Source organism: Ruminococcus sp. RTP21484sp1_RTP21277st1_D2_RTP21277_210401, assembly GCF_040924225.1.
In the GTDB taxonomy this organism is placed as follows: Bacteria; Bacillota; Clostridia; order Lachnospirales; family Lachnospiraceae; genus Blautia_A; species Blautia_A faecis.
Map to the genome: position 1 here is coordinate 1 of NZ_JBCOMJ010000012.1, position 57,671 is coordinate 57,671.

Here is a 57,671-nt window from a genome sequence, read left to right on the forward strand (position 1 = left end):
CCGTATGATGGGAAACTATCACGTACGGTTCTTAGGGGAGGGAAGGACAGTAATGCTCTTCTCTTACCCGACTATGCTAGTGTGGAAATGCTTTATCATCCAGAATATGTTGGTAAGCCATTAGCTGTAGGAGGAGATTCTGAAGCGAGGCATGGAATTGTATTGACGGCGAATTATATTGCGAAGAGAAGCGGCGTTAAGACTGGCATGGCATTGTGGCAGGCAAAGCAGGTTTGCCCGGATTTGATATTTGTGCCTCCGAGGATGGATTTATATTTGAAATTTTCCTCAATGTTGCGAGAAATATATTCGGAATATACGAATCAAGTTGAACCGTATGGATGTGATGAAGCTTGGCTTGATGTAACTGATAGTTTTTCACTGAAAGGTGACGGAAGAAAAATTGCAGAAGAAATTAACAGAAGGGTAAAGAAAGAACTGGGTATTACGGTAAGCATTGGAATTTCCTGGAATAAAATTTTTGCAAAACTTGGAAGCGATTATAAAAAGCCTGATGGAATTACAGAATTTAATCGGACGAATTATCGTGAACTAATCTGGAAACTTCCGGTATCAGATCTTCTATATGTAGGAAGATCAACGAATAGAACTTTACAGAAATATGGTATTCGCACAATCGGAGAACTGGCAAGAACAGATCCAGATTTTCTGGAACTGCAGCTTGGGAAAATGGGACTTGTCATTTATTCATTTGCGAATGGCTGGGATGATTCGCCAGTTTCAGTAGAAGGATATCAGGCACCGCTAAAGTCTATTGGCAACAGTACAACGACACCCAGGGATCTGGAAAATGATCAGGATGTACAGATTATTCTGATGGCATTAGCAGAAAGTGTCGCAGCCAGACTACGGAAACATGGTTTTAAATGTAATGTAGTGTCAATTTCGATTCGTGATAATGGGTTATTTCATTTCACCAGGCAGAGAAAGTTGCAGGAGCCGACAGACATTACAGATGAGATAATGAGTGCAGCATACCGGCTTTTTAGAGAGAACTATCATTGGCCTCGTCCAATCAGAAGTCTTGGAATCCGTGCAGATGATCTGGTTATGGGGCAGGTTCCGGTGCAGTTAGATTTATTTATGAATGAGCAGCGCCGGGAAAAACAGGAGAAGTTAGACAGGGCAGTAGATGATATCAGGCGACGGTTTGGATATCACAGTGTCCAGAGAGCATTTATGTATCAGGATAAAATATTATCCAGCCTGGATGCACAGGGATCCCACACCGTTCATCCAGTTGGATATTTCAATGGGAGGTAAGTGCTTTGAATGATAACAAAGTTTATGTAGAAGTCATTGTAAAATTCAGCACAGAAGGCGCAATGATGCCAATAGAATTTATTTGGGAAGATGGAACTAAATATTTAATTGATAAAGTAAAATCGAAAGAACGTTGTGCCAGCCGGAAAGCGGGTGGTACAGGAATTATGTATACTGTAATGGTAGATGGTAAGGAATGCCATTTATATTATGAATTTGATAAGTGGTTTATGGAGCGCAAGAGTGCGTAAAGATTTAAGAAAGAAAATAGGATCTGCAAAAGAGCTGACCTTTCCCTTTTGCTCTTTTCAGATTGACATATAAGGGCATTACATCTATGTCCATGAAACAATATACCCACTATATTGTCCATGCAGATGTGGCTCTGCTCAAGAATAATTCTTATTGAGCTTCCGTCAAAATCACAGGGATGGGAGTGTAGAACGTCAGAGAAAGACGATTCAATACGAAAAAAGGAGATTTTGATAATGACAGAGAGAGATTATGCGATTAGATCGTTTAAGGAAATTACGCTAAATGCAGCACGACATACAGAAGAGAGAATGGATCTGTACTATGAAAAGATGAAAGCACTGATGAACAATTATCAGGATTTGATTTTGGAAAATCAGATGGTTCTGGATGAATTAGAGCAGGAGTGTCAGGAAAAGATCAATGAGAATATGGCCTATGCCCTTCAGTATATGGATGCCTATGATTACCGCATGAATTTAGGAAAACTGAAAAAAGAAGTAAACAATATCATTCTAATCTATGGACTTTGTGATATGGTCAACCGGGCAATGACACTGGTAAAATATTTTACACCGAATTTTGGAACAGAATATTATGATGTGCTTTATGGCTGCTTCTGCAGGCACAGAAAAATGACAGATATGGAAATTATGCTTGAACTGGGGATGAGCCGGGCAAGTTTTTATCGAAAGAAAAAAGCAGCTCTCCGGTATATGGGATATTATTTTTTTGAAATCGTAGTGCCACAGTCTGCAAACAAACGATATAAGCCATCTTTTCCAGAAACGGAAGAGTAGATTTGAAAGAGCCTGATGGAATCTCCCCTTTCCATCAGGCTTATATATAATGGAATACTCCCCTATTTCTCTTATTATTCCGCAGATTCTTCAGCTGCAGTTTCTTTCTTTTTTCTGGATTTGCCAGAAATCATTTTATGACCTGAGTAAATGGCCATAGCCATACAAATCAGTGAACTGAATGCAAAATATTTATGAGCTGATTTCATATCCTTGTAGCCGGTGTAGCAAGTTCCGATCATGGAAACCAGTGCACCGATAGACCAGTATTTATGTGATTTCATTTGAACCTCCTGAGCTTTTTTTATATCATACATCTTTTTTAGAAATATGCAAACTGGAAGTTATTAATCTTCTGAATCCAATCCAAGTTCTTTCAGCTCTTTTTCGTTTTGGATATCTTCAACAGTTTTCTTTCCAGTGATAGCACTGTAGGCTTCTTTGATGCCATTTTTCACTGCCCATTTGATAACGAAATACAGCGCAATCAAAATAACAATTGCGGTTCCTCCACTTATACCTAATTCATTCCACATAATTCAATCCTCCAAATTCCGATTGATCTTTGCCTTATGTTATCATAATTCGGTTTAAATTGCTATAAATAGCTTTATTCCAATAATAGAAAACCCCAGAAATAATTAAGATTCCGGGGCCTTATGTTTGAACATATTTACTTTTTAATTTATTTAACAAATAAAATTTTGATTAACCTTTGGTTAATATGAATCAATCATCTGCATTAGCTTCTTATAAAATTCATTTCTATCGTTGTAAATTTTTTCCAATTCTTTTTCTGTAAACAGTGCATAGGCGCTATCAGGAACAGCTGTTAATCCATCACAGGTAAATGGTATACGCCGCCCACCTCTGAAAATGGCTGCTTCCCAGTACTTTTTTCTAAAATATTTAATTATTCCCATGTAGTACCATCTCTTTCCCATATTTGTTATTGACGTTCTGGCAAATAAAATACTTCTGTTCTTACTATATTATCATCAAAATCTGTTTCTACATAATAATCTCGGATAAAATATGCTCTCCAGTAATCTTGTAGTGAGTAAATCTCCAATGTTTTGAAATCAACAATGCACAATGGAATGGCTTCTTTATTTTCTCCGTTTGCTTTTCTGTATTCTAACGAGGCAGCTACTTTATTTAGGCAGTTCTGACATAAATGCTTTTCCAGTGTGTTGGTATTAACTTTATAATTTTCAGGCAACGTCACATCTATGCTTGCCATGCCACGGCTTGGCGTTCCACCAGCAGAATAAGACACTGCACCAGTATTTCCAGAGAGGAATGAAGTTGAAGTAGCACTTTCTATCTCATTTCCATTTTCATCGTAATTTTTCAGTGGAAAATCAATCACATACCAGTCATTCAGCGAGATCAATCCAATAGAGTCAAAGTTTCTAAAGTAGCTCATCAGGCTTTCTTCCGTATTTCCGCATAGATAACATTCAGATGTGTTTTCCAGGGATGAGCGCAGAGCGTCAAAAGTTACATCAATGTCAGAATGGCGTTTAGCAGATACTGGTTGGGAAGATGCCTGCTCATGGGCAGATGCATAATATGCGATGATTATGGAGATAACAATTATGACTGCCAGTATGGAAAGCCAGAAATAATCTATAATTCTTTGATTGCAAGGTATTTTGTTGTATTGCGTGTCTTGGTCAGGTTCACCTCCTCTCTATTTCGTCGAGTTTTTTAAGAAATCAATCTCCATTTGTTGCTGCTGTGTTTGAGCTTTTAGTAGTCGGTTTTCAGCTTTCAACTTCTCAATATCTGATAATTGAGAAATCGCTTTGTTCTTACCTCGTCGATCATATAATCCTTCGATTCCTTTATCTTTGTATTTTCTAACCCATGCATATGTACAGATGGAAGATCCATAATTTTTTCCAGAAGAAGCAAAGCATCTTTTTCGGTACTGTCTCTGAGCGCTGCGATTACCGGAGCATATGTGCCATAGCTGTGACAGGCATCACAGATAAAGTGACTATTTTCACAGACCGCATTGGTTAATTGTTCTTTATGGCAGATACTACACGTCTGAATAGAGCTTTCAGCACGATACGTAATAGGAGCACCACAAATCAGACATCCGGAAAAATGTTCCGCTTCACCACAACAACAGGAATTATTCGTATGATCCATTTGATTCACCTCCGGAGAATTTATTTTAATAGTGTTAACGATGTAAAAAGTATAACATAAAATGAAAAAGTAATGATAAAGTATCTTGACAATCATGTTACTTTGGGTATATGATTTGATCCAATAAAGGGGAGTAACCTGCGTTTAACAAATTGCGTTTGTGATGTCGTCAGTACGGTGGAAGCATCCGGTATCATAAGGAAATGGTGAGACTTTTATTGCATTTTTTATTATGCAATGAAGGTCTTTTTTTATATTTTTTTCAAAGAGGTCTTTCATTGCATAAGAAATTCAGGTAGTAAATACTTAGAAACGAGGAGGCGGAAGTGATGAAGGAAATTTATCAGCAGACGGTAGAAGAGGTTCTTGAAAGGGTGAATGGCAAGAAATCTGGGCTTACGAGTGAACAGGTGAAAAGATCCAGAGAAAAGTGTGGGTGGAATGAACTTACAGAAGGAAAGAAGAAAGGTATCCTGCAGATTTTCTTTGAACAGTATAAGGATTTTCTTGTACTGATTCTAATTGCATCAGCAATCATATCTGGTATGCTTGGAGATGTGGAAAGTGCGGCAGTTATCGTGACGGTTATTACGATCAATGCAATCTTGGGAACAATACAGACGGTAAAAGCAGAACAATCTCTGCAGAGTTTAAAGAATCTTTCTGGCCCGGAGGCAAAAGTATTGCGTGATGGTACAGTCGTTCAAATTCCGGCAAGAGAACTGGTTGTTGGAGATGTGATACTGCTTGAAGCAGGAGATATGATTCCGGCTGATGGAAGACTGATTGAAAATGCAAGTCTTAAGATTGATGAGAGTGCTCTTACAGGAGAAAGTCTTGCAGTTGAGAAAAACATGGATACAATATTGACGGAAGCGCCACTTGGTGATCGGACAAATATGTTATTTTCCGGTAGTTTTGTAACGTATGGGCGTGGGAAAGCTGTTGTAACGGATATAGGAATGCAGACAGAAGTCGGAAAGATTGCAGGACTTTTGAAGTCAACTTCGGAAAAACAGACACCACTTCAGGTGAGTTTGGAAGTCTTTGGAAAGAAGCTTTCTATTATGATTCTGGTATTTTGCGGACTCTTATTTGCAATAAATGTGTTCCGCGGTGAAAAGATCAGCAGTGCATTTATGTTTGCAGTAGCACTTGCAGTAGCAGCAATTCCTGAAGCGCTAAGTTCTATCGTGACAATTGTACTTTCTTTCGGAACACAGAAGATGGCAAAAGAGCATGCAATCATTCGTAAACTACAGGCGGTAGAAGGACTTGGAAGTGTTTCTATTATTTGTTCGGATAAGACAGGAACGCTCACACAGAATAAAATGACGGTTGAAGATTATTATATAGATGGAAAAAGAATTTCAGCAGAGGCAATTGATATATCAGATCAGGCACAAAAATGTCTTTTAAATTACAGTATTTTATGTAATGATTCGACAAATGAAAATGGAGTAGAAATTGGAGATCCAACAGAAACAGCATTGATTAATCTTGGAAGTCGATATGGGATAGAGGCGGCAAGCGTAAGAAAGCTTTATCCAAGAAATGGAGAACTGCCATTTGACAGTGATCGAAAGATGATGTCAACACTTCACCTGATAAATGGTAAAAATCAAATGATTGTAAAAGGTGCAGTCGACAAGCTCCTGGAACGTACAGAGCAAATCTGGACGAAAGAGGGAATTCGAAAAATTACTGAGGAAGATAAAGAAAAAATACAACGTCAAAATCAGGAATTTTCGATGGAAGGTTTAAGAGTACTGGCTTTTACCTATCGTGAAATTCCTGAGAATCACACATTAACGACACAAGATGAGGATCACTTAGTATTTCTTGGCTTGATTGCGATGATGGATCCTCCGAGAGAAGAATCAAAAGCTGCGGTAGCGGAATGTATAAAAGCGGGAATTCGACCGGTTATGATCACCGGAGATCATAAAATTACAGCAGCAGCAATTGCAAAGAGAGTTGGAATATTACATGATTTATCGGAAGCCTGTGAAGGGGCAGATATAGAAAATATGAGTGACGAGGAACTCAAAGAATTTGTCCCAAATATTTCTGTGTATGCAAGAGTGTCACCGGAACATAAAATCCGCATTGTTCGGGCATGGCAGGAAAGAGGAATGATTGTGGCAATGACAGGAGACGGTGTCAATGATGCACCGGCATTAAAGCAGGCAGATATTGGTGTTGCAATGGGAATGACCGGAACGGAAGTTGCGAAAGATGCAGCAGCGATGGTACTTACAGATGATAACTTTGCAACAATCGTAAAAGCAGTGGAAAATGGACGAAACTTATATCAGAATATCAAGTATGCGATACAGTTTCTTTTGTCAGGAAATTTCGGAGCAATTTTAACCGTTCTTTGTTCATCGGTTGCAGGACTTCCGGTGCCATTTGCACCAGTACATTTACTCTTCATTAATCTTTTGACGGATAGTCTTCCGGCAATTGCGTTAGGCTTAGAGCCGGATAGAAGTGAAGTGATGAGTGAAAAACCGAGATTGGCAGATGAGTCGATATTGACAAAAGATTTTCTTAGCAAAATCGGTCTGGAAGGTTTGGTAATTGGAGCAATGACAATGATCAGTTTTTTGACAGGATACAACCAGAATGGTACATTGCTTGGAAGCACGTATGCTTTTGGAACTCTTTGTCTGGCACGTTTGTTTCATGGATATAATTGCAAATCAGATCATCCGGTCATTTTTACAAAAGGTCTCTTTCATAACAAGTGGCTTCAGGGAGCATTTGTGTTAGGTGCAGTACTCATTACAACAGTACTGACGGTTCCTGGTTTCCATAACTTATTCAAAGTGGAAACGTTGAATCTGATGCAGCTTGGATGTGTATATTTATATGCTTTTGCAAGCCTTCTGATTATTCAATTACTTAAGTGTATACGTATGAAACTAAGAAAAAGAGGGGAAAGATAGTGGATTTAAGTAGATGTTCTATGAAAAAAATTCGAGAACTGATTGTGTTTACGGCATTTCTTGTAGTTGCTTTGTGGAAATTCGATGTGGTGATTGAAGTGCTGAAGTCAATATGGAAAATTGTGTTTCCTTTTGCGCTTGGTGGTGCAATTGCCTTTGTGATTAATGTACCAATGAGTTTCCTAGAAAAGAAAATACTCGGAAAGATAAAAGAAAATAATAAAATAGGAAAAAAAGCTGCGAGACCGATAAGCCTGCTTCTTACAATTATATTGGTAGCAGGTGTCATTATATTGGTAATGTTTGGTGTGATTCCACAGCTTACACAGACCATGGGAAATCTGATGACGAGTATTTCAGATTTTATTCCACAGATGCAAAACTGGATTCGGGAATTTTCACATGATAATCAGGATATTATGAAATTGGTAGATCAGCTGCAGTTTCAGCCTGATCAGGCAATTAAATGGGGAATAAGTCTTCTTGGAAACGGAGCCGGAAATATGATGAATATGACGATGTCAGCAGTAGGTTCCATTGCCAGTGGATTAGCGACCTTTTTTATTTCGTTTTCCTTTGCATGCTATATTCTTTTTCAGAAGGAAAAATTACATTTACAGGTAAGAAAAGTGATGTTCGCTTTTATTCCAAAACAAAAAGCAGATGCAATTCTTAACATATGTTCGCTGACATATCGGACATTTGCAAATTTTCTTGCAGGGCAGTGTCTGGAAGCAGTAATTCTCGGAATGATGTTTGTTATCACGCTAAGTATTTTAAAAATGCCATATGCACTTTTAATTGGAATTTTGATCGCGTTTACCGCATTGGTTCCTATCTTTGGAGCCTTTATTGGCTGTGCCGTGGGAAGTTTTCTGATCTTTATGGTAAATCCAAAACAGGCAGTTTTATTTATTATAGTTTTTCTGCTTTTGCAGCAGATAGAAGGTAATCTGATCTATCCACATGTGGTTGGCGGATCAGTAGGACTTCCATCAATTTGGGTACTGGCGGCAGTTGCAATCGGCGGAAATCTTATGGGAATTATAGGTATGCTGATTTTCATTCCACTTGTATCGGTATTTTATACTATATTCCGGGAGTTCGTATATCTGCGCCTAAAAAAACAACATATAAAACGAGTAACGAGAACGGATGTGGAAGAGTATGCGGAGGAGGAAATTGCGTCATCCTTTATTGTGCCGAATGAAAAATAATTATATGATACAAATATAATAGAAATTTTACTTCTATTGCAGAGGTACTGGACAGTATTGCAGATGCGACAGCAGAGAAGTTGAATATCGAATTTCTGCCACTGCTTGATACGACAGATGAACGCAAACAGCGGGAATATCTGTTTAATTAATTTTATCAGATCTCTTTGAACTATAAAGAAATGTGGGCAATCCGAGGGCTCAATATGGATCTTTTCACGAAACGTCTCGGAGAAAAGATTCATGAAAGACGTAAAGCGGCAGAATCCACAGATTCAAATATGTCTGAGAAATATGGCTGGGTTGTAAAGCTTTGTGTATTGGAAGGAGTATCCAGACGCTGGATTATGGATGAAATGAAGGAAACACCAGAAGAGATGATCAACTATGTAATGCCGATTATTAAGACGTTATAAAAATAGATTACGAAGGAAGAAGATATTATGAAGAAAACAGGAATCATGACAGACAGCCACAGTGGAATTTTGAGTGAAGAAGCGCAGAGACTCGGAATTAAGGTACTACCGATGCCTTTTTATATCGGAGAGAAAGTGTATCGTGAAGGAGTAGATCTTTCCAGAGATGAATTTTATGATATGCTTCGAAAGGGCGTAGATGTATCTACATCTCAGCCGTCACCAATAGAAGTTATGGATATGTGGAAAGAGATGCTGAAAGAATATGAGGAGATTGTTTATATTCCTCTTAGCAGTGCTTTAAGCGGGTCCTGTATGACAGCAGAAGCCATGGCAAATGAAGATGAATTTGCCGGTAAGGTGTTTGTCGTAGATAACGGTCGTGTGGCAACCCCGATGCATCGTTCTGTTCTTGATGCAGTAGAAATGGCAGAAGAAGGATACAGTGTAGTCGAAATCAAGAAAATTCTTGAAGAAACCAGAGAAAAAATGACAATTTATATCGGGCTCAGCACACTGAAATATCTCAAAAAAGGAGGAAGAGTCAGCTCTGTGACAGCTTTGGCAGCAGATGTCCTGAATATCAAACCTGTTATGCATTTCAGCACAGGAAAGCTTGATATCTACCAGAAATGCCGTGGTATGAAGAAATCACGTAAAGTTATGATCGATGCAATGAAGCATGAGCTGGAAACGAATTTCCGAGAAGAATATGCTGCTGGTAAAGTGTACCTGATGGCGGCGTCCAGCAGTACCGATGAAGTGACAGAAGAATGGGTAAACCAGATTAAAGAAAGTTTCCCGGGAATGGAAGTCATGTGTGATAAACTTTCCTTCGGTTTGTCCTGTCATATCGGTCCGGATGGACTGGGAATCGGATGCACCTGTAAGCCAGTGTAAAAAACTGCTCCGGAGAAGATAAAATAAAAGATTAGGGTGTCAAAAGGTTTATAGCCTTTGATATAAATTTGTACCTTGAAAACTTAACACGATATGTAAAAACATTGGATTCTTTGGTAAAATGTAGGTAGCATTTTATGAGGTAATCTATATGTCTTTTGTTAAAAATGATAATCAACAGCTTACTGTTTTAGACAGTACTTTTAATCTTACAGAACGCGAAAAACGAATGTTAGAAAAATCATGGGCAAAAATTTTTGCAGACAAAGTTTTTCCTGCTATTGATGAAAATATTTTTTCTGTTCTTTACAGTAAAAAAGCATCCAGACCTAATACTCCGGTCAATGTGATTGTTGGGGCACTGATTCTTAAAGAAGCTCTTAATGTTACTGACGATGAGATCGTTGAAGCTATGGCATTTGATATCCGCTATCAGTATGCACTGCACACAACCAGTTTTGAAGAGCAGCCAATTAGTGACAGAACCCTCAGCAGGTTTAGAGCAAGAGTTCTTTCTTACGAAACAGAGCATGATGTTGATCTTATTCATGAATGTGTTGTAAAAATGGCAAAAGAAATATCTGATTTTATGGATATCACTCCGGATAAACAACGTATGGACAGTTTAATGGTTGCTGCAAATATCAGAAACCTCTCATTGCTTGAATTGTTTTATACTTGTGTTGCTAATCTTTGCAAAATAATGGATGAGCGTGGAACAAAAATTCCGGATGAACAATATCATTATATTAAAAAAGATGATTATAATAAATGCATTTATCACAAGCGGGATATGGATGCAACTGAGAGAAACGTTGTTGTGATGAAAGATGCAGATATCTTGATAAAGATTTGTGATTCAACCGGTGATTTTGATGATACAAGTGAGTATCAGCTTCTTATTCGCCTATTAAAGGAACGCACAATCATTGATGATGGTGGCTCAAGGCGGCTTCGACAAAAAAGAGGAAGTTGAAAATCCTTCAGAAGTATTGCTTAATCCTTCTGATCCAGAAGCCACTTTCCGCTATAAAGCAGGTGGCAGACATCTTGGATACGTTGGAAACGTAGTTGAAGCTGTCGGAGAAAAAAGCAGTCTGGTCATTGTCTACGATTACCAGCAAAATACCTACGCAGATAATCAGTTTATGAAAGATTATCTTAATGAGAAAAAAGATTTTTCTGATGGTTCTTTTATTGTTGCCGATGGGGCATACAGCGGAGAAGAGAACTCACGTTTAGCATCTGAACATAATCTAAAACTTGTTACAACCAATTTCACAGGACGCAAACCAGATGAAATATATGCTGATTTTGTTTTTACCGATGATGGAAAATATCTCATCAAATGTAAGAATAATCGTGTACCTGAAGACTGTATCTATGATCCGGGCAATGAGCGTTCCGTTGCGTATTTTCGGATAAGTGACTGCGAAGGATGTCCTTACAAAGAACGGTGTCAGTCGCGTTTTCTAAAAACACGAGTCCGAAAGGAAGTATCTTGGAAATCCGTTGGTCGTGCAAAACAATTACAGTACATGCAGACGGAAGAATTTTCTGAATATGCAAAATTTAGAAATGGAGTAGAAGCAATTCCCTCTCTTCTTCGTCGAAGATATCATGTGGACAAGATACCTGTGCATGGCAAAAAACGTACCCGGTTATTCTTCGGATTTAAAATAGCAGCATTAGATTTTCAAAAGCTATTAGATTATAAAAAAGCATTATATTTTCCAAAAAGCTGGTCGATAGAATCCAGGAGGCCTGCAAGATGGTAATTGATGCTTCCGCGCCATACAAAAGTATAACGGTTCGCATTTGCCTCTATCTTTGTACCGTCAATAAAAAGTTCTTTTAATGTGACCAGCCCTTCTTTCTGCAGCCGCCGCATAAACTGGTAATTCAGGTCATCCAGGACATCAGATGTCAACTTCCTGTTTTTAAAGTCATAAAAAGCATCACATTTCGTTTTTTTTCCGCGCGTCAGCCAGATAAAAGCAAGGTCTCTTTCACACAGATCAACAATACGGTCAACAGAACGTATTCCCCGCATATTTGCATAGGTAACTACAGCATACATCATGATTGGATTGTACCCGGTTCTTCCCTTATCTGAACAATTGGCTAACAAGCCAGAAAAATCTAATTCCTCCATCACTTTTTTCAGGGTATAGACTGGATCGTCGTCAGGTAAACTCAATTCGAAGAAACTAAAGTTAATTTTCTGTTGCCCTAATTCAAAAAAATCATTATAATAATTATTGGTTAGCATAGTTACATTATAACATGTAACGGAGAGAAAGATGGTTGTCATTAGCCATCTTTTTTTCTTTTTTCAGATAAATTTAGGGAGGGTATGACTCGTTGTAAGTCATACCCTCCCTGATTTGGAACTATCTATTTCCCGACAGATCCGGTTGTTTTAAGTGAACTTGCTGAAGGAAGAGCCAGAGATAAAATTCCAGAAATGCAGAAATCCCTACAAGGACGGATATCAGAACATCAGCAAAAAATGTTGAAACATCAACTTGGGCATATTGAAAGCCTGACCGCTTTAATTATGGATTTAGATGCAGATATTAAAAAAAACAGAATCCATAAATTGGGCAATCGAAGCTTTGGATGATATGCCTGGGATTGGAAGAAAAAGTGCAGAACGAATTTTAGCGGAAACTGGTGTGGAAATGGAGCACTTTCAAAATGAATCCCGTTTCAGCTCATGGGCGGGGCTTGTGCCTGAGTGTAAGGAAAGCGCCGGAAAAAAGATGAGTACACGAATACGGAAAGGAAATAAATATTTGAAAGCAACGCTGGTGGAATGTGCTCGTGCTGGAATACGAAACAAGCAAAGTTATCTCTACTCCCGTTATCAAAGAATTGCCGCGCGCAGAGGTGGGAAAAGGGCTTTAATTGCAGTAGCCCATACCATGTTAATCGCGATCTATCATATACTAAAAGAGAAAGTTCCTTATCATGACCTTGGAGCGGACTACTACTCCGTTATCAATCAAGAAAAGATAATCAATAGGAATATTCGTACATTAGAAAAGTTAGGGGTAAATGTAATGATTCAGCCGAAATGAATCTCTTTAACTGTATAATTAAGAGAAGGAAATAAGCCCGCCAAAAGGCGAGCTTATTTAGAATGCTTGTTTATAGGTTATCGCTGAACTACGTTTTCAGGACAGCTCCTTTTCTTGTATTCATTCGGCTGATACAAAGCGACAAAGCCGGCACAATATCATAAGTAATATATAAAACTCTGATGTACATGTGATTAAAAAGAATCAATCATATGCATTAGCCGCTCATGAAAAATATCTCTTTCTTCGTAAATTTTTTCCAATTCTTTTTCTGTAAACAGTGCATAGGCGCTATCAGGAACAGCTGTCAATCCATCACAAGTAAATGGTATACGCCGCCCACCTCTGAAAATGGCTGCTTCCCAGTATTTTTTTCTAAAATATTTAATTATTCCCATATAGTATCACCTCTTTCCCATATTTGTTATATACGTTCTGGCAAGTAAAATACTTCTGTTCTTACTATATTATCATCAAAATCCATTTCTACATAATAGTCTCGGACAAAATATGCTCTCCAGTAATCTTGTAGTGAGTAAATTTCCAATGTCTTGAAATCAACTATGCACAATGGAATAGCTTCTTTATTTTCTCCGTCCGTCTTTCTGTATTCTAATGAAGCTGCAACTTTACTTTGGCAATTCTGGCATAAATGGTTTTCTAGCATGTTAGTATCAATTTCATAATTTTCCGGCAACGTCACATCTATGCTTGCCATACCACGGCTTGGAGTTCCGTCTGAAGAATAAGATATTTCACCTGTATTCCCAGAGAGGAATGAAGTTGAAGTAGCACTTTCTACCTCATTTCCATTTTCATCGTAATTTTTCAGTGGAAAATCAATCACATACCAGTCATTCAGCGAGATCAATCCAATAGTGTCAAAGTTTCTAAAGTAGCTCATCAGGCTTTCTTCCGCATTTCCGCATAGATAACATTCTGATGTGTTTTCCAGGGATGAGCGCAGATCGTCAAAAGTTACATCAATGTCAGCACGGTGTTTAGTAGATACTGGTTGGGAAGATGTCTGCTCATGGGCAGAGGCATAATATGCGATGATTATGGAGATAACAATTATGACTGCCAGTATGGAAAGCCAGAAATAATCTATTCGGATTTGATAATATCGCTTTTCTTTCTTCATATTTTTGATGCTCTCCCCTAATAATAAAATATAGTGTACTTAAAACAAGTTCATTTAAACCATTTTACCATGTTTTGTACTTAAAATGTACTCGTATTATGAACTTATTTTGTACTTATCAAATGGAGAGGAAGCCATATGGAAAAAGATAAACATCTTGGTCTTCGGATTGATTCTGAGACGCACGGAAAACTGAAAAGTCTTGCTGAATTTGAGGGGCGTTCTATCAATGGAGAAGTGCTGTATCTGATTCGTCAGGCGATTGCTCAACATGAGAAAGATCATGGCACATTAAATAAATAGGAAGATCATACATCGGGCTGGTGAGTTCCGGTGTATTTTTATGTCAATTTAAAAAGTATCAAATGATGATACTTTTATAGGAATCAGTGATACTTTACGGCAGGTATTTGAGATACCCCTGATACTTTGAACTGTTATACTGATTATGCTGGAAATAAAAGAACAGCAGGAAAACTTCATATGATTATTAGAAAAGCTCTTTCGGGTTAGCACCCCGGAGGGGCTTTTTTTGTTGCCCTGAAATTTTGATTTCCGGCCAATAAGCCACAGGTCTGCCTGATCTGGTGGCCTGAAAGGAAATCAGTACGCATGATCAGAGGCATCAGAAGGAGCCGGTCCCCTCCGCTCTTGAATTTGGAACACGAAACAGATTTCAAATTCAGGAGGAACGGACGATGTATGTAGAGCATCCATATAAATTCAATGACAAATTTTATGCAAAAGTTGATGGGAAATTTTATGAAATAACCAGAGAGGTAGCCAAGGCAATGCTTTCCGCTTACCGTAATGAAGTTTACAGAAGTAAAAAGTGGCAGCCGGAAGACCCAGAAACCATGACAAGAAAAACAAAGTGGACAGAGCTTCTGGACTGTGTTTTCAGTGAGAATACAGATGGAATCGGAGTGCAGGATTTACCGGATGAGTGCCAGCGGAGCGTAGAAGATCTGGTAATTCTGCAGGCTGAATCTGCAGAATTGCATCAGAATATCGCAAAGCTGTCAGAACATGAACAGTTTATTATCAAGTCCATCTACTTTGATGGTATGAAGCAGGTAGAACTGGCGAAAAAACTGGGAATTTCAAAGGTTAGTATGTCTCAGAAGGTCAGTGCAATCTTAAAGAAAATGCGGAAAATGTATGAAATAGGTTAAAGAGTGAGAACGGCACTCTTAACTTTTTCATGATTTTTGTATTTAGAAATAAAATCAAAACAGATTGAAAGAGAGTGAAAATATGGCAGAAAAAAGATGTTATACGGTGAAGGATTTACAGGAAATGCTGGATGTCAGCAGATCAACGGTCTATAAGCTGTTGAGACAAAATGAGTTCCGCTGGATTCAGTTAGAAGGCGGTGGCTACCGCATTTCCAAGAAGAGTTTTGACGAGTGGTTGGATAAGGGAAATGCTTCTGTGACATCCTAAATTTTTTGCGAATTGTGAGATATGATTTAAGAAAAATAAATGGAAGGAGAGTGAAACAAGGCAGTGATACAAAGAGTTGGATCGTCGGCAAAACCCCGAAAGTGGATGAGTGTCCACGAGATGGGGGATATGCTGGGATTAAAGAAGACGGATCGTTACTGGCTGGTTCATAAAAACTATTTTCGGACAGAAACATTGCTTGGAAAGATGAGGGTTGAAATTGCCAGTTTTGAAAAGTGGTATGCCAATCAGGACTGGTATCATAAAGTCAATGGAGAAGCACCGGGAAAGGAGTTGAGGCTCAGATCTTATTCCCCAAAAGAAATACAGGAAATGCTGGGGACGGACAACGCAACGGTATATGAGATATTGAAGAAAAACAATATTGAGACAGTTACCGTGAATGAAAGAATGCGAGTGCCGACGGATGCCTTCTGGGACTGGTATTACAGCCAGTCCAGATACCGTACACAGGAAGATCGTAAGAAAGATGCAGCTGCAGAGGCAGCCAGTCTCAGTATGCCGGAAATGGCCCGGCTGCTTGACGTTCCAAGAAGTACCGTATATGGAATCCTGAGCAGTAAAAAATATGCCCCATTGCTGAACGTTATTGTAATTGCCGGACGGAGAAGGGTGACAAAGGAGAGCTTTGAGCGGTTCTTGCAGGCACAGGATACTTATGAGCTGTTTAATTTTGAATATGAAGAATTGGAGTTGGAAGAAAAACGGGAATATGAGAATTATAAGCGAAGATGCCTTGCAGAAGCAGATCACAGCCAGGAGAAAAAATGTCTGGAGTATCTGACAGTGCCGGAAGCGGCAGAACTGGCAGGAGTTGAGCCTGCAACCATAGCTTATTGGTACACCACAGGAAAAATCTCGGTCAGAAAAACAGGAAAGATTATTCGTATTCCAAGAGAAGCATTTGAACAGTGGTTATTGAAGCGGAAGGAAAAGGGGGTGGTATAGCATGGCTTCGATACAGAAGAAAAATAACAAATATTGTGTCGTATATTACTGTAAAGATACAGAGGGAAAACGGAAACAGAAATGGGAAACGTATGATACGAAGAACGAAGCTAAAATAAGAAAAGCAGAAATCGAACTGAAAGAGAAAAAAGGCGGTATCATCGTATCGAACTGTAAGACGTTGCAGGATCTGATAAATGAGTATGTAGAACTGTATGGAAAAGACAGGTGGGCATTGTCTACCTATGACGGGAATATGTCATTGCTGAAGAATTATATATTGCCTATCATTGGGAAAACTCCACTGACGGATATCAATACCAGATTTCTGGAGATTTACTATAAGACGCTGACAAAGACGCCATCCGTTCCAGACTTGAACGGAAATGTCAGAAGCGAGTTCGTATCTACCAGTGTAATCCGTGATGTACATAAGTTGCTGAAGAGTTGTTTTAATCAGGCTGTGAAGTGGGATATCATGGAGAAGAATCCAGCATTTAAAGCGACGGTACCAAAGCATAAATCAGAGAAACGGGTAATATGGGATGCAGAGACCTTTGCATATGCTCTGGATGTGTGTGAAAATGAGTGCCTGAAATTGTGTATGAACCTTGCCTTTGCAGGCTCTCTTCGAATAGGGGAACTGCTGGGGCTTACCTGGGATTGCGTGGATATATCGGAAGAAGCGATTAAAGAAAACAGGGCGTATCTTTATGTAAATAAGGAAGTACAGAGGGTCAGCAAAAAAGCGTTAGAGGAATTAGACCAGAAAGATGTGATCGTCATATTTCCAGAGGAGCGGAAAACGAATAAGACGGTACGCATTATGAAAACACCAAAAACAGAAAGCAGCGTGCGGAAAGTGTTTTTACCCAGGAGCGTAGCTGAAGAACTGATTGCATGGAAAGCACAGCAGGAGGAGATAAAGGATATTTTGCAGGATGAATACCAGGACTATGGCCTTATACTTGCTACTGAATATGGACTTCCCAGGGGAGGTGCGTATATTAGAGATTCCCTGAATAAGCTGATCAAACAACATGATTTACCACAGATTGTGTTTCACAGTTTCCGGCATATGAGTGTTACCTATAAGCTTAAGCTGAACGGAGGTGATATAAAGGCGGTACAGGGAGATTCTGGTCATGCACAGGCAGATATGGTTACAGAAGTATATTCGCATATCATAGATGAAGACAGACGGCGCAATGCGACACTGTTGGAAGATTCCTTTTATAACAGGAAGAATCTGAATCCGCAGATCCATGATACAGAAAAGAGGACGATGATGGAAGTTCCAGAAGGAGTGGACGCAGAGTTACTTGCAAAAGTTCTCAGCAATCCGGAAATGGCTGTGTTGCTGACATCATTAGCAAAATCAATGCAAGGGGAACATAATTAGGATAAAAGCAGACCGGTAGAGAGCAAAATCTCTGCCGGTTTTATTTATGAGATCAAATCAGAGCATGTGAGAAAAAAGAGGTAAAATAGTGGTCAAAGCATCTTGCGTAAATGGCGGTATCTGATGTATAATTTAGAAGAAATCTGACAAAGAAAATAGTGTATCACACATTTCATTTCCCGCTTTTAAATGGGCAGGATAGTTGGATTTTATGATTTGAAAAATTATAGATGGAGTTGGCGCTTTATATTAGAAGCGTACAATCATTTTCTCAGAAAATGTAAAAATCCGGAATAATTTTCAATGATCTTATATGAACAGAAATAGTCTGGGAAGGCGCTTTTTTACTGGACTTATAAATGAATAGGTTGTCTCTGTTGGACTAGTCTGAACCTGCATAAAAGTTGCTCCTAAGCGAGGGGTCGGAGGTTCAAATCCTCTTGGCGACGGGCTTCAAAGCGTTCGAAAATGTTAGCTGGATTAGCTGACAACGAACGCTTTTGTTATTTTCTAATCACGTTCGTGACACAAAATTCCATTCAAAATGATCAATTTCCAGCTAACGCAATCCGATTTTTGTTAGCTGACAGCTAATCAAAATCACTGGTTTGCAAACATGGGTTTTAGAAAGTCCAGCTAACATTTGGGTTCCGCTCTGTTGTCACCCCTTATTCGGGGATGTAAATCAGAGAAAAGGCGGGAAAAGAAACAATCTCTCCCAAACTTGCAAACATAAATTAGCTGAAACAGTATTCAATTCTATTAGCTACAGCTAATGGTCAAACAGCAATGAGAATTGATACTTCAAAAGATCCGTTGGATGAGTTAAAAGAGTTTGAAAATTGATATATATGTACAGAGTACTTTTAAAACTCAGTTTATAAATTTGGTTGCGAGATACAGAATATAACTACTTGATTTATTACTAAACTGAAAAGTGATAGGCGAAATGACACAGAGCTACAAAACAGCGGGTAAAATGCCCGCTGTTTTGTTATAAAGAAATAAATATAGTTGATAAATTTAGAATGTAATAAAACTAAAATAGATGATTTCGAATATGTAAGATTGCATTTAGCATACCTAATTCAACTTAATTCGTAAAAATGAATTAGAGGAAATATTTAACTCGACAAATGAGTTAAAACGAGTTACACTATATTTGAGTTAAATGATAGGAGGGATTGAGATGCGTACAATTCCTAAAGAGGAAAGTTTAGATATCGAGTTTAAGAGTGATTTAAAATGTTACCCGGATCACGATCTTATTGAAGAAATTGTTGGAATGACAAATACGGCCGGGGGATGTTTATTCCTTGGCGTTGAAGATGATGGAACAATTACCGGTGTTCATAAAAAACATAGAGACCCTATAGGAGTAACTGCGCTGATTGCCAATAGCACTGTTCCACCTATAGCTGTGAGGGCAGAGATAATTACTGAAGAAGATAAGGATGTTTTGAAAATTGAAGTGCCAAGAAGTCGAGGGGTTGTATCTACTGCATCAGGGAAAATATTGAGAAGGCGGAATAAGCTGGATGGAAGCCCGGAAGTAATACCAATGTATTCATATGAGATCCCATCTCGTCTTGCAGAGCTTGGGATGCTTGATTATTCCGCTCAGCCTTTAGCAGGAGCTACTTTAGATGATTTGGACCCAAATCAGAGAGTAAGACTTCGGCGAATCATCCAGAATAGATCTGGAGGCGAAAAAACTTTACTTTCTTTACCGGATGAGGAATTGGATATTGCATTGCGTCTTGTTACAAATGTTGCTGGTAACTATGTTCCAACAGTTACAGGTATGCTATTAATTGGTAAGGAGGAACGCATTGCGGAGTTGCTACCAACAGCGAAAGCTGCATTTCAGGTTTTAGAGGGAACAGCTGTCCGTGTAAATGAGGATAGTAATAAACCTCTTCTTGAATTGTTCGAGAGCTATGAGACATATGTCAAAGCATGGAATCCGGAAAGAGAGACCGAGTATGGCTTATTTAGAATTCCAATCCCGGAGTTTGACTGGGCTGCTTTTCGAGAAGGTTTGGTAAATGCATTTTGCCATAGGGATTATACTATGCTTGGCTCAGTAAGGGTTTTGATAGCTGATGAAGGAATGACTATTAGTAATCCTGGCGGATTTATAGATGGGGTTAATTTAAAAAATCTTCTTACAGTAGAACCACATGGACGTAATCCGGCACTTGCAGATGCAATGAAACGAATTGGCTTAGCTGAGAAAACGGGAAGAGGAATTGATAGAATTTATGAAGGATCTATCATTTTTGGAAGACCTTGGCCAGACTATTCTGAGTCCACCAGTAGATCTGTTAAATTATTTATTCAAAGAGCAAAAGCAGATTTACCGTTTGCAAAATTTGTTGCGGATGAGCAAAACAGACAGGGGAAACCGTTATCAATATATGTGTTAATGATTTTGTCGGTTCTTAATAATGAAAGAAGATGTACTGTTGAACGGATTGTTGAGTTGACAAATCTTGGAGAAAATAAGATCAGATCGGCAATTGAGTTTATGATTGAATCTGGATTGATTGAAGCATCTGGAAAAGGAAAAAATCGTACTTGCATTCTGGGAAAAAAGATTTATCGTGAGAATAAAAAAGCAATACAGTATGTTCGACAGACAGACATAGACAGTATTAGATATCCTGAATTAGTAATGAAGCTGGCAAATACTCAGAACGGAATTATCACAAAGCAAGATGTAATTGAATTGTTGAAAGTAACTCCTTCACAGGCATATACAGTTATAAAAAAACTTCAAGGAGAAGGTCGTTTGAAATTGTTATGTGGGGGAAAATATTCTAAGTACAAAGTGGTTAATTCTTAACGCAGTTCAACTCAAAAAGAAACGAGTTAAAAACGAGTTAGAATTGAATTAAAAGTAATGAAGGTACTGTAAACGTAAGAAAAAATACTTGCGGTCAATTTGTTATCGACAGTTGACCGCAAGCACGGTATAATAAATGTAGATCTAATAAGAAAACCAAATAATCATTACTGTAAAATGTCAGGTAATGGTAGTCATCATTTATAATTGGAAGGAACAGGTTGGCTTTACCCTAATGGTGGAAAATCCACCATTTTTTCACCCAAACTGTAATTCCTCAGATGAAAACAGGTTTTCTTATCTTTTCTAAAATTGACAGAAAAAGCAGTAAAATCAAGGTTTTGAATGACTTTGATTGACATAGAATGCAAGCTGTTTTCTGTACCAGGATGAACTCCTAAGCGAGGGGTCGGAGGTTCAAATCCTCTTGGCGACGGGCTTCAAAGCGTTCGAAAATGTTAGCTGGATTAGCTGACAGCGAACGCTTTTGTTATTTTCTAATCACGTTCGTGACATGATTTTCCATTCAAAATGATCAATTTCAAGCTAACGCAATCCGATTTTTGTTAGCTGACAGCTAATCAAAAATACCGGTTTGCAAACATGGGTTTTAAGAAGTCCAGCTAACATTTGGGTTCCGCTCCGTTGTCACCCCTTATTTGGGGATGTAAATCAGAAAAAAGGCGGGAAAAGAAACAATCTCTCCCAAACTTGCAAACATAAATTAGCTGAAACAGTATTCAATTCTATTAGCTACAGCTAATGGTCAAACAGCAATGTCTGTTTGGAACTTTACTATTTATAAAAGTTCCAGGTAGGCATTTTTTAGTTCCTGAATCCTGGAGGAAAGGAGTCAACAAGATGACTGAACTAAACAGACAATCAGGAGAAAACGAAGAAAGAATCATAGAAATTGAGATTGAGCGTCTTCGTCCATTCAAAGAGCATCCGTTTCAAGTGAAAGATGTGCTGTATCGGGTGACTCCGGTTTTTGAAGGCAGTAATCTCGTAGCATCCGGCGTACTAATGGAAGCGGAATCCGTAGAAGACAAAGGCGAAGGTATTTTGTGCTGCGTGTAACTAAAAATATATAAACATTATATTTTACATTAATAAATATAGAGTTTACAAGGAATAGAGAAATAAAGTTGATATAATATAAAATAAACGGTATAATATAGGTAGACGATAAATAAAGTTTATTTTTATGGAGATGGATATTTATGAACAACGTTATTCAATTCCCTAATAGTGATGTAAAAGAATATAGACAGAAGTGTTGTTTCATGAATAGAGCTGTACAGGTAGAAGGAGAAGATGGAGAACTTCAGAAATATCCTTGTATTGTGTTGTACGAAGAAGAAACAGATATCCCTATCCTATACACAGGGTTAGAACGATATCTTTGTCATCTAGTTAAGAGTGAGCTTCTAAATGGAAAGACATTATCAGCTAAGGCATATGCTATTTGCCACTTCCTAAATTACATACTTAAAGAGACAGATATCAATTCATTGCATGAATGTACTCTTGGAACAGTAAGAGGATTCCTTAAATCAATGAAGACAAAGGAAGATGGGACTGAATACAGCAAAAGCACATGGCTCCGTTACAGAGATTATGTTATGGATTTTTTGTTAATGTATTACACGTATAACAGAGATATACTTCCATTTCAGTACGTAGGAGAGGAATTAAAGTCACTTACCATTGTGAAAGATGAAAAGCATCATAAAAAGGCGACAATCGTACATAACGCATCGCTTCATATTTCAGCTCCAAAGACCACACATAAGAAGAATCGTATTCTTATAGATGGATATTTGGATTTACTGCTTTATGAAGCAAAGAAGTATGAACCAGATATAACACTTGGGATTGCTCTTGGTGCTTATGCAGGACTTCGTGAAGGAGAGGTAGTAAATGTTACTTGTGGTGGATTACAGACGCTCAGAAAAGGATTTGGAATGGTGTCTGGTATAGAAATAGATCTAACAGATAAAGCTCCTTATTTTAAGAATTGGAGTAAGAAAACAGATCCCGGCACGATTAAAAAGAATCGTATTCAAAAGGTTTACAACGATTTCATTTCAAATATCAGTGATTTATATGAATATCATATAGCATTGATGGAATCGAGAGGATTTGATACCAGCAAGGATGCACCGCTATTTGTAAACAGACAGGGAAAACCAATGACAGTGCAGACTTATTCGGACAGGGTAAAGAAATTGTTTTATGAAAGATTTCTCCCATCATTAAAGAGAACCTGTGAATTACAAGGAACATATGCAGACAATGCAGCATTTATTGAAGCTTACGAGATTGAATATCCGGGAGCTCATATGTTTAGGCACTGGTTTACGATGTATCTGCTTACAAAAGCAAGACTTACAAGCGGTGAGATTATGAAATGGCGTGGCGATTCTAGTCAGGAGTCTATGAACGATTATATTCACGAGAACGCAGATTTAATAGAGATTTTTAGAGAAAGTTCTTATACTTTCCAGTCACAGATTTTGGAGGATATATTATGAAATGTGAAGAATGCAGCTTTTGTAAATACGATAATTCAATTAAAGAATACGTTTGTTCAATAGAATCTGATCTGCCAGTAGTTTTTAAAGAGGTTGAAATTAATTGTGAAAAGGTAAATCCAATTATCAAAAACAAATCATAAAAGAATAGGAAGGTGCAATATGTCAGATACCAAAGAGAAAAAAGATAACTTAATAACGGTATATAAAGCTGCCCAGTCTCTTGGTATCAAGGCAGAGGTTTTACAGTACCAGATTGATGCAGGTAATATCGACTCCGTAGAAGGTATGGTATACGAATCCGTCTGTGATAAGATTTCGGAACAACAAGCTACATACATTGGTATAAAGGCTTTTTTACAAAATCATAATAGCGATAGGTTTGAGTCAAAATATGTTAAAAATCGAAATAAATACATAGATTTCCTTGAGGACAATGCATATTTCGGCATAGAAATCGTTGAACCAGATAATATATTGTTTGACCTTCCTGAACGAGAAGACTTTTATATTACAAGGGAAGATGCTCAGATGTTTGAATATAAAAGCGAGCAGTTTTTTGAAGAATTTGGTCTTACCGAAGAAGAAAAGGTTCGATGGATTATTAATCATTCTAAAGGTCATCCGTTGACCACGGAATATATTAAGAAATATCTGATCTACATTGAAGATGAAGATAATATTTATACTCCTTCACTTACAGCTTTTGTGAGAACTATATTTGATATGTCAGATATAAAGAAACTCACAGATGAAGATATTGTTTCTGCAATCGAAAATGCTGATGCAGTAAGAACTAAGAACCTGCTTACAGATTTCTTTAAGTATGTTGCCAAGTATGAAACTGTAAAATATCACAATGTAGAGCTAAAGAAAAAGGAAAGTGATTCGGAGCCAGCATATCCATATGAGGATTTTATAAGACTTGCAAAAATACTTTTTAATACTGATTACGATAAGGAACATAAGCTTACTCAAAAAGCTCTTGAAAATAGCAAATACATTGAAATGTGGATGTTTTTATCCTGCCATTATATCTGCGGTTGGCGTTCTTCTGATATCTGCGACAGATGGGTTTACCTAAATCTTAAGAGTAATGATAATCCATTCAAAATAAAAATAGATACCTTAAAAGAGGATATTCTAAATGGTAATGTTTCAGATGAAACTTATGATAAAGTCGCCCTTTATGCTATCAGAAGAATTGAAATGGCATATAACGTTCCTCAGAAGACTGGACTTGGAAAATTACGGGCAGCGATTGTCCCAGAACTTAGGACATTCTTTGGAAAATTGATTTTGATCTCTGAGTATCATCATATAACATCGGGTGAAGGGTATATGAATTCACACCGTGCAGCGATGTATCGCAGTTGGGTTATATGCAGAGATTTCTTTGGAGATGATATATTTGCCATTACTGGCAAACATTCATTCTCATCGCGAAGACTTAATAAATCTTATTTACAGGGATTAGAGCAGTCGGCAAGAGACAATGGAAATACGACTCTTGTAGCTCATGTGGTAGCATCATTTGCCCGTAATCATTCTAACGTTGATACAACAGCTATTTATCTTAAAGATCATGGACTTACAGGTGAGAGTGCAGAAATTGTTCTTTATATGATGATGCAAAGAGGTGTATTTAGTGTTTCACTTTACAACGCACTGATTGTAGCTTATCCAGATGCATTTGAAAAGTTGTCAGTCAAAGAGCAGACAGCAATTATGGAAAAGATACCATTGTCTGCATATGAACTGGAAACAGTGGGAACTGCACTTATAGCTTCAGATAGAATGACAGAAGTGTTTGCAGAAGGTAAAACAGAAGAACCAATTGAGATTCTTAAATCCATGTTTGCTATTGCTCAGGGAAGAGGTAAGGGAAAGGACGCAGGTATTTATTGTAAGAAAAAGGCTTTAGGTTATGCTTGTGAAAATCCAACATATGAATCATGTTTAGCAAACCTTTGTCCATATCATGTATTCACAAGCGATGGTGTACCTGCTCTTGTAAGGGTAATTAAAGAATATCAACTAAAGGAACTTACTACTGGTAATAAGAAATATGGAATAGCACTTAAAGCAAAGATAATTCCTGCGTTTCAGGACATTATAAATGCAATTATCAAAGAAATGTCCGAGGAAGATAAAGCAGGCACAAAGAAACTGATCGAGGAGGCTCTGAATGGATAATCTATTACGAAAAGTTGAATCCGATGAAGTGGTTGTCTATACAGACCAAGTTTACAGTATAGATGTCTTAAATAAATGTCGTGAAATACACCAAAAGCTTGTAGATGAAGGAAAAATCGAAAGCGATTTCGATTCTGACAAGTGGATGGGATATTCAGGAGTAAAGAAGTTCGGTATGGATTTCTCAATGGATATTATTCTTTACAGTAAGCATATCGGTAAAGAGTTCGGGATTACAGCCGACACAATGAAGAATATGCTCCGTTGCTATGCTATCTACTGTAACGGTGTTTATGTATATCAGACTATTGCGCGAGAAAAGATTGGTATTGTGAAAGATTTTCTTCTGAAATACAAGGATAAGGATTTCAAGCTAACAGCTACAGGTATTACTACTATTGAAGATTTTCTTGGCTTTATAGGTACTCCTGATAAACAGATTGAGCAGATTGTTTCAAATATCAGGCTCATTAAAATTAACGAAAAATCCCAGAGAGAGTTATCACCGATTGTCAATTATCTCGTTATTGAAAATGAAATAAACCATATTTATAGAGATAACTGCGATGATAAAACATTTAAAAAGTGGTTTCCGATTTATTTCTGGGTAAATATCACTTTTATACTACCCCTCAGAGCCACGGAGATGCTTCTTACACCCAAGAAATGTATTTACAGGGAGAATGATAAGACTTTCCTTAGAATACGACGTACAAGGCTTAAAAAGGGAACAAGGACCGTTTACTATGATGTAAATGAGGATTACAAGGAATTCACCTACGAGATCCCTGATACGGAAGTAATACGCAACATTGAAAAGTATATGGAGCTGACAGATTCGCAGGATAGGCGATTTCTTTTTGAATATAATGAGTTGATGGTTAATGACATGCTATCATTACAGGCATTTAACCATCTTGTTGCTACGTTTATTGAAGATAACATTATCGGTAACGCTAGATACGATTTTGCAAAATATGCTACTGGTATCAAGGAATTTGAACCAGTTACGGCGGGAGATAGTAGACCAATTGCTATGGCAAATATGTATTTTCAGAAGTCAGGCGAAGATATATGCCGTCAGCTTGCAGATCATATAAACATCAATACAAGTTCTGGTTACTACACAAATATATCTGAAACAATCTGGGCTTCATCAGTGGTCCAGCTGCAGAAGAAACTGGATTACGAATGGAGATATTCAAAAAAACAGTATGAGCAAAGTGGCTCTGTGGCAGTCGATACAGGAAAGTCTGTCTGCACATCTCATAAGAGAATGGTTGATGAAGAAAATCTTGATGATTGCATCGAACAGGGACATTTATTCGACTGCATGGGATGCAAATACTACAGACCTGCAAAAGCTGAGTTGGACACTTTTATGAGTACTCAACAGAAAAAAGCTGATGATAATGCCAAAAGAGTTATCGAATTTATGAATAACACAATGAACATCAAATATAAGGATTTAACTTTGGAAGAAGTGTTTTTATCAGTTCAGACGGATGCAACACGATATCGTATGGGTTGCGATATAAAAGCAGAGGAGAAATTAAAGGAATGGCAAAGACTCAAAAGTATTCAGAAGACCAATTGCTAGAAGCAGTTGTAAAGTTTTCTGAAATAGAAAAAAAGAAAATAAAGGCAACTGAACTTGCCAGATGGTGTAGAGATAATATAGAAGGACTGGAAGAAGTCAGGGATTATCACTTTACTCGCCCAATTAAAGAAAAGGATGAAAAGACGGGGAAAATGGTCGAAAGACCAAAACGTTGTACCTTAAAGATTGAGGAAATAAATAAGTCTCGAAGTTTGATCGTTAGTATCAATACAAATCTTCTTCTTCTTCGTGCATCTAATATTGATACATTTATGGAACAGCCAGATGCGGCAAAACGGAAAATGATTGTTGAAACAAGAGAAACAGTAGACAAGCTCCTTACTCACAATGGAAACATTACAAGAGAAAACGAGGCATTAAAAATCGAAAACAAATCTATGAAATCTGACATATTAATAATGTCAAATAAAATAGATACCTTACAAAAGGCACAGGATAAATTGATTAAGCAGGTGTCATATTTAATGAAAGCGACTGATGAAGCCACAAGAAAAGAAATGCTCGCTCAGATGGGAATTGAAGATGAATCAGTTGATTTGAATACATATATTAAAAGTCTGCGACAAGATTTGTCTGAAGTGATAAATATAGATAAAAATTTAAAGGCTTATTTAAAGAATAATACTACATTAAATATAGATAACAGTTTGTTAGATGCTGAAGAAATAATTAGAGGAATAAATTTTGAACAATAAGAAAGCAAGTATATTGATTACGCATCCTATCGCTGCAAAAATGTGGCATCCTACTAAAAACGCGGATTACGATATAGAAGATATAACATTTGGGTCTGAAAAAATGGTTTGGTGGTTTTATCCTTACGATGACCCAAAGACGGGAAAACACTTTGATTTTGAATGGAAACAACAAGTTTGTTCTCTTGTAAAAACTGAAATATGCCCTTTCTTGCAAAATAAAAGACTTTGGAAAGGCTACAATGATTTAGAGACTCTATATCCGAAAATTGCAGCTGAATGGCATCCTACTAAAAATGGGAAATTATTGCCGTCCGATGTGTTTGGTAAGGCTGGTAAAAAGGTATGGTGGTACTTGCCTTATGATGATCCGAAGACAGGAAAGCATTTTGATTTTGAGTGGCAGGCGTATATTATTAACAGAACTAAAAATAGTCAAGGTTGTCCATACTTGGCAAATTCTAACGGGAAAGTATGGATAGGATTTAATGACTTAGCAACAACTCATCCATACTTAGCAACTGAGTGGCATCCTACAAAGAATGGTAATCTTAAACCTACAGATGTGAGTGCGGGAAATGGTAAAAAAGTATGGTGGTATTTGCCTTATGATGATCCTAAAACTGGTAAGCATTTTGATTTTGAGTGGGAAGCATCAATTAGTTCAAGATCTAATAATAACAATGGTTGTCCATATTTATCTAATCAGAAAATATGGACAGGCTATAATGACTTAAAAACGATTAATCCCAAACTAGCATCCGAGTGGCATCCTACAAAGAATGGTAATCTAACACCCGAAGAAGTTGGGGTCGGATATAAGAAAAAAGTATGGTGGCAGCTACCTTATGATGATCCTAAAACTGATAAGCATTACGATTTTGAATGGAAAGTATCAGTTTATTCCAGACATTATTTTGGAACAGGCTGTCCATATTTGGATGGCAAACTCGTGAAAAAGGGCTTTAATGATTTGGAAAGTTTACAACCTGAGATTGCAAATGAATGGCATCCAACAAAAAATAGAAAACTAAAGCCAGATATGGTTCCTTTATGTTGTGCAAAGAAAGTATGGTGGTTGTGTGAGTTTGGGCATGAATGGCGAACAGAAGTATATAACAGGAGTCGAATTGGATTAGGCTGTCCGTATTGCAGTGGAAAAAGAAAAATAGAAAAATAATATATTATGATTTAAGCGTCAAAAGGGTAATTTAATAACCAAGGTTACTGTATTTGGTATATATACCTGATTGCAGTGGTGCATTAAACATAAGCGAGAAAAATATAGAATATATTTGCATATATATTATGGAACTTGAAAAAAAATTATAAAAAATGCAAACGATGTTTTGTAGAAAATGGAAATAAACGATATAACAAACGAAAAAAATTTTGGTTCCCAATGTTTACGTTTATAATGTTCAGCCGGGAATTAACATCAATTATGCAACGGGTGACAGCTCGGCTTCTGGAACAAACCAGACGGCAGTAACAGAGCAGGCCACACAGGCTGTTACGCAGGCAGCTTCTCAGCAGACCAGCACGGAATCCTATATCCTCAATACCAATACAAAGAAATTTCATCGGCCGTCCTGTTCATCGGTCAAACAGATGAAGGAGAGCAATAAAAAATCCTCATCAGAGAGTAGGGATGCGCTGATTGCTGCAGGTTATGATCCGTGTAAAAAATGCAATCCGTAAAAAAGTGTCAGATATTAAAAAAATATGGAAGAGGAAGGTTGTAGTTCTATATTGCAATACTTCTTCTTTGCGCATATTGGATATGCTGTTGAGGACGACTGTTGCACGCAGAAGATAAGTTGCGCCGGTCTGCGATAATGTGCTGTTTGTATAAGGAAAAGGACAAGGAGTTATGATGAATTTTAGTGGGATATTGATTGGTGTGCTTACCTTTTTTCTGATTGGATTGTTCCATCCTATTGTTATATATGCGGAGTATTACTTTGGAAGCCGCTGTTGGCCGGTATTTTTGCTGGTGGGCATTTTGTGTATGATTCTATCCGTAAGAATGCAGGAAATACTTTGGTCGGTTTCTCTGGGTGTTTTGTGCGTCAGTTGCTTTTGGAGCATTAAGGAATTGAAAGAACAGGAAAAAAGAGTGGCAAAAGGATGGTTCCCGAAGCGGAAGGTGGATAAGCACTAAAGAAGAAAGCGGGGAGATGAGAAGATGGCGGTATGGAGATTACAGGTGAATACTGGAGCAGCGAACGTTGCGGATTGCTTGCAAAACCATGTTGCAGCACTTTGGGCTGGCAAGGTACTTGCTTACTTAATGGGAAATTACTATGACTCGAAAGCCACCTACGAAAAACTCTTTGATTGGACCGATGAACACAAGTTTAAAACCGGCAAATACTCTTATAAAGAGGCTGTGATCGACGAATTGGCCACAGCCTCTCCCAGTGAATATCTGACGAAAATATCGATACAAGTGTTTTAACCCTGCCGCTTCATCGCGTTTCCTCCGCACTGCCTTTACTTTTCTCATAAGCAAATAGCGCCGCTCCCAGCGCACCGCAGAGCTGCGCCTCATCACAGATATAAAGTTTAGCACCAAGCTTCTCTTCCAATGCCTGGATGATACCCCGGTTCTTCGCCACACCGCCGGTCATCATATATTCGCCTGGATGATCCTTTCCAAGGCGGGCTGCCAACGCGCCGACTTTTGAGGCAACTGACACATTTAAACCGTGGATAATATCTGCCACATCCTTATTCTGTGCCACCAGCGACACGACCTCCGACTCTGCAAACACCGTACACATGCTGGAAATCACGATATTATGCTTCCATTCCAGCCCTTTCACACTCATTTCCTCCAGGGAAAGTCCCAGCGTTTTCGCCATCATTTCCAGAAAACGTCCCGTTCCGGCGGCACATTTGTCATTCATCAGGAAATTTTTCACGGCTCCCTGCCCATCGATGCTGATCGCCTTGATATCCTGCCCGCCAATGTCGATGATAGTGCGGACATTCGGATTCAGATAATTTGCGCCCTTGGCATGGCAGGTAATCTCCGTGATGCTGTCATCCCCGCTGTCAATGTAGGATCGTCCATATCCGGTCGTATCGATCCGCACAATCTCCTCTTTCTTAATTCCCGCTTTCTCAATCGCCAGATCCAGACTCTTCTCGGCGCTCATCATCGCACCGCCGCCGGTCGGAATAATCATCGTCGATTTAATTTTTCCATCCTGATCCAGTATGATCACATCAGTACTTGTCGAACCGCTGTCGATTCCCGCTACATAAAAAATGCCCGACTCCATCTTCTTTCTTGCCTCCTCACTGATACCTTTTCCCGGATCCATATCCTCTGATCCCTCGATCGTCTCCTCAAATGCCTGAATGCGCGTCAAAAGCTGCCCCGCGCTCTGGCTCGTAAAATCAGTCTCAATCTTAAGGAGCGGAACCTTGATATCCCGCTTGATACTCGCATACTCAAATCCATAATAATCACAGAACTTGATCGTGTGATAAATAATTCCCTTTAAATTCGGATCCAGATACAGACGGTTTCTGCGGATCGAACGGTTCATGCGGAAACACGGCATCTGTCCCAGCAGGACGTCCGCGTAAGAAAGAAACAGCTCCTCTTCCTTCATATTCCACATTTCATCCTGTACGACCGACAGTTTCCGACCACCCGTACAGGTCAGATTTTCCACATCCATCTGGATATTGTCCCGGATCATATCCTCCAGAATGCCGCTGACCCGCACGCCCAGCACACCAATGTACGGCTCCGTGTTCATTTCCGGCGTAATAAAGGACTTGATAAAAGCGCGTTTATCAAACACTTTCCCGGAATATGCCTCATATGCCTTTTTAAGCCTCCGGATCGTGCCCGCAAATTTCACTTTTTCACATTCATTATCATCATGCGGCAGATCCAGCATATATAAAAACTTACATTTTCCCGTGCTCTCCACGATATCGTAAACGCGCCGCATCGAATCGCAGCAGTTTACCAGCACCAGCTGTTCAACCTTTCCTTCCAGCACTGCCTGAATGACCGATTTTCCAAAGCCGCACAGATTTGCATGTGCAATTTGATCCGACTGTTCGAAATTTTCCGGCATTTCCTCCAAAACAGAACATTCTTCTCCAAACCCTCGGAACAGCTCGATCGGGGTGTACTTACAGACGTAATAAATCATGCGTGTTTCTCCTCCTTGCCCTTTTCCAGCATTTCCACAAACGCCTGAAGCCGCGTCGATACCTGACCGTCGCTGGTATTGGCGGGGTTGCAGCCGTCATCGTCGAGAATCATCGTCGGAAGTCCTGTCTTTTCTAAGGACTGCTTAATCAGGCTGGATGCACCGATCGTTCCCTTACAGCCCCAGTGGGCAAATAAAACAGCACCATCCGATTCCGTGATTCTGGCAAGCCGTTCCGCTTCCTCAATTCTCTGTTTCACACTGCCATTGTAAATGCAGTAGACCATTTTCTCTGCCATCGCCTCATACGGGTCTTCCGCATGCATCTCCTGAAAACCATCTGCGATGAAATCACAAGCGCGGATGTGCATTTTCTTACTATAATTAAAAATATCCTTAACCGGCTCCTGTAAAAATGGCATGGTGTGCATCCAGATTACCGAAAGACCATCTCCCCTCGGTGACATCCGCACATCGCGCAGAAGTTTTTCCGTATAGGTAACCGCCGTCTCTGAGCCAGCCATCAGATGGCACATAAAAAGCGCATACAATTCATTCGTCAGAGAGGTCACCGGGTCATGCGCACACCGCAGGGCAAGCTGTTTTTTATAATTCGCTGCCGCTTTCCGGCTGTTATCTACCGCACTCCGCACTGTTTCCTCCGAAATCCGTCTGTCCGTCGTCTCCTCCAGAAACCGTTTCAATTTCCGCAGCTGATCCGCCACATACAGAACCGATTCCCGGTTTTTCTCATACGGAACATCAATATAAAAGCCTGGACATTCAAATTTATCCTTTAAATACGGAAACGTCATCATATTTCCATCACACGCAAGGTTCGTATAAATCATGCAGTTCGGTTTTGGCAGAATCCCCGTCAGCGCCGCCCCCAGAAACACCCTGTGGTACGAACACATCGTCTCCGGAAATCCTTCTTCCTCCGTTTTCCGAAGAAACGTTTGCTCACACTTCGTTCCCGCCATAAAACAGGACATCGCCTCCACTGAGTACGGCGTCAGCCCTGCCGCCATCACCAGCTCTCCCGGCACAAATATGCTGACCATCGCCGCATTCTCCGGTTCTGACAGCGACTGAATGATATTTTTCATAACCACCCGCGCCACATACTGTCCCGACGACGGCAGCCCCCGATCCGGCAAAAACTGAAGCTTCTTTTCCTGCAGGCGGTATCCCGCAAGAAGCAGCCGACGCGCTTTTTCCGGATCCTTAAGCGCCTGGCTGCTCACCCTATTTCCAAATTTTTCAATTACATCCATTGTTCTTTCTTCCATTCTTTTAAGTTCATTTTTCTGTCATATCGCCCTGATGCAGATGGATATAGTTCCGCGCCTTTGCAGGCAAACGGACATTCTTTATTATAGTCAGTTGGATGGGAATTGTAAATGAAAAGTCTAATCCCCCAGCTATGCTGGGGAGAATGGAATAAGTGGAGACGGTGAGGACAACAAAATAAAGCCTCCTGTGATATGATGAGAATGGTGTCGCAAGCCAAACTCAAAATCAAAGGAGGCGGTCCAAATGGACAATAGAAGTTTATCACATACCCGATGGAAATGCCAGTATCACATAGTATTTATACCGAAATACAGAAAAAGAATTCTGTATGGAAGATTAAGAGAAGATGTGAAGGAAATCATAAGTACATTATGCAAGTACCGAAAAGTGGATATTATAGCGGGTGCAGTATGTAAGGATCATGTACATTTAAGCGTAGCAATTCCGCCGAAAGAAAGTATTTCAGATTTTATGGGATATTTAAAAGGGAAAAGCACGCTAATGATTTACGACAGACATCCAGAGTTGCAAAGCAAATGGGACAAAAGAGAAATGGAATATTAAAGTAGCTGTATTAATTCCATCAGTTTTATTTGGATTAGTACATATTATAGGAATGGATTTTTCCATTATAAGTAGCCTGTTGGTTCTTATTGCTGGAACAATGGTGGGAATAATGTTCTCAATGGTTGCTATTGAAAGTGGTTCTGTTTGGAACAGCGGAATTGTCCATTCACTTTGGAATATTTTAATTATTGGCGGCGGTTTATCAATAAGCGAAAAGGCAGATGAATATTCGGTTATGACATATGTACTTGATTTAAAAGACTTTGTTTTCACTGGTGGAGAATTTGGAATTGAATCATCAATTATTGCACTATTAGGTTATGTTATAGTTACTTTAGCAGCAATATGTATGATTAAGAAAAAAGCAAAAGTGTAATAAGTATCAAAAAACAAAATCCAGTTTGTTGAACTGAATCCGAAAAGCATTAGGGCGCAGAGGAGATAGAATCCTTTGCGTAAAAGACTAACGAACATATTTAATGAAACATCGGAACCATCTTCTTTTTGTTGTCTACCTATAATAACGATTGGAGTAATCGATTATAGACACTGCAATCAAAAAAATCTGAAAATATATTTATCAACATTACATAAAAGTGTGTAGATGCACATAAAATGGGAATACATATTGAAATTCAGGTCGTTCTGTGATAGAATCTCATTACTAAAAAGTGTGTAGATGCACGGAAATGGGGAGCGTAACGATGGAGATTAAAAGAGACGCTTACCTACAGCAGCTGATCGAGCGAAAAGATAATGGAATGATAAAGGTGATTACCGGCATTCGTAGATGTGGCAAATCCTTTTTGCTGTTTACCATCTTTAAGAGATACTTACTGAAGAACGGCGTTGATGTTGATCATATTATTGAAATTGCATTGGATGGTATTGAGAACGAGGAATTAAGAGATCCCAAGGTATGCTTCAAGTACATCAAGGATGCCATGAAAGACGACGGGAAGTATTATCTCCTTTTGGATGAAGTGCAGTTCATGCCACGATTTGAGGAAGTGCTGAACAGCCTGCTACGCATGAGCAATATTGATGTGTATGTCACCGGAAGTAATTCCAAGTTCCTGTCCAGCGACATTGTGACCGAATTCCGTGGCAGAGGTGATGAGATTAGAATCTACCCTCTCTCCTTTGCAGAGTTTTATTCTGTCTATGACGGCGATTATGATGATGCCTGGGATGACTACATGATCTACGGAGGATTGCCGCAGATCGTAAGTTTCCAGAGCGAACGACAGAAAGCGGACTATCTGAAGAACATCTTTGCAAATGTCTATCTGAAGGATGTTATTGAAAGAAATAAGATTCAGAACGTGGATGAGATTGGGATTCTGGTTGATGTGCTTGCATCTGCAATCGGCGTACCGACCAACCCTTCAAAGATTGCCAATACCTTTGCCAGTGAGCGCCAGATGACTTATGCTAATAAAACCATCTCCAAGCATATCGACCATTTGACAGATGCCTTTTTGATTTCCAAGGCAAGCCGATACGATATTAAGGGCAGAAAGTATATCGGTGCAAATCTGAAATACTACTTTACTGATCTGGGACTGAGAAATGCACGTCTGAATTTCAGACAGCAGGAGCCTACTCATATCATGGAGAACATTGTTTATAACGAGCTGCTGATCCGTGGCTACAATGTTGATGTGGGTGTCGTGGATATCTTCGATAAGGATAAAGAGGGCAAACGTGTTCGCAAGCAGTTGGAGGTTGACTTTGTGGTGAATCAAGGAAACCAGAGATACTATATCCAGGTTGCATATGACATGACTTCGGAAGAAAAACAGACGCAGGAGTTCAATTCTCTGCGTAATATCCCGGACTCTTTCAAGAAGATCGTCATTGTAAATGGCAGCAAAAAGCCTTGGAGAAATGATGAAGGTTTTGTCATCATGGGAATGAAGTATTTCTTGCTGAATGCGAATAGTCTGGAATTTTAAGTCGATTTGAGTTGTTGCTGTGGTGTTGTTCTATTTCAAAAAAGAGTGAAATGATACGAGACTGTTCCGCAGATTATGTAGAACAGACAGAGTACGATTCCGATAGTGAGAACATCAGATGCATAATTACCAGAACCACGAACAGGAATATCACCTGATTCCCGGAAGTCTTTCAGTCATTTTGTTAATGTGCTGTATCCGATGCCAAGATTTTCTGCACATCCACGTACTCCGAGATCTTTGTGATCCTGATAGTACTGGACTGCATCAAGTTTAAATTGTTTGTCATGTTGCTTTGCCATATGAGATCCTCCTTCAGCATGCCTCTATTGTATCATGCTTATGTGTATTTGGAATTTCTCATTTTGGCTTGTACTATTTATATTTTAGCACCATTGTGTTTCACAGTTTCCGACATATGGGTGTTACCTATAAGCTTAAGCTGAACGGCGGTGATATAAAGGCGGTACAGGGAGATTCCTTTTATAACAGGAAGAATCTGAATCCGCAGATCCATGATACAGAAAAGAGGACGATGATGGCAGGCTTATTTTTTGTTTGAGTGTTCAAACTTCTATGTGACAAACGTAACTGTCTGTGATATTATAAAAACGATATAAGCGAAAATGACTTTTGCGGAAACGAAAGTATCTTTATATTTTTTTATCCGTATACTTCCTATAATGAGAATGAATACTTGCAAAGTTGATTACTAATATTTTTTCGTTATTACAGGTACAATAAGAACATGTAATAGCGGAAATGAGGTATAGTTACTTGCAGATAGAGAAGTATATTGCGGATAAAATAACATCTTTGTGTGAAAAGTGTGATATCAGTAAATATAGATTATCGCAGCTGTCGGGAATTTCCCAGTCATCACTGGGAAGAATCATGGCGCAGGAAAACCTGCTGTCGCTGATCACACTTGAAAAAATATGTACAGCTTTGGGCGTGACATTATCACAGTTTTTTCAGGAAGGTAATTCAGAGAATCTGACAGAAAAATAGAAAGAAGTTTTAAGGATATGGAACAATCTGAGTACAAATGAGCAGGAAACAGTGATGTCAATGCTGCGTGGTCTTCGGAAGTAGAAGAACAGTTCGAGTATATGTATCGGCTGTTCTTTTTTTATTTTTTGTCGTTAAAACGGTAATGTTTTCTTGTGTATACTAGAGCATTAAAGTATAATGAAATCAGTTTTTTTGCATAAGTATTAAAGCTATAATAAGGAAATCGGCAAACCAGATGAAAGTCTGGGACGCAAAGCTACAGGGCCTGTAAAATGGCAGCCAGTTGCATGAAATGAGGTTGCACTGTCTGTTTGGCAGTGCTTTTTTATGGTAGAGCACTTGAATAAGTAATACAGAAGCTGTTTGGAAAAATAGCGGGGAGGTTATTGATAATTAATGAATGTAAAATTAAAATCTGGAAGCAAGCAAGCAACTGTAGCCTAGAGGAGGGGAGAAAGATGAAGAAGTGCAAATTAGTACAGAATATAATGAATTTCAAATTTTGTTACATTATATTTTGCACAATTATATGTTTTATTGTTTTATCCGTTCCTACATTTGCCAAAGAAAACTCTGACAATGTTATCCGGGTAGGATCTTTTGAAGAAACTTATAATACCGTCAATGAAAAGGGAGAAAGAAGCGGCTATGGTTATGAGTATCTTCAAGATATTGCAGGTTATGCAGGATGGACATATAAATACATAACAAGTGATTGGAAAAACTGCTTTACACAGTTGGAAAATGGAGAGATTGATATTCTTGGTGACATTTCCTATACAGACGAACGTGCTGAAAATATGCTTTTTTCCGATATGCCTATGGGGGAAGAGAAATATTATATCTATACGGATGCATCCAATATGGATCTTACAGCAGGAAATTTGGATTCTTTTGAGGGAAAAAATATTGGTGTATCTAAAGATAATATAGTGGAGGATGTGCTTAATGAATGGGAATCAAAATATGGTCTGCATACGAAGCATATCAATGTTTCTACAACCACAGAAATTATGGACAAACTGTCGAAACATGAAATTGACTGCTTCGTTTCGGTAGAAGAATCCCGTTGGGAAGAATTGGATATTTCACCGCTTACAAGTATTGGAGAGACAGAAATCTATTTCGCTATAAATCCAGAACGTCCGGATATCAAAGAAGCACTGGATAGTGCTATGCGCAGAATCAAGGATGACAACCCATTTTACACAGATGATCTCTACAGGCGTTATCTTTCTGCACAGAGCAGCTCGTTTCTTTCAAAAGAAGAAAGTGAGTGGATCGGGCTGCATGGTGCAATCCGGATAGGGTATCTGAATCAGGATGGAGGTATCAGCAGTGTAGATCCATCAACAGGTAAACTGACAGGTGTTATTACAGATTATGTGGATCTTGCAGAAAATTGTCTGCAAGGTCAGACTCTGGAATTTGAATTAAATGGATATGAGACAAGAAGTGAACTGCTTCAGGCATTGCTGGATGGAAAAATAGACCTGATTTTTCATGCAAACCAGAATCCATACTTTGCAGAAACAAATGGATTTGCTTTGTCGGATACGCTATTGACTCTCAATATGGCAGCAATTACGGCAAAGGATTCTTTTGATGAAAATAAAGAGAATATAGTTGCTGTTGAAAAAGATGATTTTGTATTGAAAGCATATCTTTCATACAATTATCCGCAATGGAAGGTTGTGGAATATGAAACATCAGATGCAGCAGTAAAAGCAATGCAGAAAGGGGAGACGGATTGTATTGTAAGCAATTCAGGTACTGTTTCAGACTATTTGAAAAATAATAAGCTTCATAGTGTTTTCCTGACAAAAGAAGCTGATGTTCCATTTGCTATTCTGCAGGGAGAACCGGTTCTTTTGTCCATTCTGAATAAAACACTGACATCTATGCCTACAACTCAATTTTCAGGTGCAGTAGTTTCGTATAATGCTTCCTTACGAAAAGTTACAGCGAAGGATTTTATTCAGGACAATTTACTGACAGTTTCACTTATCGCTGGAATTTCTTTTTTCGTTGTTCTGTGTATAATTCTTGATTCTTTGAAAAAATCAAAACGTGCGGAAGAAAAATCCAAGAAGTCTGCTGAGCAGGCATTGAAGCTGAATCAGGAGCTTGAAGAAAAACAGCAGGAATTACAAAATGCACTTGTAGAAGCACAGAGTGCCAATAAGGCTAAGACTTCCTTTTTAAATAACATGTCTCATGATATCAGAACACCGATCAATGGTATTATTGGCATGCTTACGATTCTTGAGAAAAGCGGAAATGATGCTGAGCGGGCAAAGGATTGCATGAATAAAATACATGAGTCATCGAAACTGCTACTATCATTGATAAATGATGTTTTAGATATGGCAAAGTTAGAATCAGATACAGTGGTTTTTGGTGATGAATCCATCAATCTGGATCAGGTATGTCAGGAAATCACGGAGTCACTATCTTTTCAGGCAGAAGAAAAAGGACTTCATGTTATAGGAGAACATGATGATTACAGTGGTATATATGTTTGGAGCAATGCAGTTCATCTGAAAAAAATATTGATGAATCTGTTTACAAACAGTATGAAGTACAATAAGGTGAATGGTTTTATTTTCATGAGTATGAGAACGATTGAAAGATCAGAAGATCACATGACATGTGAATTTAAAATAAAAGATAATGGAATTGGAATGTCAGAAGAATTTATAAAAAATGAATTGTTTACTCCATTTGTACAGGCAGATAATTCCCCACGTTCTGATTATAATGGGACAGGTCTGGGAATGCCTATTGTGAAACAACTTGTAGAAAAGATGGGCGGAACCATAACAGTTGAAAGCAAGCTTGGTGAAGGAAGCTGTTTTACTGTAATACTTCCATTTAAAATTGATACGAATGCACGGCCGGAAGAAAAAGAAGATTTCAATGCAGATATATCAGGTGTCCGGATATTATTGGTTGAAGATAATGAGCTGAATGCGGAAATAGCAGAATTTATGCTGACGGAAAATGGGGCTAAAGTAGAAACAGTGAAAAATGGGTTAGAAGCTGTTCAGCACTTTGAAGCCTGCGAATCAGGAACATACGATGTTATTTTAATGGATGTCATGATGCCGGTGATGGATGGGCTTACTGCCACAAAAACAATAAGATCCCTGGAACGGCAGGATGCAAAAACAATCCCTATCATTGCTATGACTGCAAATGCATTTAGGGAAGATGCAGAAAAGTGTATGGAAGCAGGAATGAACGCACATCTTGCAAAGCCGCTGGATGCGGAAAAAATTAAGCAGACCATAAGCGAAGAGTTGAGAAAGCAAAATGCCTGTCATAAATGATTATGAGGCAACCGCAGCAATCAGGAGCCTTCCAGATGCATGGGAAAAGCAGACAGGAAATATAGAGAGAGGATTTTGTTATGACAGAAATTAATTTATTTCCGAAGCAACCGCAGTCTGTGACTGTTTTGGTTTTTATAACTGTGCTGATCGTTCTGCTTCTTATATAAAGTTGTTATATGGTCTGTCTTTTTATTCCTTAGAAGAAGCAGGCTGTGAAAATTCATATGTCTTTTTGGGACTGAAATAATTACTTAAATGAAAAACTAATTTCCAGCTAACGCAATCCGATTTTTGTTAGCTGACAGCTAATCAAAATCACCGGTTTGCAAACATGGGTTTTAGGAAGTCCAGCTAACATTTGGGTTCCGCTTTGTTTACACCCCCTTATTTGGGGATGTAAATCAGAGAAAAGGCGGGAAAAGAAACAATCTCTCCCAAACCTGCAAACATAAATTAGCTGAAACAGTACTCAATTCTATTAGCTACAGCTAATGGTCAAACAGCAATGTCTGTTTGGAACTTTACTATCTATAAAAGTTCCAGGCAGGCATTTTTTAGTGTCCTGAATCCTGGAGAAAAGGAGTCAAGATGACTGAACTAAACAGACAATCAGAAGAAAACGAAGAAAGAATCATAGAAATTGAGATTGAGCGTCTTCGACCGTTCAAACAGCATCCGTTTCAGGTGAAAGATGATAAGGAAATGTTTCTTCTGCAGGAAAGCATTGAGAAGTATGGCATCTTAAATCCGCTGATCGTCAGACCAGTACCGGATGGCTACTATGAGATCATATCCGTCCACAGAAGAAAACATGCTGCGGAGAAACTAGGATACCGTAAAGTACCGGTAATTATCCGAGTATTGACTGAAGATGATTCCATTTTAAGTATGGTGGACTCGAATCTTCACAGAGAACGGATGGAGTAAGTCATCAGGCACCAACCCTGTATGATGTTGTCCCAAAAGAAGAAATTGCTGAATTTGAAGAGCTTATGCGCAAAACCATAGCTGACATTGTATCAGAAGCCAGTAGCGTTGCCTGTTGGGTGTATGTGCAGAAATATGTGAAACAGAAAACTCTTGATGAAATGCTGCAAGAATTGCCAGGAGCAGGCCAGTTTATCATTGTCATGGATACTTGATTCGAAAGACTGATGGCGGATCAATAGAAGTTGTGATAGAATGAAGAAAACGATTTGATGTGCAAATCGGAAGTTGGAGGATACACGCATGAAAATTGTAATCATTAATGGAAGTGCCAGAAAAGGAAATACGCTGGCAGCAATCAATGCATTTATAAAAGGAGCGTCAGAAAAGAATAAAATTGAAATCATTGAACCCGACAAACTCAACATTGCACCATGCAAGGGATGTGGTGTCTGTCAATGCTCTAAGGGATGCGTCGATAAGGATGATACAAATTCTACAATTGATAAAATTGCTGCTGCAGATATGATTCTTTTTGCTACACCAGTTTATTGGTGGGGAATGTCAGCACAATTGAAACTTATCATTGATAAGTGCTACTGCCGTGGATTGCAGTTAAAAAACAAAAAAGTTGGCACAATTGTTGTAGGGGGGTCTCCTGTAGGCAGTATCCAGTATGAGCTGATTGATAAGCAGTTTGACTGTATGGCAAAATATCTTTCATGGGATATGCTTTTTAAAAAATCATATTACGCAACAGCCAGAGATGAACTTGAAAAAAATAAGGATTCCATGAACGAACTTGAGTGGATCGGAAAAAATTTATAAAGCACACACCAAATTCCTGTTTTTAAAGCTGTACATGAAAATGTATGGCTTTATTTTATAAAAACACATTGACAATTATCTATGTATATGCTAATCTACACACATAGATAAATATCAATGCGAGGTAAATGAAATGGAACTAACAAATGTTGCATTAATCTGCAAGGCACTTGGAGATTCAAACAGATTAGAAATAGTGCAAATGTTGTCAGATGGCGAAAAATGTGGATGCAGGCTCTTGGAAAAATTTGAAATTACACAGCCAACCCTGTCTTATCATATGAAGATACTGGTGGAATGTGGATTGGTGAATGATCGCAAAGAAGGTAAATGGCATCATTACTCTTTGAATTGTGATACTTTATTAGAATTCAAGAATTTTATTGGCAGTTTGACATGTGAGTCATGCTGTGACAAAAAAGATAGCTGTTGTTAGAGGGGAAATGCTAAGATGAAGTTTTTTCAAAAGTATTTATCTGTGTGGGTCATTCTATGCATGATCATCGGTGTATCCATAGGACATTTTTTCCCGATGATACCCAATATATTAAATAAGTTTGAATATGCAGGGATATCTATTCCTATGGCTGTATTAATCTGGATTATGATTTATAATCCTATAAAATGTCTGTGATTCAGTTCTTTATCTTTGTTTTTTGTTATCATACTCCTCCTTCCGCTGAGACTATTCCTCCCGCCGGGAGTCCACGTATTTCAATATCGGCTGTCCCTTCCGATATTAGAAATAGTGCTGTGAACACCTTTAGGTGGAACCAACAGACAAGTGAAACGTCTGTTATTGAGAGGGTATGGGGAGATTCCCATCAAGATAAATCCCATAGGAGAACAGGATGCCAAACGGCAATACTGTTAAACATGGGTGGATTTTGCTCTTATTTGTATCCCTCTATATAACGAAACGCTCAGAGGCTGTTTTACAGTGGGGGAAAAGAAAAAATATCAAAAAAATGATGATTAATGGTGAGCTTGTGATAGAATAGATAAAAGAGAAAAGCATAAAGGACGTAGTTGTGGAGAATATTTGTTATGATTAGAAAGTTGCTGAACGAAGATATCGATAGAGTTGCTGACATATGGTTAAAGACAAATCTGAAAGCACATTATTTTATTTCCAATCAATACTGGAAAAGTAATTATGAATTAGTGAAAGAAATGCTGTCACAATCCGAAGTTTATGTGTTTGAAGCAGATAAAATGATACAAGGATTTGTAGGACTAAATGATGAATATATCGAAGGTATTTTTGTCTCTGATGAAATGCAGTCATGTGGCATAGGTAAGCTTTTATTGGATTATATTAAGGATAAAAAAGTCAGCTTACGATTAAATGTATATCAGAAGAATGCCAGAGCAATTTCTTTTTACCAAAGAGAAGGGTTCATTATTCAATGTGAAGGTTTGGATGAAGATACTGGTGAAAAAGAGTACACTATGCTATGGAAACAAAAATAGAAATCGGAAGTTGTGGGAATAAAAAATATGGAATTAAGACTATTGCGCTATTTTTTGACGGTGGCAAAAGAACAGAGCTTTACAAAAGCAGCAGAACAATTGCATATTACCCAGCCAACGCTATCCAGACAAATGGCGGCATTTGAAGAGGAGCTTGGAGTAACATTATTTATTCGAAGCGGGAAGAAAATTTCGCTTACTGAAGAGGGGATTTTATTAAAAAGGCGTGCCCTGGAGATCCTTAATCTTGAGGAAAAAACACTTGAGGAACTGAAAGGAAAAGAAGATGTTGTAGAGGGAAATATAACCATTGGATGCGGTGAATTTGCAGCGGTGGAGACATTGGCGGAGATATGTAAAACATATAAAGAAAAATACCCGCTGGTTCAGATTGTATTGCATACTGCAACAGCAGATGCAGTGTATGAGATGATGAACAAAGGACTTGTAGATATTGCATTATTCATGGAGCCGGTGGACACCGAAGGGCTGGATTATATCCGGATCACAGATTGCGATCACTGGTGTGTTGGAATGCGGCCGGATGATCCGCTGGCAGAAAAAGAGTTTATAAGAAAAGAAGATCTTATTGGAAAACCATTGATCCTGCCGGAAAGAGTAAATGTTCAAAGTGAACTTGCCAATTGGTTTGGAAAAGACTTTTCGAAACTGCAGATTGCTTTTACAAGTAATCTTGGAACGAATGCCGGAGTTATGGCAGCAAATGGACTGGGCTATCCGGTATCCATCGAAGGTGCTGCAAAGTATTGGCGGGAGGATATTCTTGTACAGCGAAGAATTTCTCCTGAAATCACAACAAGTACTGTGATTGCCTGGAGACGAAACATTCCATATTCTCTGGCGGTCAGTAAAATGATAGAAGAAATAAATGCTTTTCAGGCATAGAATGGAATTCAATATAAGCATTAGACATAATAAAAATATCAGGTATAAAATAGATGTATAAGAGAAATTCAAATCTTATACATCTATTTTTATACAAGAAATTTGCAAAGAAAGGGGCTTTTTATTATGAGTAAAAAATTAGTGGCATTTTTTAGTGCAAGCGGAACAACAAAAAAAGTAGCAGAGATGATTGCAGAGGAAGCAAAAGCTGATTTATTTGAGATTGAGCCAAAAGTTACATATACAAAGGCTGATCTTGACTGGATGAATAAAAAATCCCGGAGCAGTGTGGAAATGAGTGATAAGAAATACAGACCAGAGATCATGAAGAAAGAGATAGATATGAGTTCTTATGATGAAATCCTTCTGGGATTCCCAATCTGGTGGTATGTAGCTCCGACAATTGTCAATACATTTTTGGAAGCCTATGATTTCAGTGGCAAAAAGATTGTGCTCTTTGCAACATCCGGTGGAAGTGGATTCGGTAATACTGTAAAGGAATTACAGCCATCTGCACCGGATGCAGTTATCACAGAAGGCAGCCTGTTAAACCGTGGAACAAAAAAGGAAATCAGTGAGTGGGTAAAATCTTTATAAATAACAGTGCTATGGAGGTATACAGAAAATGGGAAAAATAATACAGACAGCAGGAAGAAATGCACTTGGTGAATTTGCACCGGAGTTTGCACATTTTAACGATGATGTCCTTTTCGGTGAAAACTGGAATAACCAGGATATTGACGTAAAAACAAGAAGTATCATCACAGTGGTTGCTCTGATGGCTTCCGGAATTACAGATTCTTCTTTAAAATATCATCTTCAAAATGCAAAAAATCATGGTGTAACACAAAAAGAGATCGCCGCAGTAATCACACATGTCGCATTCTATGCAGGATGGCCAAAAGCATGGGCTGTTTTCAATCTTGCAAAGGAAGTGTGGGAGACAGGCGAAGGAGATTTGCCATACGAAGAGGAAGCGATGCGGGCGCATGCAAAAGAGATGGTATTTCCAATTGGTGCACCAAATGATGGCTTTGCACAGTATTTTTCTGGCAGAAGTTTTCTTGCACCGATCTCCACTTCTCAGGTTGGCATTTTCAACGTGACATTTGAACCCGGATGCAGGAATAATTGGCATATTCATCATGCAAAAAGCGGTGGCGGGCAGATCTTAGTATGTGTAGCCGGCCGAGGGTTTTATCAAGAAGAAGGCAGGGATGCGGTAGAAATGAAACCGGGTGACTGTATTAACATTCCGGTAGATGTAAAGCACTGGCATGGGGCCGCTCCGGATGAATGGTTTTCCCATCTGGCAATTGAGGTGCCGGGAGTGGATTGTTCCAATGAGTGGTGTGAGGCGGTATCGGAGAAAGAGTACGCTGGATTAAGATAAGGAGAGCACTATGGAATACGGTAAACTCGGAAATACAGATATAGAAGTGTCAAAATTATGTGTGGGCTGCATGAGTTTTGGGAAAGCTGGAACCATGCATGACTGGACGTTGGATGAAGCTGAAAGTGAGAATGTTATCAAGCATGCACTTGATTTGGGATATAACTTTTTTGATACAGCAAATGGATATTCAGCAGGAACAAGTGAGGAATATTTAGGTAAAGCATTGAAGAAAAATGTAGCGAGAAATCAGGTTGTGATTGCATCCAAGGTATATTTTAATGAAGGTCGTTTATCAAAACAGGCAATCATGAGGGAAATAGATGGAACTCTATCACGTCTTGGAACCGACTATCTTGATTTATATATCATCCATAGATTTGACTATGATACACCAATTGAAGAAACTATGGAGGCACTGCACGATCTGGTAAAAGCAGGAAAGGTCAGGGCACTTGGTGCATCTGCCATGTATGGATATCAGTTTTATAATATGCAGTTAGCCGCAAGAGACAATGGATGGACACCATTTTCTGCGATGGAGAATCATTATAATTTGCTTTACAGAGAGGATGAGAGAGAATTGCTACCAATTTGTAAGCAAATGAAAGTTTCGTTAATGCCGTATAGCCCTCTTGCAGCCGGAGCATTTGACATTAAATTAACTGCCGAAGACCTTGCATATCTTGAAGAGCCATATGTTCCACATGAGATAGTTGGTGCAATTGATAAAAATCCGGCGCAAGGTGTTATTTTGCTTGATGAAAAGAAATAAAGTTTCAGTAATCATAGAGTGTATGGATTCAATTCCATATGCTCTTTTTCTTTTACTTAATTTCAAGAAAAATGCAGAAATCTAATGTTACGAGTTTCTTACGAGTGGTATTAAAAAAAACTCGCAAGAAAACTCGTAAGAAAAAAAGTAAAAAAATTGCTTTTGACCACTGTAAAACAGGCTCTGAGCGTTTCGTTATATGAAGGGATAATTTTTCTTTCATAATTCAAAGAAAAGAGGACAAAGAAATGTCAGAGAACAGAAACTTCTTGATGTGGAGAAGGGAAATTATCAGGACACAGAATTTATGAGCGAGATTGAAGAGCTGATCACGGATCTGGTAAAGACCTATAAGGTAATCAGGGAAGTCAGAGCCGGGAAGCTCCGGTACAAAATGTAAGCTGGAATCGGGGCACACAGGAGATGCCCTGGGATGAAAGGGAGAAGAACAGAGGGACGCAGTGGAGGGGAAATGTAAATAGCAGAAGCAGGAATGAAGGGATACAAGAGCAACAAATATCATATCCCGTTGCAAAAACTGCCAATCACAGTTGGAAAAATGGCAGGAGCAGTGGATCTTGTGTTAAATGATCAGAGTGTAAGCCGCCTTCATGCAAGAATATCAAGGAATGGAAACCGGTTCTTTATTACGGATCTCAACTCGACGAACGGAACCTTCCGGAACGGGATGCGGTTAGAACCAAACGCTTAAGGAAATGCTGAATAAAGCAGCTACCGAAACACTATTTCCGGATATTTCGATTAATCTTCTCAAACTCCCTTCCTCCCAGGGTATTGTGGGTGAGAAGTCTTTTGTTGCTTCCCGCTAATGCATTTTTCCGGTATTGTCCAGGGGTACAGCCGTTATGCTGACGGAACTGTCTGCAGAAATGCTCTACATTATTATAACCACATTGCTCGGAAATGTCGCGGATGGAGTATTCGCTGTACTCTAATAAATCCTGTGCACGGCGCAGACGTCCTTCGATGACATTGTCCATGCAGGAGGAGCCAAATTGGCGGTGATAGAGAGTCTGAAGATGACTGGGACTTAAGTGAAGCTTCGCAGCCATCATGTTTATATTCCATGGAAGCTGAGGATTATTGTAGATCATCTTATGCAATGCAGCCAGCTCATGATCGTGAATACCCGGGGACTCATTCTGGGTTCCTTCTCTTAATTTGGAGAACAGAACCCGCAGCAGGTGAGTAATGTTTGCTTCGCTTTCAGAGGAGAAAAAGGCAGACTCCCAGGTTAGTAATTTAAAAAGCTGATGACAGTATTCCGGATCTGTTACGGGAAATGGGGTGTTTGTTAACGGAAACAGCTTCACGAAGGAGTGATCGGAACGAAAACGAATCCAGTCATTCCGGTATTCTTCACCGGCAGCACGGTAATAAATCCTGCTTCCTGGTGTATACAGAATAGCAGAATTGGCGGCTGTCCGCATTAGTCTTCCGTCTATGAGCAGCTCCGAGGGAGAGTCGAAAAGAAGCAGAAGATAGCCTGTAAAGCCATTTGGAACATCATATATAAAATCTGAGGGGTGAACGGCACTGTAGCCGACAAATTCAATTTCAGTCATCTGGAATCTCCGTTCTGATACATCAGAGGATATATCAATTTTCTTATAGTATAAATCATTGGAAACTTTAAATCAATGCGATAGTATCAGATTAATATGGCAATCGTCATCAGAGAGCTGCGGATCGTGCAGCGGTCAGACATCTGATGCGTGACTGCATAGGAACATGATTTAGAAGAAGGAGATACATGCATGGCAAATTTGGGTGGAGCAACAGAGAATGACAGAAAAAAGATCGTGATTACAAAGGATTCAAAGGCCTTTTTTCATAATAATGCAGATTATTGTGTGGGAACCGGAAGAATGGGGCTTGCATTGACAGAAGAATATCAGGAGGAGCTGCGCTTGGTTCAAAAGGAAATCGGATTTAAGCATATCCGGGGACATGGATTATTCTGTGATGATATGGCGATCTTTCAGACCTATGAGGAGGATGGTAAGGTAAGGGTCGAGTACAACTATACTTATCTGGATAGAGTAATGGATGCCTATAAGAAGGTGGGGCTGAGACCTTTTCTTGAACTGGGTTTTATGCCTAAAAAGTTGGCAAGTGGAAGCCAGACTATCTTTTACTGGCAGGGAAATACCACTTCTCCAAAAGATTATGATATGTGGTGTAATATGGTGCATTCATTGCTGCGGCATCTGATGGGACGCTATGGAGAAGAGGAAGTTATTCAATGGCCCATTGAAGTATGGAACGAGCCCAATCTTTGCGGCTTCTGGGAAAATGCGGATATGCAGGAATATTTTAAGCTGTTCCATAGAACCTTTGATGCCATAAAGGAAGTGAATCCGGGATTCCGTGTAGGAGGCCCTGCTGTTTGTGGAGGAACGGATGAGAAATGGATTCAGGCATTTATGGAATATTGCCATGAGAATCACATACCTGTGGATTTCGTAACCAGACATCATTACACCATTGATCCGCCGGAATGTATTGGACATTATGCATATTCTGAACTGATGAAGGCAGAGGACGGCTTTGCCAATTTAAAAACAACCAGAGATATTATTGATAGTTTCCCGGAATATAAGGGTCTGCAGATTCATATCACGGAGTTCAACAGCTCCTATACTCCTCAGGGCGTCATTCATGATACAAACCTGAATGCGGCCTTTATAGCACAGCAGCTTTCCAGATTGGGAGATGTGAATGAATCCTATTCCTACTGGACATTTGGTGATGTGTTTGAAGAGCTGGGAGTTCCTTTTACACCATTCCACGGCGGCTTTGGACTGGTTGCCAATGGCTGTATTACCAAGCCGACCTTCTGGACATTTGCTTTTTACAAAAAGCTTGAGGAAAGTGAAGCCAATTGTGTATATAAGGATGACAATATTGTCGTTTTGAAACGTGCAAACGGTGATTATCTAGGTGTAGCCTGGAATATTGCCCGTAAAAGTACAGAACAGGGTAAAGAAAAAATGCTGTTGGAGTTTACATTTCCGGCTGAACAGGAGGAGTACTGCTTCCTGACTAAGACGGTAGATGAGGAAACATGTAATCCCTTGAAGGTATGGCATGATATGGGAGAACCTGCCAATCTGAGTGAGGAACAGACGAAGCTGATTCGGGAATCATCCAGACCTTTTGTAAAAACAGAGCGTAAAAAGCAGGAGGACGGAAATATCTGCGTAGAGCTTCCTGTAAACGAAAACGGTGTGGTTTATTTCGAACTGAATGCCGGAAAGGTGAATCCGGATCGAGGATATGACTATGATCGTGTGGTCAGTTTGAAGGCTTAAACTAGCACCCAGTAATTTCAAAATTGGTTCTAAATAGTTACCAATTCTGGTACGATTGATTTTTGAGGCGCCTCTTACCGGAAGACGCACCTTGTTTTTAGTAGAAAGGCAGGAACAATATGGATCATTCAGCAATTTTACCAAACGGAAAATCCTTTGAATTTTGGGAGGTGCCGGTAACTTATAAAAAAGAAATTCATGTTAATCAGAATCACCCTATGGCAGATGATGCAAATGAGGGTACTTTGGAGAAACCGCTGAAAACAATTAATGCTGCGGCAAAGCTGGCAACAGCAGGCAGCCGTGTTTTGATTCATGGTGGGGAATATCGGGAGTGTGTGCACCCAACAGCCGGAGGATCATCTCCGGAGAATATGGTAAGTTTTGAAGCTTATGGAGACGATGAGGTTGTTATTAAGGCCTCTGAATTAGTTACAGATTTTAACCCCAGCACCGGTTGGCGTGTTCAGGGGAATTTTAAAGATGAAATAGACAGGGAAAAAATCCGTATATGGGAATATCGCCTGAATCCAGAACTTTTCAAAGGATATAACCCGTTTTGTGCGGTTAATATATTACACGACAGGTTATTTATTGAATATGAAAAAACAGATATGACTACTTATCTGAACCGAAGAGGAATGATTTTCTGTGATGGAAAACCTCTGCAGCAGGTGGCTTTATATAATCAGATGTCCAAATGTCAGGGAAGCTACTGGGTAGAAGCCAATGGACAGACGGTTCATTTCCGTCTGCCGGGAGATGCAGATCCTTCAGACCATAAGATTGAGATTACATGCAGAGAGCAGTGCTTCGCACCGGAGTTCCCCTTCCTTTCTTATATTAAAGTAAAGGGAATTATCTGTGCCCATGCGGCTACAGGAGCACCGGTTCCTCAGCGGGGAGCTCTTTCCTGTTACAGAGGCCACCACTGGATCATCGAGGACTGCACCATTGACTGGTCCAATGCGGTAGGCATCGATGTAGGAAATGAATGCTGGCATCACGAACTGATTCCGGGACAGGTGATCGGTCACAGCGTAGTGAGAAGATGCACAATCAAAGATGCGGGAGTATGCGGCATCGCCGGACTTTTTGCTGCTCATATGCTGATCGAGGACAACCTGATCGAGGGAACGGGCTGGCAGAAAATGGAGCTTTCCTGGGAAGCAGGAGCTATCAAGCTTCATAACAGTGTAGATGGCCTGATCCGTCACAATGTGTTTCGGAATACATTCCGGGCGGATCATATTTGGCTTGATTGTGGAAACGAAAATAACCGAATTACAGGAAATCTGTTCCTGGATGGCAAGGAGCAGAGAGAAGCTATCTTTATTGAGTGTACAAGAGATGGAGTCAACCTGATCGATAACAACATAATCTGGAATGTAGAGGGACGTTTTGATCCGAAGAAAATTCCGGTTGAGCCTGGATCAACCGGCTGGTACAAGATGGAAGAATATGATGTCGTGAACGGTTACGGTATTTATGGCGAAGGCACGGATCACCTAAGAATTGTGAATAATCTCATAGGAAACTGCCGCAGTGCAGGATATTTCGCAAAGCCTGTTTCATTTCGGGCGGAAGGAATGAACAGAGGCGGAACTTCTGTGGATGCAAAGCTTATCAATAATATTTTCTATCATTGCGAGGAGGCGGCTATAAAGATGCCCACCAAGGCCAACGAGGCAGAGGGTAATTGCTACGTAAAGGAAGAGGGCGGTTACCTGAGAATCCTTTATCCACAGCCTCCGGTATGCCTGCATCTTCCTGCTTGGCAGGAATTTTACGGCTTTGACCTGCATGGACAGGAGGCCTGGTTTGACGTTGATGTTGATACAGAAAAGCTGACTTTTACCTGCAAAAAGGCGGCAAAGAAACCCTTTGCGTTCCCAGGTGAACTGGAGAAAAGAAATTTTGTATTTGAACCGGAAAAGACGCGATCAGTAGATGCAAGTGCATTGATACAGGCAGATTTTTATGGAATAGAAATTGAGAACGGAAGATGCCTGCCGGGACCTTTTGCAGAGCTTGATCCTAACCGGATTTATGACATTGATCCCAGAAAGAAATAGTAAAATTAACGGAGGTAGGAATTATGCTAAGAACAGTACGGACAGAAAATGGATGGGTGAAAGGTATTGAAGCCGCAGACCCTAGGATAACTGCATTTAAGGGAATCCCTTTTGCGGCTCCTCCGGTAGGAGAGAACAGATGGAGAGCACCCCAGCCCTGTGAAGACTGGGATGGAGTTCGTGAATGCTATCGCTTTGCTCCGATTTCCATGCAGAGCGTCCCGGGAATCGGTGATAACGTGTATATCCGTGAGTGGCATGTGGATCCGGAAATTGCCATGGATGAGGACTGTCTGTATCTGAACGTATGGACAGGTGCTAAAGAAGTAACAGAAAAACAGCCGGTTTTGGTATGGTTTTTCGGAGGAGGACTCCAGTGTGGATATCCTGCCGAAATGGAATTTGACGGAGAGAGAATTGCACGTCGCGGTGTGGTTGGTGTAACGGTAAACTACCGGGTTAATGTTTTTGGATTTTTGGCACATCCTCAGCTGACAGAGGAGCAGCCTGACGCACCGACTAATTTTGGAAGTCTGGATCAGCAGGCAGCACTTCGATGGGTACAGAGAAATATTGCTTTCTTTGGTGGAGATCCGGGTAATGTGACCATTGCAGGACAGTCAGCCGGAGGTGGAAGTGTTATGAGCCAGATGGCATGTATGGATAATGAAGGCTTATTTCATCGTGCAGTAGTGATGAGTGCAATGATTCGCTCTCCTTATCAGGTTGGAGGAATCGGAGTGCCGGAGGAATTGTGGCATGCTGAGGAAAATGGACAGCATTTTCTTTCTTTCCTGGGTTGCTCAACTATTGAGCAGGCTCGTAAGCTGGATGCGGCTACGATTCGTGACAAGTATGAGGAATATACCAAAATATTTCCGGCTATGTTTACCGTATTGGATCACAAGTTCTGTGTAGGTGACCCAATGGTTCTTTTCATGGAAGGCAAGCATGTAAATGTTCCCGTTATGTCTGGAAATACTTCAGATGAATTTCCCAGTTATATAGAAGCTTCCTCAAAAGAAGATTTGAAAAAGAAAGCAGAAGAGATTTTCGGAAAGAATGCTGAGACCTTTTTGCGCTTTCCCGAGGCAATGCGGGAGGATTCTGATGGAAAGTATGCGAAGGTAAACGGAATTGAATGTACGATCAAGTGTCTTTTTTCAGATAAAAAAAGTGCAGGTGAAAAAAAGCCCTACTATTATTACAGGTTTGATGCAGATATTCCAGGATGGGATAATGCCGGAACCTTCCATTCTGTAGATTTATGGTTTTTCTTTGAAACACTGGCGAAATGTTGGAGACCCTTTGTGGGGCAGCATTACGATCTTTCCAGAATGATGTGCAATTACTGGGTGAATTTCATAAAAACAGGTGATCCAAACGGCAATGATGCGGACGGAAAGCCAATGCCCTACTGGTATCCATATGAAAAAGAAAAGCCCTGTGAGATGATCTTCATGTCAGATAGACCGGTAGTGAACTGCGGATGGGTGACACCCTTTAAGGAATTTTTACAAGAACAGATCAAGAAAACCCTTTCGATAGGAAAGATTTTCCATAAAGAATGGCTGGAGCCGATATGGGAAGGTGGGTATTGCTTCCGGGAAACCTTTGCAGCAGTTGCTGATGAGAATGGATGCAGGGCTTCTTTCTTGTGGACTCCAAAAGAAGTTTTGTCCGTAGAAAGCTATGACGGGGAAACAGTATATGAAGAGGGGATCGATTACCTTGTAGAGGGAGATGAGCTGGTAATTCCTGAAGGGAGTCACATACCGGTAACCGGATGGGATACCTTCCTCTATCCGGACTTTGATACGGCAAAGAAGGCAGGAGAAGCAAGCGAATTTGCAAAAGATTTCGGTCCGCTAGTGACTACCAACGGAAAATTCTTAAACCTATGTGCCGTAGGCAATCCGAAGCTTGTTACAGAGAAACAGATCGCAGTTACCTATAAGGCAACGAAGAAGGAGTTACTTTCCGCTCCGGAAAGTCAACTGGACAAACTGCCGAAGCTCTCTGCAAAGCTGGAAGTAGGAGAACCCGTTAAGATCGTTTTGTATGGGGACAGCGTGTGCTGTGGCTGTGACTGCAGCGGTATGTATGGACAGAAGCCGGGACAGCCTACCTGGGCAGAGCTGCTGTTCCATCAGATGGAGGAAAAATGGCAGAGTCCGGTATGCTTCCACAACACATCGGTAGGAGGAGTGGATTCCGAATGGGCAATCGAAAATTCATCACAGCGTGCAGCCAACTTCCATCCGGATCTGGTTATTCTTGGTTTTGGAATGAATGACCGTTGCGGTATGGAAGAATACAGAAATAAAACAGGCAGACTTATAGAGGCAATCCGGAAGGTTAGTCCGAAAACGGAATTTTTATTGATTGCGTCTACGCTTCCCAATGAACTGGCTGCTACGGAGCCACATCATTTCTGGGCACATCAGGATGAATACAGTGAAAGTCTGAAGGGCTTAGAAGGTATGGGAGTTGCTATAGCAGATATACAGGCAGTTCAAAAAGAAATCGGAAAGAGAAAACGATACATTGATATAACCGGAAACTGGTTAAATCACCCCAATGATTATCTTGCCAGAATTCTGGCACAGGTAGTGATCAAAACTCTTGGAATGTAAAAAAGGAGCCTACAATGAGCAAGTTAAAGATTAAAACAAAGGAAAGACGATTTGAGACAGCCAGGGATTTATACGGAATCTTTTTTGAAGACATTAACCGTGCCGGAGACGGAGGACTTTATCCGGAAATGCTTCGAAACAGAAGCTTCGAAGATTCCGTTTTACCGGAGGGTTATATACAGCAGGAGGATGGCATCTATGTAAAAACCGTATCCGGATGGCTGGATGAGTTTTGCAACGGAGAAGGCTTATGCCGCTGGGTAAAGGGCAACAATATTCCGGAGACAGAAATACCGGCATGGTATACACACAATGCAAAGATGGAACTGGAACTGACGGATACCCTGAATGAACATCGGGACGCAGCTCTGCGTATGCAGTTTGAAAAGGACGGATCTCTGACTAATACCGGTTACTGCGGTATATCCGTAAAGGCTGGAGAAAGTTACTCTTTGTATTTATTTGCAAAAGCAAAGGAAGAAATAGGACTGGACGTAGCGATCGAATACCAGGGAAAAGTACTGACTGGAAACAGTCTGGTGGTTTCCGGTCAGGAGTATACAAGATATGACATGAAGCTGACAGCAGCTGAGGATTGTCACGAGGCACAGCTTACTATTTCCTGCAAAGAAGGCGGAGAGGTTCTGCTGGGATTTATTTCACTAATGCCTGACAATACCTACATGGGGCATGGACTCAGAACAGATCTTGTAGAAAAGCTTAAGGGAATGAGTCCAAAGTTTATGCGTTTTCCCGGAGGCTGTATTGTGGAAGGAACGACACCGTCCACAGCGATGAGATTTCGGGATACGGTAGGTCCGGCATGGGAAAGACCCAGTAAGCTGTTTGTATGGCATTACAGAAGTACATTAGGACTTGGCTTTCATGAATATCTGCAGCTTTGCGAGGATCTGGGGATGGAGCCCCTGTATGTATGTAACTGCGGAATGACCTGTCAGGGAAGAAAGAGTGTCCTTCTGGAAGGAGAGGCTCTTGATGAAATGGTACAGGATACACTGGATGCCATTGAATATGCTATCGGCTCTAAGGAAAGCAAATGGGGAAGGCTTCGTGCTTCTATGGGGCATCCGGAACCCTTTAAAATGACCTATCTGGAAATTGGTAATGAAAACTGGGGGCCGGATTATGAAAAGCGATACAACATGATTTATAAGAAGGTAAAGGAACTGTATCCCCAGATTAAAACCATAGCCAATGAGCATGTAGAGAAAAATGGTTGTCCTGCCGAGTGCGTGGATGAACATTTTTACAATACAACAGAGTTCTTTGCAGAACGTGTAAATTATTATGATGACTACGATCGTAAGGGACCAAAAATCTTTGTAGGAGAGGTGGCTGTAAACGAAGGCAACTATATGGGACAGTTGTATGCGGCTTTGGGAGAAGCGGCTTTCCTTATGGGTATTGAGAAAAATCAGGATATCGTAACATTGGCCTCTTATGCTCCATTATTTGAAAATGTAAATTACAGAGCGTGGTATCCTAATCTGATTCGTTTCAATAATCATCAGAGCCTTGGAATTCCTACTTATTATGTCTGGAAAATGTTCGGTCAAAATCGCGGAGAATATGTGGTGCGATCCGAAGATGAGGGAGGACGTGTTTATCGTCCGAGAACCGGAATGGCATCTTTAAAATCCAATAAGGAACTTCGCTTCAGAAATCCCATTTGGAATGGAGAAGAAGCAAAGATTACTCATGAATTAATGGGACATGTGCAGGATACAGAGGATGGCCGCCTGCTTCAGCTTCCGGATGAGGAGCAGAAAAAGGAATTTCACAGTATTCTGGAATGGGCTGATGAGACCAAGAGCTTTGTGGTATTTGGAGAAGAAGACCAGACTTATGGAAGATTTGAGACCGATATTTTTGTTGAGGAAAATGCTTACTTCGAGTTGGGTATATTCAGTGCCAGGGTGGTTCGTTCCTATTATGAGGAGCAGCTCGTGATTACGGCCGGAGTGGAAAAAGAATGGGATGCAGCTCTGGTGCGTCCGTTCCTTTGGAAGGTTAATGGAGGACAATGTTCACTGGAAGAGTTTGGCTATATGCATGACAACAAGCTGACTGAGGACTTTGCTATTTCAGTAAAACCGGGAGAATATCACCGCTTTGGATATGAAACGGACGGAAAACAGATTCGCCTGTATGTTGATGGTGAGCTTCAGAAGGAAATTTCGATTCCCTACGGACCTGCTTTTGTTTCGGTAGTAACTGACACCAAGGACGAAATCATTATTAAGGCGGTTAATTTTGCAGGAGATGTGGATCCGGTTTCCATTACACTGGACTGTCAGGTACAGGGCGACTATACCGTAACACTTCTTAGCGGTGAAAAGGGGGATGAAAACAGCTTTGAAGAGCCGGAGAAGGTGAAGAATATTACCGTGAATATGCATGGCGCTTCCTCAGAGTTCGTATACGAGGCACCGCCATATTCTGTCAGTGCTTTGCGATTGAAGAAGTGCGAAGCGTTTTAGAGGTTGACGCTGAATAGAAGATAAGAGAATAGAAAGACAAATTTTATGAATTTACTGGTAAAAGACAAATGTTTTTATGAAAAAATGGCAGTTATCGCCATTCCGATTTCCTTGCAGAGCATGATCACCATCGGTGTCAATATGACCGATACCGTCATGGTGGGAATGCTTGGGGAAACCTCGCTTTCTGCTACGGCTCTGGCTAATCAGTTTGTGAATATATACCAGATCTGCTGTATGGGAATCGCCATGGGAGCCAGCGTGCTGACCTCAAGATTCTGGGGAATGCAGGATATTACTTCTCTGAAAAAGACCATAACCCTGATGCTGCGGCTTTGCATCGTACTTGCGGTTCTGTTTATGCTGCCAACCATATTGATCCCTCAGCTGCTTATGAGGATGTATACTAATGATAGTGTGGTAATTGCGCAAGGAGTTCAATATTTTAAGTGGATGGTATACTGCTATTTTCTGCAAGGAATGACCATGACCTGTACGATTGTGCTTCGAAGCGTCGGACAGGTGAATTTTCCACTCTTTACATCCA

The 57,671-nt window shown here is 39.7% G+C and carries 58 protein-coding genes, 1 pseudogene and 1 riboswitch (1 of these 60 running past the window's edge); of the genes and pseudogenes, 47 read left to right on the forward strand and 12 right to left on the reverse strand.

All coding sequences use genetic code 11. The annotated features are described in order from the left end of the window. The first annotated feature begins 81 nt into the window (after positions 1-81). The 3 genes from AB5706_RS09575 to AB5706_RS09585 all read left to right on the forward strand — a co-directional run bounded on the left by AB5706_RS09575 (position 82) and on the right by AB5706_RS09585 (position 2,336). Positions 82-1,284 (forward strand): Y-family DNA polymerase, encoded by a 1,203-nt coding sequence (locus AB5706_RS09575; RefSeq protein WP_368366051.1) that lies wholly within the window; start codon positions 82-84, stop codon positions 1,282-1,284. Between the two features lie 5 nt (positions 1,285-1,289). Then, positions 1,290-1,535 (forward strand): hypothetical protein, encoded by a 246-nt coding sequence (locus AB5706_RS09580; protein ID WP_330386437.1) that lies wholly within the window; start codon positions 1,290-1,292, stop codon positions 1,533-1,535. 237 nt (positions 1,536-1,772) lie between these two features. Continuing rightward, positions 1,773-2,336, forward strand: a complete 564-nt coding sequence (locus tag AB5706_RS09585; protein ID WP_195566433.1) for an ArpU family phage packaging/lysis transcriptional regulator — start codon at positions 1,773-1,775, stop codon at positions 2,334-2,336. A 74-nt stretch (positions 2,337-2,410) separates the two neighbouring features. Here the strand turns inward: AB5706_RS09585 and AB5706_RS09590 are convergent, their stop codons facing one another. From AB5706_RS09590 to AB5706_RS09610, 5 genes are all read right to left on the reverse strand, one after another. Further along, complete coding sequence (locus tag AB5706_RS09590) at positions 2,411-2,620, reverse strand: DUF6219 family protein (protein WP_118511955.1); 210 nt, start codon at positions 2,618-2,620, stop codon at positions 2,411-2,413. Between the two features lie 63 nt (positions 2,621-2,683). Beyond that, on the reverse strand, positions 2,684-2,872 hold the full coding sequence (locus tag AB5706_RS09595) for a DUF6019 family protein (protein WP_368366029.1): 189 nt from the start codon (positions 2,870-2,872) through the stop codon (positions 2,684-2,686). A gap of 183 nt (positions 2,873-3,055) precedes the next feature. Continuing rightward, positions 3,056-3,259 (reverse strand): hypothetical protein, encoded by a 204-nt coding sequence (locus AB5706_RS09600; protein ID WP_195566443.1) that lies wholly within the window; start codon positions 3,257-3,259, stop codon positions 3,056-3,058. A 26-nt stretch (positions 3,260-3,285) separates the two neighbouring features. Then, a complete protein-coding gene (locus tag AB5706_RS09605; RefSeq protein WP_368366030.1) occupies positions 3,286-3,765 on the reverse strand; it encodes a hypothetical protein in 480 nt (159 codons plus the stop codon). 347 nt (positions 3,766-4,112) lie between these two features. Further along, a complete protein-coding gene (locus AB5706_RS09610; protein ID WP_368366031.1) occupies positions 4,113-4,499 on the reverse strand; it encodes a hypothetical protein in 387 nt (128 codons plus the stop codon). A 329-nt stretch (positions 4,500-4,828) separates the two neighbouring features. Here AB5706_RS09610 and AB5706_RS09615 point away from each other — a divergent pair, with 329 nt between their 5' ends. The 6 genes from AB5706_RS09615 (at position 4,829) to AB5706_RS09640 (ending at position 11,761) form a co-directional block, all read left to right on the forward strand. After that, positions 4,829-7,450, forward strand: coding sequence for a cation-translocating P-type ATPase (locus tag AB5706_RS09615; RefSeq protein WP_368366032.1), 2,622 nt, complete (start codon positions 4,829-4,831; stop codon positions 7,448-7,450). 20 nt (positions 7,451-7,470) lie between these two features. Continuing rightward, entirely contained in the window at positions 7,471-8,667 is a 1,197-nt protein-coding gene (locus AB5706_RS09620) for an AI-2E family transporter (protein WP_368366033.1), read from the forward strand. A gap of 167 nt (positions 8,668-8,834) precedes the next feature. After that, entirely contained in the window at positions 8,835-9,083 is a 249-nt protein-coding gene (locus tag AB5706_RS09625) for a hypothetical protein (protein ID WP_368366034.1), read from the forward strand. Between the two features lie 27 nt (positions 9,084-9,110). Next, positions 9,111-9,983 carry a DegV family protein gene (locus AB5706_RS09630; protein ID WP_368366035.1) on the forward strand — a complete coding sequence of 291 codons (873 nt, stop codon included), beginning with the start codon at positions 9,111-9,113 and terminating at the stop codon, positions 9,981-9,983. A 151-nt stretch (positions 9,984-10,134) separates the two neighbouring features. Further along, positions 10,135-10,959 (forward strand): transposase, encoded by an 825-nt coding sequence (locus AB5706_RS09635; protein ID WP_243872355.1) that lies wholly within the window; start codon positions 10,135-10,137, stop codon positions 10,957-10,959. Beyond that, complete coding sequence (locus AB5706_RS09640) at positions 10,916-11,761, forward strand: transposase (RefSeq protein ID WP_118584005.1); 846 nt, start codon at positions 10,916-10,918, stop codon at positions 11,759-11,761. Before AB5706_RS09635 ends, AB5706_RS09640 begins: the two co-directional genes overlap by 44 nt. Here the strand turns inward: AB5706_RS09640 and AB5706_RS09645 are convergent. Further along, a complete protein-coding gene (locus tag AB5706_RS09645) occupies positions 11,695-12,297 on the reverse strand; it encodes a transposase (RefSeq protein WP_472515480.1) in 603 nt (200 codons plus the stop codon). The genes AB5706_RS09640 and AB5706_RS09645 overlap by 67 nt on opposite strands. A 256-nt stretch (positions 12,298-12,553) precedes the next feature. Between AB5706_RS09645 and AB5706_RS09650 the strand changes: the two genes are divergently transcribed. Further along, positions 12,554-13,066, forward strand: coding sequence for a transposase (locus AB5706_RS09650; protein ID WP_237925599.1), 513 nt, complete (start codon positions 12,554-12,556; stop codon positions 13,064-13,066). A 194-nt stretch (positions 13,067-13,260) separates the two neighbouring features. Here AB5706_RS09650 and AB5706_RS09655 read toward each other — a convergent pair whose 3' ends face one another. Both AB5706_RS09655 and AB5706_RS09660 read right to left on the reverse strand, forming a co-directional pair. Next, positions 13,261-13,464, reverse strand: a complete 204-nt coding sequence (locus AB5706_RS09655; RefSeq protein WP_044960377.1) for a hypothetical protein — start codon at positions 13,462-13,464, stop codon at positions 13,261-13,263. 26 nt (positions 13,465-13,490) lie between these two features. Then, entirely contained in the window at positions 13,491-14,210 is a 720-nt protein-coding gene (locus AB5706_RS09660; RefSeq protein WP_368366037.1) for a hypothetical protein, read from the reverse strand. Positions 14,211-14,348: 138 nt separating this feature from the next. Here AB5706_RS09660 and AB5706_RS09665 point away from each other — a divergent pair, with 138 nt between their 5' ends. From AB5706_RS09665 to AB5706_RS09740, 16 genes and pseudogenes are all read left to right on the forward strand, one after another. Next, complete coding sequence (locus tag AB5706_RS09665) at positions 14,349-14,513, forward strand: type II toxin-antitoxin system antitoxin (RefSeq protein ID WP_118062271.1); 165 nt, start codon at positions 14,349-14,351, stop codon at positions 14,511-14,513. A gap of 395 nt (positions 14,514-14,908) precedes the next feature. Continuing rightward, positions 14,909-15,385, forward strand: a complete 477-nt coding sequence (locus AB5706_RS09670) for a sigma-70 family RNA polymerase sigma factor (protein WP_148463131.1) — start codon at positions 14,909-14,911, stop codon at positions 15,383-15,385. 82 nt (positions 15,386-15,467) lie between these two features. Further along, positions 15,468-15,656 carry a helix-turn-helix domain-containing protein gene (locus tag AB5706_RS09675; RefSeq protein ID WP_055057014.1) on the forward strand — a complete coding sequence of 63 codons (189 nt, stop codon included), beginning with the start codon at positions 15,468-15,470 and terminating at the stop codon, positions 15,654-15,656. A 129-nt stretch (positions 15,657-15,785) separates the two neighbouring features. Beyond that, positions 15,786-16,625, forward strand: coding sequence for a helix-turn-helix domain-containing protein (locus AB5706_RS09680; RefSeq protein ID WP_368366038.1), 840 nt, complete (start codon positions 15,786-15,788; stop codon positions 16,623-16,625). A 1-nt stretch (position 16,626) separates the two neighbouring features. Then, positions 16,627-18,027, forward strand: a complete 1,401-nt coding sequence (locus AB5706_RS09685) for a site-specific integrase (protein WP_173770538.1) — start codon at positions 16,627-16,629, stop codon at positions 18,025-18,027. A 1,189-nt stretch (positions 18,028-19,216) separates the two neighbouring features. Beyond that, positions 19,217-20,875, forward strand: a complete 1,659-nt coding sequence (locus AB5706_RS09690) for an RNA-binding domain-containing protein (RefSeq protein WP_173770539.1) — start codon at positions 19,217-19,219, stop codon at positions 20,873-20,875. 966 nt (positions 20,876-21,841) lie between these two features. Continuing rightward, a pseudogene (locus AB5706_RS23105) lies at positions 21,842-21,940 on the forward strand (DNA/RNA non-specific endonuclease); the annotation flags it as partial. Between the two features lie 221 nt (positions 21,941-22,161). Next, on the forward strand, positions 22,162-23,412 hold the full coding sequence (locus tag AB5706_RS09700) for a hypothetical protein (protein ID WP_368366039.1): 1,251 nt from the start codon (positions 22,162-22,164) through the stop codon (positions 23,410-23,412). Further along, the gene (locus tag AB5706_RS09705) at positions 23,409-23,555 is read left to right on the forward strand and encodes a hypothetical protein (RefSeq protein ID WP_173736272.1); all 147 of its coding nucleotides are present in this window, start codon (positions 23,409-23,411) and stop codon (positions 23,553-23,555) included. The genes AB5706_RS09700 and AB5706_RS09705 overlap by 4 nt, the downstream gene beginning before the upstream one ends. Positions 23,556-23,574: 19 nt before the next feature. Further along, positions 23,575-25,608 carry a hypothetical protein gene (locus AB5706_RS09710; protein ID WP_173736273.1) on the forward strand — a complete coding sequence of 678 codons (2,034 nt, stop codon included), beginning with the start codon at positions 23,575-23,577 and terminating at the stop codon, positions 25,606-25,608. Further along, the gene (locus AB5706_RS09715; protein WP_173736274.1) at positions 25,601-27,208 is read left to right on the forward strand and encodes a hypothetical protein; all 1,608 of its coding nucleotides are present in this window, start codon (positions 25,601-25,603) and stop codon (positions 27,206-27,208) included. The genes AB5706_RS09710 and AB5706_RS09715 overlap by 8 nt, the downstream gene beginning before the upstream one ends. After that, positions 27,169-27,924 carry a hypothetical protein gene (locus AB5706_RS09720; RefSeq protein WP_368366040.1) on the forward strand — a complete coding sequence of 252 codons (756 nt, stop codon included), beginning with the start codon at positions 27,169-27,171 and terminating at the stop codon, positions 27,922-27,924. Before AB5706_RS09715 ends, AB5706_RS09720 begins: the two co-directional genes overlap by 40 nt. Beyond that, positions 27,914-29,104: a zinc-ribbon domain-containing protein gene (locus AB5706_RS09725; RefSeq protein WP_173736276.1), complete on the forward strand. Its 1,191-nt coding sequence runs from the start codon at positions 27,914-27,916 to the stop codon at positions 29,102-29,104. The genes AB5706_RS09720 and AB5706_RS09725 overlap by 11 nt, the downstream gene beginning before the upstream one ends. 212 nt (positions 29,105-29,316) lie before the next feature. Further along, positions 29,317-29,625 carry an Ada metal-binding domain-containing protein gene (locus AB5706_RS09730; protein WP_179988317.1) on the forward strand — a complete coding sequence of 103 codons (309 nt, stop codon included), beginning with the start codon at positions 29,317-29,319 and terminating at the stop codon, positions 29,623-29,625. 172 nt (positions 29,626-29,797) lie between these two features. Next, positions 29,798-30,088 carry a DUF4491 family protein gene (locus tag AB5706_RS09735; RefSeq protein WP_173770540.1) on the forward strand — a complete coding sequence of 97 codons (291 nt, stop codon included), beginning with the start codon at positions 29,798-29,800 and terminating at the stop codon, positions 30,086-30,088. A gap of 24 nt (positions 30,089-30,112) precedes the next feature. Further along, complete coding sequence (locus tag AB5706_RS09740; RefSeq protein WP_173770541.1) at positions 30,113-30,385, forward strand: GyrI-like domain-containing protein; 273 nt, start codon at positions 30,113-30,115, stop codon at positions 30,383-30,385. Positions 30,386-30,395: 10 nt separating this feature from the next. Here the strand turns inward: AB5706_RS09740 and AB5706_RS09745 are convergent, their stop codons facing one another. Further along, the gene (locus AB5706_RS09745) at positions 30,396-32,105 is read right to left on the reverse strand and encodes an acyl-CoA dehydratase activase (protein WP_173770542.1); all 1,710 of its coding nucleotides are present in this window, start codon (positions 32,103-32,105) and stop codon (positions 30,396-30,398) included. Next, positions 32,102-33,397, reverse strand: a complete 1,296-nt coding sequence (locus AB5706_RS09750) for a 2-hydroxyacyl-CoA dehydratase family protein (RefSeq protein WP_368366041.1) — start codon at positions 33,395-33,397, stop codon at positions 32,102-32,104. Before AB5706_RS09750 ends, AB5706_RS09745 begins: the two co-directional genes overlap by 4 nt. 247 nt (positions 33,398-33,644) lie before the next feature. On the opposite strand from AB5706_RS09750, the gene tnpA reads away from it, so the two are divergent. The 3 genes from tnpA to AB5706_RS09765 all read left to right on the forward strand — a co-directional run bounded on the left by tnpA (position 33,645) and on the right by AB5706_RS09765 (position 35,926). Beyond that, positions 33,645-33,965: an IS200/IS605 family transposase gene (tnpA, locus tag AB5706_RS09755; RefSeq protein ID WP_233456116.1), complete on the forward strand. Its 321-nt coding sequence runs from the start codon at positions 33,645-33,647 to the stop codon at positions 33,963-33,965. 46 nt (positions 33,966-34,011) lie between these two features. Beyond that, the gene (locus tag AB5706_RS09760; RefSeq protein ID WP_237963833.1) at positions 34,012-34,344 is read left to right on the forward strand and encodes a hypothetical protein; all 333 of its coding nucleotides are present in this window, start codon (positions 34,012-34,014) and stop codon (positions 34,342-34,344) included. Between the two features lie 328 nt (positions 34,345-34,672). Next, a complete protein-coding gene (locus AB5706_RS09765; RefSeq protein ID WP_173770543.1) occupies positions 34,673-35,926 on the forward strand; it encodes an ATP-binding protein in 1,254 nt (417 codons plus the stop codon). A 176-nt stretch (positions 35,927-36,102) separates the two neighbouring features. Here the strand turns inward: AB5706_RS09765 and AB5706_RS09770 are convergent, their stop codons facing one another. After that, positions 36,103-36,228 carry a helix-turn-helix domain-containing protein gene (locus AB5706_RS09770; protein WP_155177754.1) on the reverse strand — a complete coding sequence of 42 codons (126 nt, stop codon included), beginning with the start codon at positions 36,226-36,228 and terminating at the stop codon, positions 36,103-36,105. A 475-nt stretch (positions 36,229-36,703) separates the two neighbouring features. Between AB5706_RS09770 and AB5706_RS09775 the strand changes: the two genes are divergently transcribed. The 13 genes from AB5706_RS09775 to AB5706_RS09835 all read left to right on the forward strand — a co-directional run bounded on the left by AB5706_RS09775 (position 36,704) and on the right by AB5706_RS09835 (position 47,289). Then, the gene (locus AB5706_RS09775; RefSeq protein ID WP_233456115.1) at positions 36,704-36,937 is read left to right on the forward strand and encodes a helix-turn-helix domain-containing protein; all 234 of its coding nucleotides are present in this window, start codon (positions 36,704-36,706) and stop codon (positions 36,935-36,937) included. A gap of 218 nt (positions 36,938-37,155) precedes the next feature. Continuing rightward, a riboswitch (cyclic di-GMP riboswitch) is annotated at positions 37,156-37,231 on the forward strand. Between the two features lie 167 nt (positions 37,232-37,398). Further along, positions 37,399-40,272 (forward strand): response regulator, encoded by a 2,874-nt coding sequence (locus AB5706_RS09780; protein WP_173774142.1) that lies wholly within the window; start codon positions 37,399-37,401, stop codon positions 40,270-40,272. 591 nt (positions 40,273-40,863) lie between these two features. After that, positions 40,864-41,202 (forward strand): ParB N-terminal domain-containing protein, encoded by a 339-nt coding sequence (locus AB5706_RS09785; protein WP_173770545.1) that lies wholly within the window; start codon positions 40,864-40,866, stop codon positions 41,200-41,202. A 65-nt stretch (positions 41,203-41,267) separates the two neighbouring features. Continuing rightward, positions 41,268-41,417, forward strand: coding sequence for a hypothetical protein (locus AB5706_RS09790; protein ID WP_330602613.1), 150 nt, complete (start codon positions 41,268-41,270; stop codon positions 41,415-41,417). A gap of 88 nt (positions 41,418-41,505) precedes the next feature. Then, positions 41,506-42,030, forward strand: a complete 525-nt coding sequence (locus AB5706_RS09795; protein WP_055176454.1) for a flavodoxin family protein — start codon at positions 41,506-41,508, stop codon at positions 42,028-42,030. A gap of 133 nt (positions 42,031-42,163) precedes the next feature. Continuing rightward, a complete protein-coding gene (locus AB5706_RS09800; protein ID WP_173774141.1) occupies positions 42,164-42,466 on the forward strand; it encodes an ArsR/SmtB family transcription factor in 303 nt (100 codons plus the stop codon). Positions 42,467-42,881: 415 nt separating this feature from the next. Next, entirely contained in the window at positions 42,882-43,031 is a 150-nt protein-coding gene (locus AB5706_RS09805) for a hypothetical protein (RefSeq protein WP_173774140.1), read from the forward strand. Positions 43,032-43,077: 46 nt separating this feature from the next. After that, on the forward strand, positions 43,078-43,503 hold the full coding sequence (locus AB5706_RS09810; RefSeq protein ID WP_173774139.1) for a GNAT family N-acetyltransferase: 426 nt from the start codon (positions 43,078-43,080) through the stop codon (positions 43,501-43,503). Between the two features lie 27 nt (positions 43,504-43,530). Continuing rightward, positions 43,531-44,409 (forward strand): LysR family transcriptional regulator, encoded by an 879-nt coding sequence (locus AB5706_RS09815; protein ID WP_021650153.1) that lies wholly within the window; start codon positions 43,531-43,533, stop codon positions 44,407-44,409. Between the two features lie 126 nt (positions 44,410-44,535). Then, complete coding sequence (locus AB5706_RS09820) at positions 44,536-45,006, forward strand: flavodoxin (RefSeq protein ID WP_173774138.1); 471 nt, start codon at positions 44,536-44,538, stop codon at positions 45,004-45,006. A 28-nt stretch (positions 45,007-45,034) separates the two neighbouring features. Continuing rightward, entirely contained in the window at positions 45,035-45,802 is a 768-nt protein-coding gene (locus AB5706_RS09825; RefSeq protein WP_118071534.1) for a carboxymuconolactone decarboxylase family protein, read from the forward strand. A 10-nt stretch (positions 45,803-45,812) separates the two neighbouring features. Continuing rightward, entirely contained in the window at positions 45,813-46,577 is a 765-nt protein-coding gene (locus tag AB5706_RS09830) for an aldo/keto reductase (RefSeq protein ID WP_368366042.1), read from the forward strand. Between the two features lie 493 nt (positions 46,578-47,070). Next, the gene (locus AB5706_RS09835) at positions 47,071-47,289 is read left to right on the forward strand and encodes an FHA domain-containing protein (RefSeq protein ID WP_173774136.1); all 219 of its coding nucleotides are present in this window, start codon (positions 47,071-47,073) and stop codon (positions 47,287-47,289) included. 31 nt (positions 47,290-47,320) lie between these two features. Here AB5706_RS09835 and AB5706_RS09840 read toward each other — a convergent pair whose 3' ends face one another. Further along, entirely contained in the window at positions 47,321-48,163 is an 843-nt protein-coding gene (locus tag AB5706_RS09840; protein WP_173774135.1) for a helix-turn-helix transcriptional regulator, read from the reverse strand. Positions 48,164-48,355: 192 nt separating this feature from the next. Between AB5706_RS09840 and AB5706_RS09845 the strand changes: the two genes are divergently transcribed. The 5 genes from AB5706_RS09845 to AB5706_RS09865 all read left to right on the forward strand — a co-directional run. Continuing rightward, complete coding sequence (locus AB5706_RS09845; RefSeq protein ID WP_368366043.1) at positions 48,356-49,912, forward strand: GH39 family glycosyl hydrolase; 1,557 nt, start codon at positions 48,356-48,358, stop codon at positions 49,910-49,912. A gap of 119 nt (positions 49,913-50,031) precedes the next feature. Next, positions 50,032-51,987: a right-handed parallel beta-helix repeat-containing protein gene (locus AB5706_RS09850; RefSeq protein WP_173774133.1), complete on the forward strand. Its 1,956-nt coding sequence runs from the start codon at positions 50,032-50,034 to the stop codon at positions 51,985-51,987. Between the two features lie 23 nt (positions 51,988-52,010). After that, positions 52,011-54,623, forward strand: a complete 2,613-nt coding sequence (locus AB5706_RS09855) for a carboxylesterase family protein (RefSeq protein WP_173774132.1) — start codon at positions 52,011-52,013, stop codon at positions 54,621-54,623. A 14-nt stretch (positions 54,624-54,637) separates the two neighbouring features. Next, the gene (locus AB5706_RS09860; protein ID WP_173774131.1) at positions 54,638-57,124 is read left to right on the forward strand and encodes an alpha-L-arabinofuranosidase C-terminal domain-containing protein; all 2,487 of its coding nucleotides are present in this window, start codon (positions 54,638-54,640) and stop codon (positions 57,122-57,124) included. Between the two features lie 45 nt (positions 57,125-57,169). After that, a protein-coding gene (locus AB5706_RS09865) for an MATE family efflux transporter (protein WP_173774130.1) crosses the window boundary here: on the forward strand, positions 57,170-57,671 show its 5' portion. The gene runs 872 nt beyond the window's last position; 502 of the gene's 1,374 nt are visible here — the first part of the coding sequence; its start codon is at positions 57,170-57,172; its stop codon lies beyond the right edge, outside the window.

What these genes read in the sequence shown, in the direction of transcription:
- AB5706_RS09585 (WP_195566433.1), top strand. Translation starts at nt 1,773, where the DNA reads ATGACAGAGAGAGATTATGCGATTAGATCGTTTAAGGAAATTACGCTA.
- AB5706_RS09590 (WP_118511955.1), bottom strand. Translation starts at nt 2,620, where the DNA reads ATGAAATCACATAAATACTGGTCTATCGGTGCACTGGTTTCCATGATC.
- AB5706_RS09595 (WP_368366029.1), bottom strand. Translation starts at nt 2,872, where the DNA reads ATGTGGAATGAATTAGGTATAAGTGGAGGAACCGCAATTGTTATTTTG.
- AB5706_RS09600 (WP_195566443.1), bottom strand. Translation starts at nt 3,259, where the DNA reads ATGGGAATAATTAAATATTTTAGAAAAAAGTACTGGGAAGCAGCCATT.
- AB5706_RS09605 (WP_368366030.1), bottom strand. Translation starts at nt 3,765, where the DNA reads ATGAGCTACTTTAGAAACTTTGACTCTATTGGATTGATCTCGCTGAAT.
- AB5706_RS09610 (WP_368366031.1), bottom strand. Translation starts at nt 4,499, where the DNA reads ATGGATCATACGAATAATTCCTGTTGTTGTGGTGAAGCGGAACATTTT.
- AB5706_RS09615 (WP_368366032.1), top strand. Translation starts at nt 4,829, where the DNA reads ATGAAGGAAATTTATCAGCAGACGGTAGAAGAGGTTCTTGAAAGGGTG.
- AB5706_RS09620 (WP_368366033.1), top strand. Translation starts at nt 7,471, where the DNA reads ATGAAAAAAATTCGAGAACTGATTGTGTTTACGGCATTTCTTGTAGTT.
- AB5706_RS09630 (WP_368366035.1), top strand. Translation starts at nt 9,111, where the DNA reads ATGAAGAAAACAGGAATCATGACAGACAGCCACAGTGGAATTTTGAGT.
- AB5706_RS09635 (WP_243872355.1), top strand. Translation starts at nt 10,135, where the DNA reads ATGTCTTTTGTTAAAAATGATAATCAACAGCTTACTGTTTTAGACAGT.
- AB5706_RS09640 (WP_118584005.1), top strand. Translation starts at nt 10,916, where the DNA reads ATGATGGTGGCTCAAGGCGGCTTCGACAAAAAAGAGGAAGTTGAAAAT.
- AB5706_RS09645 (WP_472515480.1), bottom strand. Translation starts at nt 12,297, where the DNA reads ATGACAACCATCTTTCTCTCCGTTACATGTTATAATGTAACTATGCTA.
- AB5706_RS09650 (WP_237925599.1), top strand. Translation starts at nt 12,554, where the DNA reads ATGCAGATATTAAAAAAAACAGAATCCATAAATTGGGCAATCGAAGCT.
- AB5706_RS09655 (WP_044960377.1), bottom strand. Translation starts at nt 13,464, where the DNA reads ATGGGAATAATTAAATATTTTAGAAAAAAATACTGGGAAGCAGCCATT.
- AB5706_RS09660 (WP_368366037.1), bottom strand. Translation starts at nt 14,210, where the DNA reads ATGAAGAAAGAAAAGCGATATTATCAAATCCGAATAGATTATTTCTGG.
- AB5706_RS09665 (WP_118062271.1), top strand. Translation starts at nt 14,349, where the DNA reads ATGGAAAAAGATAAACATCTTGGTCTTCGGATTGATTCTGAGACGCAC.
- AB5706_RS09670 (WP_148463131.1), top strand. Translation starts at nt 14,909, where the DNA reads ATGTATGTAGAGCATCCATATAAATTCAATGACAAATTTTATGCAAAA.
- AB5706_RS09675 (WP_055057014.1), top strand. Translation starts at nt 15,468, where the DNA reads ATGGCAGAAAAAAGATGTTATACGGTGAAGGATTTACAGGAAATGCTG.
- AB5706_RS09680 (WP_368366038.1), top strand. Translation starts at nt 15,786, where the DNA reads ATGCTGGGATTAAAGAAGACGGATCGTTACTGGCTGGTTCATAAAAAC.
- AB5706_RS09685 (WP_173770538.1), top strand. Translation starts at nt 16,627, where the DNA reads ATGGCTTCGATACAGAAGAAAAATAACAAATATTGTGTCGTATATTAC.
- AB5706_RS09690 (WP_173770539.1), top strand. Translation starts at nt 19,217, where the DNA reads ATGCGTACAATTCCTAAAGAGGAAAGTTTAGATATCGAGTTTAAGAGT.
- AB5706_RS09700 (WP_368366039.1), top strand. Translation starts at nt 22,162, where the DNA reads ATGAATAGAGCTGTACAGGTAGAAGGAGAAGATGGAGAACTTCAGAAA.
- AB5706_RS09705 (WP_173736272.1), top strand. Translation starts at nt 23,409, where the DNA reads ATGAAATGTGAAGAATGCAGCTTTTGTAAATACGATAATTCAATTAAA.
- AB5706_RS09710 (WP_173736273.1), top strand. Translation starts at nt 23,575, where the DNA reads ATGTCAGATACCAAAGAGAAAAAAGATAACTTAATAACGGTATATAAA.
- AB5706_RS09715 (WP_173736274.1), top strand. Translation starts at nt 25,601, where the DNA reads ATGGATAATCTATTACGAAAAGTTGAATCCGATGAAGTGGTTGTCTAT.
- AB5706_RS09720 (WP_368366040.1), top strand. Translation starts at nt 27,169, where the DNA reads ATGGCAAAGACTCAAAAGTATTCAGAAGACCAATTGCTAGAAGCAGTT.
- AB5706_RS09735 (WP_173770540.1), top strand. Translation starts at nt 29,798, where the DNA reads ATGATGAATTTTAGTGGGATATTGATTGGTGTGCTTACCTTTTTTCTG.
- AB5706_RS09740 (WP_173770541.1), top strand. Translation starts at nt 30,113, where the DNA reads ATGGCGGTATGGAGATTACAGGTGAATACTGGAGCAGCGAACGTTGCG.
- AB5706_RS09745 (WP_173770542.1), bottom strand. Translation starts at nt 32,105, where the DNA reads ATGATTTATTACGTCTGTAAGTACACCCCGATCGAGCTGTTCCGAGGG.
- AB5706_RS09750 (WP_368366041.1), bottom strand. Translation starts at nt 33,397, where the DNA reads ATGGAAGAAAGAACAATGGATGTAATTGAAAAATTTGGAAATAGGGTG.
- tnpA (WP_233456116.1), top strand. Translation starts at nt 33,645, where the DNA reads ATGGACAATAGAAGTTTATCACATACCCGATGGAAATGCCAGTATCAC.
- AB5706_RS09765 (WP_173770543.1), top strand. Translation starts at nt 34,673, where the DNA reads ATGGAGATTAAAAGAGACGCTTACCTACAGCAGCTGATCGAGCGAAAA.
- AB5706_RS09770 (WP_155177754.1), bottom strand. Translation starts at nt 36,228, where the DNA reads ATGGCAAAGCAACATGACAAACAATTTAAACTTGATGCAGTCCAGTAC.
- AB5706_RS09780 (WP_173774142.1), top strand. Translation starts at nt 37,399, where the DNA reads ATGAAGAAGTGCAAATTAGTACAGAATATAATGAATTTCAAATTTTGT.
- AB5706_RS09785 (WP_173770545.1), top strand. Translation starts at nt 40,864, where the DNA reads ATGACTGAACTAAACAGACAATCAGAAGAAAACGAAGAAAGAATCATA.
- AB5706_RS09790 (WP_330602613.1), top strand. Translation starts at nt 41,268, where the DNA reads ATGCGCAAAACCATAGCTGACATTGTATCAGAAGCCAGTAGCGTTGCC.
- AB5706_RS09795 (WP_055176454.1), top strand. Translation starts at nt 41,506, where the DNA reads ATGAAAATTGTAATCATTAATGGAAGTGCCAGAAAAGGAAATACGCTG.
- AB5706_RS09800 (WP_173774141.1), top strand. Translation starts at nt 42,164, where the DNA reads ATGGAACTAACAAATGTTGCATTAATCTGCAAGGCACTTGGAGATTCA.
- AB5706_RS09805 (WP_173774140.1), top strand. Translation starts at nt 42,882, where the DNA reads ATGCCAAACGGCAATACTGTTAAACATGGGTGGATTTTGCTCTTATTT.
- AB5706_RS09810 (WP_173774139.1), top strand. Translation starts at nt 43,078, where the DNA reads ATGATTAGAAAGTTGCTGAACGAAGATATCGATAGAGTTGCTGACATA.
- AB5706_RS09815 (WP_021650153.1), top strand. Translation starts at nt 43,531, where the DNA reads ATGGAATTAAGACTATTGCGCTATTTTTTGACGGTGGCAAAAGAACAG.
- AB5706_RS09820 (WP_173774138.1), top strand. Translation starts at nt 44,536, where the DNA reads ATGAGTAAAAAATTAGTGGCATTTTTTAGTGCAAGCGGAACAACAAAA.
- AB5706_RS09825 (WP_118071534.1), top strand. Translation starts at nt 45,035, where the DNA reads ATGGGAAAAATAATACAGACAGCAGGAAGAAATGCACTTGGTGAATTT.
- AB5706_RS09830 (WP_368366042.1), top strand. Translation starts at nt 45,813, where the DNA reads ATGGAATACGGTAAACTCGGAAATACAGATATAGAAGTGTCAAAATTA.
- AB5706_RS09835 (WP_173774136.1), top strand. Translation starts at nt 47,071, where the DNA reads ATGAAGGGATACAAGAGCAACAAATATCATATCCCGTTGCAAAAACTG.
- AB5706_RS09840 (WP_173774135.1), bottom strand. Translation starts at nt 48,163, where the DNA reads ATGACTGAAATTGAATTTGTCGGCTACAGTGCCGTTCACCCCTCAGAT.
- AB5706_RS09845 (WP_368366043.1), top strand. Translation starts at nt 48,356, where the DNA reads ATGGCAAATTTGGGTGGAGCAACAGAGAATGACAGAAAAAAGATCGTG.
- AB5706_RS09850 (WP_173774133.1), top strand. Translation starts at nt 50,032, where the DNA reads ATGGATCATTCAGCAATTTTACCAAACGGAAAATCCTTTGAATTTTGG.
- AB5706_RS09855 (WP_173774132.1), top strand. Translation starts at nt 52,011, where the DNA reads ATGCTAAGAACAGTACGGACAGAAAATGGATGGGTGAAAGGTATTGAA.
- AB5706_RS09860 (WP_173774131.1), top strand. Translation starts at nt 54,638, where the DNA reads ATGAGCAAGTTAAAGATTAAAACAAAGGAAAGACGATTTGAGACAGCC.